At 70.1% G+C, this 55330-nt stretch carries 58 protein-coding genes and 1 pseudogene (2 of these 59 running past the window's edge); 33 read left to right on the forward strand and 26 right to left on the reverse strand.

What is annotated here, in order from left to right:
• The 5 genes from AC5YDV_RS05115 to AC5YDV_RS05135 form a co-directional block, all read left to right on the forward strand.
• Positions 1-83 carry the final stretch of a cytochrome ubiquinol oxidase subunit I gene (locus AC5YDV_RS05115; protein WP_496182252.1) on the forward strand. The gene continues 1438 nt to the left of window position 1, outside the view, so the window shows 83 of its 1521 coding nt (coding positions 1439-1521); the start codon falls outside the window, past its left edge; the stop codon is at positions 81-83.
• Positions 84-103: 20 nt separating this feature from the next.
• Entirely contained in the window at positions 104-1162 is a 1059-nt protein-coding gene (gene cydB / locus AC5YDV_RS05120; RefSeq protein WP_496182328.1) for a cytochrome d ubiquinol oxidase subunit II, read from the forward strand.
• 177 nt (positions 1163-1339) lie between these two features.
• The gene (cydD, locus tag AC5YDV_RS05125; RefSeq protein WP_496182329.1) at positions 1340-2935 is read left to right on the forward strand and encodes a thiol reductant ABC exporter subunit CydD; all 1596 of its coding nucleotides are present in this window, start codon (positions 1340-1342) and stop codon (positions 2933-2935) included.
• Positions 2932-4506 (forward strand): thiol reductant ABC exporter subunit CydC, encoded by a 1575-nt coding sequence (gene cydC / locus AC5YDV_RS05130; RefSeq protein ID WP_496182253.1) that lies wholly within the window; start codon positions 2932-2934, stop codon positions 4504-4506. The genes cydD and cydC overlap by 4 nt, the downstream gene beginning before the upstream one ends.
• 219 nt (positions 4507-4725) lie before the next feature.
• Positions 4726-5235: a DUF4112 domain-containing protein gene (locus AC5YDV_RS05135; RefSeq protein ID WP_496182254.1), complete on the forward strand. Its 510-nt coding sequence runs from the start codon at positions 4726-4728 to the stop codon at positions 5233-5235.
• Between the two features lie 78 nt (positions 5236-5313).
• Here AC5YDV_RS05135 and AC5YDV_RS05140 read toward each other — a convergent pair whose 3' ends face one another.
• A complete protein-coding gene (locus tag AC5YDV_RS05140) occupies positions 5314-6783 on the reverse strand; it encodes an MFS transporter (protein WP_496182255.1) in 1470 nt (489 codons plus the stop codon).
• A 255-nt stretch (positions 6784-7038) separates the two neighbouring features.
• Between AC5YDV_RS05140 and AC5YDV_RS05145 the strand changes: the two genes are divergently transcribed.
• From AC5YDV_RS05145 to AC5YDV_RS05175, 7 genes are all read left to right on the forward strand, one after another.
• Complete coding sequence (locus tag AC5YDV_RS05145; RefSeq protein WP_496182256.1) at positions 7039-7332, forward strand: thiamine-binding protein; 294 nt, start codon at positions 7039-7041, stop codon at positions 7330-7332.
• Positions 7329-7904 (forward strand): GNAT family N-acetyltransferase, encoded by a 576-nt coding sequence (locus tag AC5YDV_RS05150; protein ID WP_496182257.1) that lies wholly within the window; start codon positions 7329-7331, stop codon positions 7902-7904. Before AC5YDV_RS05145 ends, AC5YDV_RS05150 begins: the two co-directional genes overlap by 4 nt.
• A gap of 100 nt (positions 7905-8004) precedes the next feature.
• Complete coding sequence (locus AC5YDV_RS05155; protein ID WP_496182258.1) at positions 8005-9639, forward strand: NAD(P)-binding protein; 1635 nt, start codon at positions 8005-8007, stop codon at positions 9637-9639.
• Positions 9640-9669: 30 nt separating this feature from the next.
• Positions 9670-13236 (forward strand): pyruvate:ferredoxin (flavodoxin) oxidoreductase, encoded by a 3567-nt coding sequence (nifJ, locus tag AC5YDV_RS05160; RefSeq protein ID WP_496182259.1) that lies wholly within the window; start codon positions 9670-9672, stop codon positions 13234-13236.
• Between the two features lie 5 nt (positions 13237-13241).
• Positions 13242-14252 (forward strand): dihydroorotate dehydrogenase-like protein, encoded by a 1011-nt coding sequence (locus AC5YDV_RS05165; RefSeq protein ID WP_496182260.1) that lies wholly within the window; start codon positions 13242-13244, stop codon positions 14250-14252.
• 97 nt (positions 14253-14349) lie between these two features.
• The gene (locus tag AC5YDV_RS05170; RefSeq protein WP_496182261.1) at positions 14350-15708 is read left to right on the forward strand and encodes a glycosyltransferase; all 1359 of its coding nucleotides are present in this window, start codon (positions 14350-14352) and stop codon (positions 15706-15708) included.
• Positions 15701-16093 carry a YchJ family protein gene (locus tag AC5YDV_RS05175; protein ID WP_496182262.1) on the forward strand — a complete coding sequence of 131 codons (393 nt, stop codon included), beginning with the start codon at positions 15701-15703 and terminating at the stop codon, positions 16091-16093. The genes AC5YDV_RS05170 and AC5YDV_RS05175 overlap by 8 nt, the downstream gene beginning before the upstream one ends.
• Before the next feature lie 40 nt (positions 16094-16133).
• Here AC5YDV_RS05175 and AC5YDV_RS05180 read toward each other — a convergent pair whose 3' ends face one another.
• On the reverse strand, positions 16134-16439 hold the full coding sequence (locus tag AC5YDV_RS05180) for an IclR family transcriptional regulator domain-containing protein (protein WP_496182263.1): 306 nt from the start codon (positions 16437-16439) through the stop codon (positions 16134-16136).
• 13 nt (positions 16440-16452) lie between these two features.
• Between AC5YDV_RS05180 and AC5YDV_RS05185 the strand changes: the two genes are divergently transcribed.
• Both AC5YDV_RS05185 and AC5YDV_RS05190 read left to right on the forward strand, forming a co-directional pair.
• Entirely contained in the window at positions 16453-16764 is a 312-nt protein-coding gene (locus AC5YDV_RS05185; protein WP_496182264.1) for a hypothetical protein, read from the forward strand.
• A 153-nt stretch (positions 16765-16917) separates the two neighbouring features.
• Positions 16918-17946, forward strand: a complete 1029-nt coding sequence (locus AC5YDV_RS05190; protein WP_496182265.1) for a hypothetical protein — start codon at positions 16918-16920, stop codon at positions 17944-17946.
• 123 nt (positions 17947-18069) lie between these two features.
• On the opposite strand, the gene AC5YDV_RS05195 is transcribed toward AC5YDV_RS05190, so the two are convergent.
• The 3 genes from AC5YDV_RS05195 to AC5YDV_RS05205 form a co-directional block, all read right to left on the reverse strand.
• Positions 18070-20277 carry a heavy metal translocating P-type ATPase gene (locus tag AC5YDV_RS05195; protein ID WP_496182266.1) on the reverse strand — a complete coding sequence of 736 codons (2208 nt, stop codon included), beginning with the start codon at positions 20275-20277 and terminating at the stop codon, positions 18070-18072.
• A gap of 106 nt (positions 20278-20383) precedes the next feature.
• A complete protein-coding gene (locus AC5YDV_RS05200) occupies positions 20384-20701 on the reverse strand; it encodes a heavy-metal-associated domain-containing protein (RefSeq protein WP_496182267.1) in 318 nt (105 codons plus the stop codon).
• A gap of 28 nt (positions 20702-20729) precedes the next feature.
• Positions 20730-20999 carry a metal-sensitive transcriptional regulator gene (locus AC5YDV_RS05205; RefSeq protein WP_496182330.1) on the reverse strand — a complete coding sequence of 90 codons (270 nt, stop codon included), beginning with the start codon at positions 20997-20999 and terminating at the stop codon, positions 20730-20732.
• 653 nt (positions 21000-21652) lie between these two features.
• Between AC5YDV_RS05205 and dnaB the strand changes: the two genes are divergently transcribed.
• Entirely contained in the window at positions 21653-22939 is a 1287-nt protein-coding gene (gene dnaB / locus AC5YDV_RS05210) for a replicative DNA helicase (RefSeq protein WP_496182331.1), read from the forward strand.
• A gap of 24 nt (positions 22940-22963) precedes the next feature.
• On the opposite strand, the gene AC5YDV_RS05215 is transcribed toward dnaB, so the two are convergent.
• Positions 22964-23341 carry a hypothetical protein gene (locus tag AC5YDV_RS05215; RefSeq protein WP_496182268.1) on the reverse strand — a complete coding sequence of 126 codons (378 nt, stop codon included), beginning with the start codon at positions 23339-23341 and terminating at the stop codon, positions 22964-22966.
• Between AC5YDV_RS05215 and AC5YDV_RS05220 the strand changes: the two genes are divergently transcribed.
• Positions 23340-23828, forward strand: a complete 489-nt coding sequence (locus AC5YDV_RS05220; protein WP_496182269.1) for a WS/DGAT domain-containing protein — start codon at positions 23340-23342, stop codon at positions 23826-23828. The genes AC5YDV_RS05215 and AC5YDV_RS05220 overlap by 2 nt on opposite strands.
• Positions 23829-23832: 4 nt before the next feature.
• Here the strand turns inward: AC5YDV_RS05220 and AC5YDV_RS05225 are convergent, their stop codons facing one another.
• Positions 23833-24555, reverse strand: a complete 723-nt coding sequence (locus tag AC5YDV_RS05225; protein WP_496182270.1) for a DUF4389 domain-containing protein — start codon at positions 24553-24555, stop codon at positions 23833-23835.
• 81 nt (positions 24556-24636) lie between these two features.
• Here AC5YDV_RS05225 and AC5YDV_RS05230 point away from each other — a divergent pair, with 81 nt between their 5' ends.
• On the forward strand, positions 24637-25482 hold the full coding sequence (locus tag AC5YDV_RS05230) for a thermonuclease family protein (RefSeq protein WP_496182271.1): 846 nt from the start codon (positions 24637-24639) through the stop codon (positions 25480-25482).
• A gap of 125 nt (positions 25483-25607) precedes the next feature.
• Complete coding sequence (locus AC5YDV_RS05235) at positions 25608-26012, forward strand: DoxX family protein (protein WP_496182272.1); 405 nt, start codon at positions 25608-25610, stop codon at positions 26010-26012.
• Here AC5YDV_RS05235 and AC5YDV_RS05240 read toward each other — a convergent pair.
• Positions 25976-26389, reverse strand: coding sequence for an SRPBCC family protein (locus AC5YDV_RS05240; RefSeq protein ID WP_496182273.1), 414 nt, complete (start codon positions 26387-26389; stop codon positions 25976-25978). The two genes, AC5YDV_RS05235 and AC5YDV_RS05240, sit on opposite strands and share 37 nt — an antisense overlap.
• A 131-nt stretch (positions 26390-26520) precedes the next feature.
• On the opposite strand from AC5YDV_RS05240, the gene AC5YDV_RS05245 reads away from it, so the two are divergent.
• From AC5YDV_RS05245 to AC5YDV_RS05255, 3 genes are all read left to right on the forward strand, one after another.
• Entirely contained in the window at positions 26521-26886 is a 366-nt protein-coding gene (locus AC5YDV_RS05245) for a DUF5997 family protein (protein WP_496182274.1), read from the forward strand.
• 212 nt (positions 26887-27098) lie between these two features.
• Positions 27099-28373 (forward strand): MFS transporter, encoded by a 1275-nt coding sequence (locus tag AC5YDV_RS05250; protein ID WP_496182275.1) that lies wholly within the window; start codon positions 27099-27101, stop codon positions 28371-28373.
• Positions 28366-29052 (forward strand): ArsR/SmtB family transcription factor, encoded by a 687-nt coding sequence (locus AC5YDV_RS05255; RefSeq protein ID WP_496182276.1) that lies wholly within the window; start codon positions 28366-28368, stop codon positions 29050-29052. The genes AC5YDV_RS05250 and AC5YDV_RS05255 overlap by 8 nt, the downstream gene beginning before the upstream one ends.
• A 46-nt stretch (positions 29053-29098) precedes the next feature.
• Here the strand turns inward: AC5YDV_RS05255 and AC5YDV_RS05260 are convergent, their stop codons facing one another.
• Both AC5YDV_RS05260 and ftsH read right to left on the reverse strand, forming a co-directional pair.
• Complete coding sequence (locus tag AC5YDV_RS05260; protein WP_496182277.1) at positions 29099-31930, reverse strand: cation-translocating P-type ATPase; 2832 nt, start codon at positions 31928-31930, stop codon at positions 29099-29101.
• A 17-nt stretch (positions 31931-31947) separates the two neighbouring features.
• Positions 31948-33894 carry an ATP-dependent zinc metalloprotease FtsH gene (ftsH, locus tag AC5YDV_RS05265; RefSeq protein WP_496182278.1) on the reverse strand — a complete coding sequence of 649 codons (1947 nt, stop codon included), beginning with the start codon at positions 33892-33894 and terminating at the stop codon, positions 31948-31950.
• Positions 33895-34001: 107 nt separating this feature from the next.
• Between ftsH and AC5YDV_RS05270 the strand changes: the two genes are divergently transcribed.
• Positions 34002-34463 carry a MarR family winged helix-turn-helix transcriptional regulator gene (locus AC5YDV_RS05270; RefSeq protein ID WP_496182279.1) on the forward strand — a complete coding sequence of 154 codons (462 nt, stop codon included), beginning with the start codon at positions 34002-34004 and terminating at the stop codon, positions 34461-34463.
• Between the two features lies 1 nt (position 34464).
• Here the strand turns inward: AC5YDV_RS05270 and AC5YDV_RS05275 are convergent, their stop codons facing one another.
• The 3 genes from AC5YDV_RS05275 to AC5YDV_RS05285 form a co-directional block, all read right to left on the reverse strand.
• Positions 34465-34974 (reverse strand): metallophosphoesterase family protein, encoded by a 510-nt coding sequence (locus AC5YDV_RS05275; RefSeq protein WP_496182280.1) that lies wholly within the window; start codon positions 34972-34974, stop codon positions 34465-34467.
• Between the two features lie 101 nt (positions 34975-35075).
• Positions 35076-35318: a thioredoxin family protein gene (locus AC5YDV_RS05280; RefSeq protein ID WP_496182281.1), complete on the reverse strand. Its 243-nt coding sequence runs from the start codon at positions 35316-35318 to the stop codon at positions 35076-35078.
• A gap of 11 nt (positions 35319-35329) precedes the next feature.
• Entirely contained in the window at positions 35330-36379 is a 1050-nt protein-coding gene (locus AC5YDV_RS05285) for a permease (protein ID WP_496182282.1), read from the reverse strand.
• Positions 36380-36463: 84 nt separating this feature from the next.
• Here AC5YDV_RS05285 and AC5YDV_RS05290 point away from each other — a divergent pair, with 84 nt between their 5' ends.
• The 6 genes and pseudogenes from AC5YDV_RS05290 to AC5YDV_RS05315 all read left to right on the forward strand — a co-directional run bounded on the left by AC5YDV_RS05290 (position 36464) and on the right by AC5YDV_RS05315 (position 40505).
• A complete protein-coding gene (locus AC5YDV_RS05290) occupies positions 36464-36832 on the forward strand; it encodes an ArsR/SmtB family transcription factor (RefSeq protein WP_496182283.1) in 369 nt (122 codons plus the stop codon).
• Positions 36833-36929: 97 nt separating this feature from the next.
• On the forward strand, positions 36930-38015 hold the full coding sequence (arsB, locus tag AC5YDV_RS05295) for an ACR3 family arsenite efflux transporter (protein ID WP_496182284.1): 1086 nt from the start codon (positions 36930-36932) through the stop codon (positions 38013-38015).
• Between the two features lie 91 nt (positions 38016-38106).
• Positions 38107-38370 (forward strand): annotated as a pseudogene (locus tag AC5YDV_RS05300) (arsenate-mycothiol transferase ArsC); the annotation flags it as partial.
• Positions 38371-38544: 174 nt separating this feature from the next.
• Positions 38545-38952: an arsenate reductase ArsC gene (locus tag AC5YDV_RS05305; RefSeq protein WP_496182332.1), complete on the forward strand. Its 408-nt coding sequence runs from the start codon at positions 38545-38547 to the stop codon at positions 38950-38952.
• A 22-nt stretch (positions 38953-38974) separates the two neighbouring features.
• Entirely contained in the window at positions 38975-39586 is a 612-nt protein-coding gene (locus AC5YDV_RS05310) for an arsenate reductase ArsC (RefSeq protein ID WP_496182285.1), read from the forward strand.
• A gap of 154 nt (positions 39587-39740) precedes the next feature.
• Complete coding sequence (locus AC5YDV_RS05315) at positions 39741-40505, forward strand: SDR family NAD(P)-dependent oxidoreductase (protein WP_496182286.1); 765 nt, start codon at positions 39741-39743, stop codon at positions 40503-40505.
• Between the two features lie 58 nt (positions 40506-40563).
• On the opposite strand, the gene AC5YDV_RS05320 is transcribed toward AC5YDV_RS05315, so the two are convergent.
• From AC5YDV_RS05320 to AC5YDV_RS05355, 8 genes are all read right to left on the reverse strand, one after another.
• Positions 40564-41328, reverse strand: a complete 765-nt coding sequence (locus AC5YDV_RS05320; protein WP_496182287.1) for an ABC transporter permease — start codon at positions 41326-41328, stop codon at positions 40564-40566.
• On the reverse strand, positions 41325-42092 hold the full coding sequence (locus AC5YDV_RS05325) for an ABC transporter ATP-binding protein (protein ID WP_496182288.1): 768 nt from the start codon (positions 42090-42092) through the stop codon (positions 41325-41327). Before AC5YDV_RS05325 ends, AC5YDV_RS05320 begins: the two co-directional genes overlap by 4 nt.
• Entirely contained in the window at positions 42089-42460 is a 372-nt protein-coding gene (locus AC5YDV_RS05330) for a DUF1048 domain-containing protein (RefSeq protein ID WP_496182289.1), read from the reverse strand. The genes AC5YDV_RS05325 and AC5YDV_RS05330 overlap by 4 nt, the downstream gene beginning before the upstream one ends.
• Complete coding sequence (locus tag AC5YDV_RS05335; RefSeq protein ID WP_496182290.1) at positions 42457-42792, reverse strand: PadR family transcriptional regulator; 336 nt, start codon at positions 42790-42792, stop codon at positions 42457-42459. The genes AC5YDV_RS05330 and AC5YDV_RS05335 overlap by 4 nt, the downstream gene beginning before the upstream one ends.
• Positions 42793-42914: 122 nt before the next feature.
• On the reverse strand, positions 42915-43337 hold the full coding sequence (locus AC5YDV_RS05340) for a thioredoxin family protein (protein ID WP_496182291.1): 423 nt from the start codon (positions 43335-43337) through the stop codon (positions 42915-42917).
• Entirely contained in the window at positions 43337-43816 is a 480-nt protein-coding gene (locus AC5YDV_RS05345) for a DUF4395 domain-containing protein (protein ID WP_496182292.1), read from the reverse strand. Before AC5YDV_RS05345 ends, AC5YDV_RS05340 begins: the two co-directional genes overlap by 1 nt.
• Positions 43817-44069: 253 nt before the next feature.
• Positions 44070-44960, reverse strand: a complete 891-nt coding sequence (locus tag AC5YDV_RS05350) for an NAD(P)H-hydrate dehydratase (RefSeq protein ID WP_496182293.1) — start codon at positions 44958-44960, stop codon at positions 44070-44072.
• Entirely contained in the window at positions 44960-45724 is a 765-nt protein-coding gene (locus AC5YDV_RS05355; protein ID WP_496182294.1) for a histidine phosphatase family protein, read from the reverse strand. Before AC5YDV_RS05355 ends, AC5YDV_RS05350 begins: the two co-directional genes overlap by 1 nt.
• A 67-nt stretch (positions 45725-45791) precedes the next feature.
• Here AC5YDV_RS05355 and AC5YDV_RS05360 point away from each other — a divergent pair, with 67 nt between their 5' ends.
• A complete protein-coding gene (locus AC5YDV_RS05360; RefSeq protein WP_496182295.1) occupies positions 45792-46406 on the forward strand; it encodes a 2'-5' RNA ligase family protein in 615 nt (204 codons plus the stop codon).
• Between the two features lie 390 nt (positions 46407-46796).
• On the opposite strand, the gene AC5YDV_RS05365 is transcribed toward AC5YDV_RS05360, so the two are convergent.
• Positions 46797-47261: a hypothetical protein gene (locus tag AC5YDV_RS05365; RefSeq protein ID WP_496182296.1), complete on the reverse strand. Its 465-nt coding sequence runs from the start codon at positions 47259-47261 to the stop codon at positions 46797-46799.
• Positions 47262-47363: 102 nt separating this feature from the next.
• On the opposite strand from AC5YDV_RS05365, the gene AC5YDV_RS05370 reads away from it, so the two are divergent.
• Together AC5YDV_RS05370 and AC5YDV_RS05375 are read left to right on the forward strand one after the other, a co-directional pair.
• The gene (locus tag AC5YDV_RS05370; protein WP_496182297.1) at positions 47364-48752 is read left to right on the forward strand and encodes a cytochrome P450; all 1389 of its coding nucleotides are present in this window, start codon (positions 47364-47366) and stop codon (positions 48750-48752) included.
• Entirely contained in the window at positions 48749-49765 is a 1017-nt protein-coding gene (locus tag AC5YDV_RS05375) for an LLM class flavin-dependent oxidoreductase (protein ID WP_496182298.1), read from the forward strand. Before AC5YDV_RS05370 ends, AC5YDV_RS05375 begins: the two co-directional genes overlap by 4 nt.
• Positions 49766-49785: 20 nt before the next feature.
• On the opposite strand, the gene AC5YDV_RS05380 is transcribed toward AC5YDV_RS05375, so the two are convergent.
• Together AC5YDV_RS05380 and AC5YDV_RS05385 are read right to left on the reverse strand one after the other, a co-directional pair.
• Complete coding sequence (locus AC5YDV_RS05380) at positions 49786-50274, reverse strand: bifunctional nuclease family protein (protein ID WP_496182299.1); 489 nt, start codon at positions 50272-50274, stop codon at positions 49786-49788.
• An 80-nt stretch (positions 50275-50354) separates the two neighbouring features.
• Positions 50355-51629 carry an ammonium transporter gene (locus AC5YDV_RS05385; RefSeq protein WP_496182300.1) on the reverse strand — a complete coding sequence of 425 codons (1275 nt, stop codon included), beginning with the start codon at positions 51627-51629 and terminating at the stop codon, positions 50355-50357.
• A 226-nt stretch (positions 51630-51855) separates the two neighbouring features.
• On the opposite strand from AC5YDV_RS05385, the gene AC5YDV_RS05390 reads away from it, so the two are divergent.
• On the forward strand, positions 51856-52638 hold the full coding sequence (locus tag AC5YDV_RS05390; RefSeq protein WP_496182301.1) for a tyrosine-protein phosphatase: 783 nt from the start codon (positions 51856-51858) through the stop codon (positions 52636-52638).
• 21 nt (positions 52639-52659) lie between these two features.
• On the opposite strand, the gene AC5YDV_RS05395 is transcribed toward AC5YDV_RS05390, so the two are convergent.
• Both AC5YDV_RS05395 and AC5YDV_RS05400 read right to left on the reverse strand, forming a co-directional pair.
• Positions 52660-53322: a hypothetical protein gene (locus AC5YDV_RS05395; protein ID WP_496182302.1), complete on the reverse strand. Its 663-nt coding sequence runs from the start codon at positions 53320-53322 to the stop codon at positions 52660-52662.
• 38 nt (positions 53323-53360) lie between these two features.
• Complete coding sequence (locus AC5YDV_RS05400) at positions 53361-53927, reverse strand: NADPH-dependent FMN reductase (RefSeq protein WP_496182303.1); 567 nt, start codon at positions 53925-53927, stop codon at positions 53361-53363.
• 125 nt (positions 53928-54052) lie between these two features.
• Here AC5YDV_RS05400 and AC5YDV_RS05405 point away from each other — a divergent pair, with 125 nt between their 5' ends.
• A protein-coding gene (locus tag AC5YDV_RS05405) for a RecQ family ATP-dependent DNA helicase (protein WP_496182304.1) crosses the window boundary here: on the forward strand, positions 54053-55330 show its 5' portion. Its footprint extends 915 nt past the window's final position; only the first 1278 of its 2193 coding nucleotides appear in the window; the start codon lies at positions 54053-54055; its stop codon lies beyond the right edge, outside the window.

Consider the following 55330-nt stretch of genomic DNA (forward strand, 5'->3'; position numbering starts at 1 on the left):
AGTACGTCAAGCTCGGCCTGCCGGCCGAGGTGCCCCCCGTCGAGATCAAGGGTGAGGACGACGTCCTCTCCTTCGCCTACTGAGAAGGAGTTGAACTGACATGTTGCTCCCCCTCGCCGCTGAAGCCAGCAACCTCCAGGTCGTCTGGTACGTGTTGATCGCCGTCCTGTGGATCGGCTACCTGATCCTCGAGGGATTCGACTACGGCGTCGGCATGCTCATCCCCTTCCTCGGCAAGACCGAGAAGGAACGTCGCGTCATCGTGAACACCGTCGGCCCGCTCTGGGACGGCAACGAGGTCTGGCTGCTCACCGCCGGTGGCGCCACCTTCGCGGCCTTCCCGGGCTGGTACGCGACGCTGTTCTCGGGCCTCTACATCCCGTTCTTCCTCATCCTCGTCGGCCTCATCATCCGGGGCGTGTCCTTCGAGTACCGGGCCAAGCACCCGGACGCCCGCTGGCGCAACACCTTCGACTGGATGGCCGCCACCGGCTCGTTCGTCGTGTCGCTGGTGTTCGGCGTCGGCTTCGCCAACTTCATCATCGGCATGCCGGTCGCCCTCGCCGAGGGCTCCAACCACCTGCACGTCCTGACCGGCGGGTTCTGGAGCCTGTTCAGCCCCTTCGCCCTCCTGGGCGGCGTGGTGCTCGTGGTGCTGTTCCTGTTCCATGGGGCCAACTTCCTGGCGCTGAAGACCAAGGGCATCGTCCACGACAGGGCCAAGGCGTTCGCCACCAAGGCCGGCCTCGTGGCGATCATCGGCGGCGCCATCTACCTCGCGTGGGCCAACCTCGCGTACGGCATCGGCGTTCTGGGCTGGGGCCTCGCCCTGGCCGCCGCGGCCGGCCTGATCGGTTCGTGGCTGGCCGTCCGCTCCGGGCGTGACGGGTGGGCGTTCGTCGCCACCACCGTGACGATCCTGTTCGTCGCCGTCTGGATCTTCGTCCGCATGTGGCCGAACCTGGGCTTCGACAACTCCGGCTCCACCCTCCCGCTGGACCGGGTCACCGCGGCGTCCACCGATCTCACCCTGACGATCATGTCCGGTGCCGCGGTGGTGTTCGTCCCGATCGTGCTGGCCTACCAGGCCTGGACGGCGTGGATCTTCCGCAAGCGGATCAGCACCAAGAACATTCCGGACGACGTGGCAGCCGCCGTCTAGTCTGTGCCCGTGCCGAATCCCCACCACGACAGGGACGGCGTCCCCCCGGACGCCGTCCCTGTTGTTGCGTCCGGGGCGTCCGAGCCGGCCGGGGCGTCCGGGTCGGCCGGGCGGACGCGGACGCGCGGCCCCATCGACCCCCGGCTCCTCCGGCGCGGGAAGGCCACCGTCGGCTACATCGCCGGGGGCGTGGTCATCGGCTGCCTCACCGCCGGACTCACGGTCGCGCAGGCCTGGGTGCTCTCCCGCGGGATCACCGCCGTCTTCGACGCCGCGCCCGGCCTCGACTACACGACCCCGACGCCGGGCACCGGCGTCTGGCCCGCGCTCGCCCCGACCCTCGGCACCCTCGCCGCGATCTTCGGCGGCAAGGCCCTGTTGGCGTGGCTGAACACCCTGCTGGCCCACCGCGCGGCCGCAGCGGTCAAGTCGCGCCTGCGCCGGGACGTCATGGCCGCCCGGCTCGCCTCGCCCCTGGATGACCGCACGTCCGCGGCCGGCCTGGTCAACCTCGTCACCCAGGGCCTCGACGCCCTCGACGGCTTCTACTCCAAGTACCTGCCCCAACTCCTGCTCGCCGTCACCGTGCCGGTCATCGTCGGCGTCGCGATCCTGACGGCCGACGTCACCTCGGCGATCATCGTCGCGCTCACCCTGCCCCTGATCCCCCTCTTCATGACCCTCGTCGGCTGGACCACCGAGGCCCGCACCGCCCGCCGCTGGCGCACCCAGCAACGCCTCGCCCGCCACTTCGCCGACCTCGTCGCGGGGTTGCCCACGCTCCAGGTCTTCGGACGGGCGAAGGCACAGGCGAAGGGACTGGAGAAGTCCGAGGAGGCCAACCGCTCCGAAACCATGGGGACCCTCCGGATCTCCTTCCTGTCCGCGTTCGTCCTGGAGTTGCTGGCCACCCTCTCCGTCGCCGTCATCGCCGTCACCGTCGGGTTCCGCGTCGTCGCCCATGATCTCGACCTCGCCACCGCCCTGTTCGTGCTGATCCTCGCCCCCGAGGCGTTCCTGCCCGTCCGGCAGGTGGGCGTCCACTACCACGACGCCGCGGACGGGATGGCGGCGGCGCAACAAGCTTTCGAGGTGATCGAGTCTGCTCCCCCGAGCTGGGTGGGGCCGGACGGTGGTGCCGCCGGCGCTGTCGCTTCTCGGACGCATGGGGTCCCCCTCGTTCGGGTGGTGGGGGTCGGGCACACCTATCCGGCGGCTGTCTCGGCTGCCGTGTCCGACGTGTCGTTCGAGGTGTTTCCCGGCGAGGTCGTCGTGCTCACCGGGCCGTCCGGGGGCGGCAAGACGACCGTGTTGAACGCCCTCATCGGGTTCCTCTCCCCCACCGTCGGCAGCATCCAGACCCCCGGACGCCGCCGCATCGCCCACGTCGGACAGAACCCCGGCATGCTCGCCGGCACCGTCGCGGACAACGTCCGCCTCGGCGACCCGGACGCCGGGGACGCGGCCATCGCGCACGCACTCGCCCGCGCCGGCGCCCCGGACATGGACCCGCACCGTCCGGTCGGTGACGACGGCGAAGGGCTCTCCGCCGGCGAACGGCGCCGCGTCGCCACCGCCCGCGCGCTCGTGCGCATCGACGCCGGGGCCGAGCTCATGCTGCTGGACGAACCCACCGCCGGGCTCGACGCGGCCGCCGAGGAGGCCCTCCTGCACAGCATCCGGGCCACGGGGGTCGCCGCGATCGTCGTCTCCCACCGCCCGGCCGTCCTCGCCGAGGCCGACCGCGTCGTCGTGATCGGGGGTGCCGCGTGACCGGCTTCCTCGTCCGGCTGCTCCGGTCCACGCCCGCCGGCGCGGCACGGGTCTCGCTGGCCGTCCTGCTCGCGGCCCTGGCGTCCCTCTCGTCGGTCGCCCTGATGGGCGTCTCCGGCTGGCTGTTGTCCCGCGCCGCCGAGCACCCACCCGTCATGTACCTGACCGCGGCCGCGGTCCTGGTCCGCGCGTTCGGCATCTCGCGGGGTGTGTTCCGCTACCTGGAACGCCTCGTCGGTCACGACGTGGGCCTGCGCCTGCAGTCGGCTTTGCGCCTCGACACGTACCGGACCCTCTCTCGCACCACCCTGCTCGGACGCCGTCGCGGCGACCTGCTGACCCGCATCGTCGCCGACGTGGACGCGGTCCTGGACCTGGTCGTCCGGGTGTTCCTGCCGTTCGCCTCGGGGGTCTTCGTCATCCTCGCCACCACGGTCGTCGTCGGCGTCTTCTCGTGGCCCGCCGCGATCGCCCTGCTCCTGACCGCCCTGCTCGCCGGGGCCGTGGCCCCGTGGCTGGCCGCCCGCCTGTCGGCGCGCGCCGACGCCGCGGCCGTCCCCGCGCGGGGCGAACTCGCCGGCATCGTCCACGAGATCGCCCGGACCGCCCCCGACCTCGTCGCCCACGACGCGGACGCCGCGGCCCTCGAGCGCCTCGCCGAGGCCGACGCCACGTTGGCGTCCCTCGACGCCCGGGCCGCATGGACGCGAGGCCTGGCCACGGCTGTCCAGACGCTCGCCGCCGGCGCGGCCGTCCTGGCCAGCCTCTGGTTCGGGGCGGACGCCGTGCGCGCCGGCACGCTCGACCACACGATGCTGGCCGTGCTGACGCTGGTGCCGCTCGCCCTGCACGAGGTGTTCAACGACTTCACCAAGGCGGCCCAGACCTGGACCCGGGCCCGCGTGGCCCTCGCCCGGGTCCGCGAGGTGATGGCCCAGCCGCCCGTGGGAGTCGGCGACCTGCCCGCATCCGAGCCCGTGGAGGTGCCGCGCCTCGCGGTCAAGAATCTGGCCATCGGCTGGCCGGGCGGGGCCACGCTGGCGTCCGGAATGCACCTGAGTGTCGGACCCGGCGAACGGGTGGCGCTGGTCGGGCCGTCCGGCGCGGGCAAGACCACGCTGGCCGCGACCGTGCTGGGGCTGATCCCCCCGGTGGCGGGACGCGTGGAGGTGGACGGCAGGCTCGGCTACCTCTCCCAGGACACCCACGTCTTCTCCACCACGGTCGCGGAGAACGTCCGCATCGGCAGGCGCGACGCGACCGACGCCGACATCACGGCCGCGCTCGCACGCGCCCGCCTGGACATCGATCCCCAACGCCACGTCGGGGAACTGGGAACGGCGCTCTCGGGTGGCGAACAGCGCCGCCTGGCACTCTCGCGTCTGCTGGTGGGCGATGCGCAGGTCCTCATCCTCGACGAGCCCACCGAGCACCTCGACCCCGAGACGGCCACCGCGCTGCTGGACGACGTGTGGGCCCAAGCGGCCGACAAGCCCTTGCTGGTGATCACCCACGACCCCGACGTCATGGCTCGCTGCGACCGCGTGGTGCGGCTGGGGGCCCCGAGCTGAGTCCGCCCGTTCGTTGCGCCATCTGGACCACATGACCCCAACGGTCGCTTTTCCTCAATGGCTGCGACAAGGGTGATGAATTCTGCCTGACCGGCGGGGTGAACCACATGTGGTCCAGATGGCGCTACGTCGTCGGTGAGTCTCGACCTGGCCGAGTTCAGGGCCGGGCAAGGGGTGGGCCCGAGGTGTCGAGAGCGCCCGCCCACCTACGCTGAACGGATGAAGAAGCCCTTGTCCCAGCAGGATCGTCCCGGCGCGGCGGCCCGACCCGACATCAGCCTGAGTCGCTCGCTGGCCAGGTTCAGCGACGACCTGGTGAAGATCCCGGGGACGGACATCGGCATCGGCGCGGACGCCCTGGTGGGGCTGCTCCCCGGCGTGGGCGACCTGATCGGCACGGGCCTGTCCAGCGCGATCATGGTGGACGCGGTGCGCCAACGGGTCCCGATCCCCACCCTGGTGCACATGGGCGTCAACCTGCTGGCCGACACGGGGCTCGGGTTCGTCCCCGTGGTCGGCGATGCGGCGGACGTCCTGCACCGTGCCAACCGCAAGAACTACCGGCTGCTCGAGAAGGCCGTCGCCGAGGGGCGCCACGTCGACGTCGACGTGCGGGGCTATCTCGGGTTGGCCGTCGCGACGGTGGTCGGTTTCGTCGTGGTGTCGCTGGTCCTGGTCGGCCTGCTGATCTGGGGACTCGTCGCCGGCGTGGGGACGCTCATCGGCTGACTCTCCCAACCGAACGCCAACAGGGGCGGACGCCGTCGGCGTCCGCCCCTGTCGGGTGGGTCAGAACCTGCCCTGCCCTCAGAACCTGCCCTGCTCGATGAGCGCGGTGCGCTCGGCCTGGAGTTCGACGTCCTTCGGGTAGGTCTTGTAGAAGACGAACCAGTAGACCGCGTTGACGAGGTACGGGATCGCCACCAGCAGCAGGATGGTGTACGGCAGGCTGCCGATCGCCTTGGCCACGTTGCCCAGCACCAGGCTGTAGACCACGTTGATGCCGCCCTGGATGAGCGAGAAAAGCAGCGCGAACGAGGTGGCGGCCAGCTGGCGCGGCACCACGGACGAGACCATCGGGAGCACGCAGCCGGAGAAGCCGATCGAGAAGACCAGGCCCATGAGGAACACGAGCGCGTAGTAGACGAGGCTCGGGTCCTGCTTGACCTCTTGGCCGTTGCCGGCCTCGATGCCCGGCGTCCACACCTTGTAGAAGTACATCGTGATCGCGATGATCGCGGCGAACAGCACGCAGTACAGCTGGAACAGCATGATGCGACCCTTGTGGCCGAACTTCCGCACGAAGGCGTCAGCGAGGAAGCCACCCAGCAGGGCGGAGATCGTGGCCCCGACGGAGAAGGCGGTGTAGAGGTAGGAGCCGTTCTTGACGCCGAAGCCCATGTCGCGGGCCCACACCTGGCCCATGAAGCCGAAGAGCACCAGCGAGGTGACCAGCAGCAGCATGGGAGCGATCAGGGCGACGGTCGGGATCTTGAAGAGCTTCGCCGCGTCCGACATCTTGAACATGCCGGCCTCGGACTTGAGCTCGGCGGCGTCCTCCGCGGCGACCTTCTTCGGCTCGTGGACGAAGATCAGGATCAGGACGCCGGAGACGACCGACAGGATGCCCAGCGCGATGAACGCGTAACGCCAACCGTTGGGGTCACCACCGAACTGGCCGAGCGCCGGGGTCATGATGAAGCCCAGCGCGGACGAGGTCGCGCGGACCGTGCCGAAGGCCCTGCCCCGCTCGGAGCGCTTGTACAGGGAGCCGAGCAGGCCGTTGAGGATCGGCTCGGACGCCACGGTGCCGACCAGCGAGACCGCGTACAGGACCAGCAGCATCGTCCAGGACTGGGCGAACGAGGCGCCGATCGTCCACAGGCCCCAGAGGCCGGTCACGACGAAGAGGATGAGCTTGCGGCCGAAGCGGTCGGCCGCCATGGCCCACACGGGGCCGAAGATCATGCGGGCGGCGTTGCCCAGGGCGTTCAGCAGGCCAAGTTCGGCGTCGGACAGGCCGAACGCGTTCATGATCTGCGGGAAGAACGTCTTGGAGACGCCACCTTCGGAGTTGTCGATGGACTGGGAGACACCCAGCGCGATGGTGCCACCGAGGCGTCCCTTCGGCGGCACGAAGTCGCGCTCGTCGTCGTTCTCGTTGCCGTCGACGACGCTGACGCCCACCGGGGTCACGGCAGCCATGTCATCGGACCCGGGCACTTGGGTCGAACCGCCCATCGGATCCCCTTGGGGACGGTAGTTGCTGTCAGACATTGGGCCTGAACCTTTCTTCCACGAAACTTGGCCTTCACCGAGCCGTCCGCTGCTGCTGCTGTGCAAGCGTCTCGCGTAAGGGACAACTACGCTCGGTAGCTGAAGTATCACCCCCAGTGAATCCGCACGTCGCGCACGGCGGACAAGTTGCCGTCGGTTGGCAAACCCTCCCGCACCCCCAGGCCCGTGCGTGAGGCATGAGCGAGGCGCCATTCGTGCAACATGTGGCCACCGATTCCCACCTACGATGGGCCCATGCTCGTTGCCTTCTCCGTGTCCCCGATGGGCGGCCCGACCGGCGAGTCCGTCGCCGAGGCCGTGGCCGCGGCCGTCCGCATCGTCCGCGCATCCGGTCTGCCGAACCGCACGGACGCCATGTTCACCACGATCGAGGGCACGTGGGAGGAGTGCTTCGACGTCATCCGCCGTGCCTCCGAAGCCGTGGGCGCGTTCGGGCCCCGCGTCAGCCTCGTCCTCAAGGCCGACATCCGGCCCGGCCACACCGGCGAACTCGACGGCAAGGTCGCGCGCCTGGAGAGCCACCTGTGACGCAGTCCCACGCGGACGTCCGCGCGGTCGGGCACGACGACGTCGAGGACGTCGTCCGCGCCCACATCGCGCTCCAACTCGTCACCTACGCCCACGTGGCGGACGGCGGGCATGCCGCCGTCCTGTGGAGTTCCTTCGAGAGGCGGTGCGCATCCCTGCACGACGAGGTGGACGCCGCGGCCGCCGCCCGGGCGTCCGGCCGGGAACCGGAGGGGGCCCACTGGGTGGCGCGGACCGAGCGCGGCGCTGTGGCCGGGCTGTCGGCCGGTTTCCGGGGTGTCGCCGAGTGGGAGCTCGACCTGTTCGGCGATGACTGGCGCCCGTCCGGCGTGGAGTGGTGCCTGGACACGTTGTACGTGATGCCCCACCTGCGCGGGGCCCGCCTCGGCCAGCGCCTGATGGAGGCCGCGGTACCCCCGGGACGTCCGGCGTACCTGTGGGTGATCGCCGACAACATCTCGGCCATCCGCTTCTACGGGCGCCACGGCTTCGCCGCCGACGGCCTGAGCGGACGATCCGGGCCCGGGTGGGGCGACCTGGCCATGCTCCGCATGGTGCGACGGGCCTCCTGAGGGGGCCCTCGGCGCGGGAGTCGCAAACCATGTCCTGTCGGCAGTGGTCTACTACAGGGAGTAGTGTTGAGCTGACGCTCGCGACTCGAAGGATCAGACAATGGAGCAGCCCGTACCCCGCAGCAACCTGACGCACCTGCCCGACCTCGGTGCCTCCACTGGGCGGGTGGGGCCGACTCGGGTCCGGATGCCGATCTACGTGGACCTCCTGCCGCCGTGCAACAACGCCTGCCCGGCGGGGGAGAACATCCAGGAGTGGCTGCGGCTGGTCAAGGCCAAGGACGACCAGGGCGCCTGGCGCGAGCTCACCCGGAACAACCCGTTCCCCGCGATCCACGGGCGCGTCTGCTACCACCCGTGCGAGACCGCCTGCAATCGCATCGAGCTGGACGGCGCCGTCAGCATCCACTCCGTCGAGCGATACCTGGGCGACCTCGCCATCGAGAACAAGTGGCAGTTCGCCGGTCCCGCCCAGCGCTCCGGACGCCGCGTCCTCGTCATCGGCTCGGGCCCCTCCGGCCTCAGCGCGGCGTACCACCTCGCGATGCTCGGCCACGAGATCGAGGTGCACGACTCCTCCGACCTGCCCGGCGGCATGATGCGCTACGGCATCCCGGAGTACCGGCTCCCCCGCGACGTCCTGGACGCCGAGGTCGACCGGATCCGCGCGCTCGGCGTGCGCTTCGTCCAGAACCACACCGTCACCGACCTGCTGGCCGAGCAGGTCCAGGGCAACTTCGACGCCGTGTTCGTCGCCATCGGCGCCCACATCTCCAAGCGGGTCGACATCCCGACCATGGACGCCGGGCGCATCGTGGACGCCGTCAGCTTCCTGCGCGACGTCGCGTCCGGCGAGCGTCCCGTCATCGGTCGCCGCGTGGCCGTCTACGGCGGCGGCAACACCGCGATGGACGCCGCCCGCACCGCCCAGCGCCTGGGCGCGGAGGAGTCGATCATCGTCTACCGGCGCACGCAGGCGCAGATGCCCGCGCACGCCGAGGAGCAGGCCGAGGCCTCCCGCGAGGGCGTGAAGATGAACTGGCTGCGCACCATCAACCAGGTCGGCGAGGGCGACGTGCGCGTCGAGATCATGGAACTCGACGAGAACGGCAAGGCGCGTGGCACCGGACGGTACGAGACCCTCGAGGCCGACACCGTGATCCTGGCCCTCGGCCAGGAGGCGGACTCCGCGTTCCTCAAGCAGATCCCCGGGCTGCGTTTCGACGACGACGTCGTCCGGGTCGACCCCCAGACGCTCATGACCGACGTCCCCGGCATCTTCGCCGGCGGCGATGCCGTCCCCTCCGAGCGCACCGTGACGGTCGGCGTCGGCCACGGCAAGAGGGCCGCCCGGGTCATCGACCGCTGGCTGGCGAGCCGTCCGCCCGTGGACAACCCCAAGCACGCGCTGGCCACCTTCGACAAGCTCAACCCGTGGTACTGGGGCGACGACCGCGCCATGACCCAGCCCGAACTCGACGTCGCGCAGCGCCTGAACTTCGACGAGATCGTCGGCGGGCTGACCGCCGAGCAGGCACGCACGGAGGCGTGGCGCTGCCTGTCCTGCGGCAACTGCATCGAGTGCGACGGCTGCGTCGGGGCCTGCCCCGAGGACGCGGTCATCAAGCTCGGCAAGGGCCTGCGGTACCGCTACGACTACACCAAGTGCACGGGCTGCGGCAGCTGCTACGAGCAGTGCCCGGTCCACGCCATCGAGATGATCCCCGAGCGCTGAGCTCCCGTCGACACGAGGAAACGAGACACCATGACGAAAACCATCATCGACGGCAACGAAGCCGCGGCATCGGTCGCGTACCGACTCAACGAACTGTGCTCCATCTACCCGATCACCCCGTCCTCGACCATGGCCGAGCTGGCGGACGAGTGGTCCGCCAAGGGGATGAAGAACGCGTTCGGCGTCCGGCCGACCGTGATCGAGATGCAGTCCGAGGGCGGCGCCGCGGGCGCACTGCACGGCGCCCTCCAGGGGGGTGCGATGAGCACGACGTTCACGGCCAGCCAGGGCCTGCTGCTCATGATCCCGAACATGTACAAGATCGCCGGCGAGCTGACCTCGACGGTGTTCCACGTGGCGGCCCGCTCGCTCGCGGCCCAGGGGCTCAGCATCTTCGGCGACCACCAGGACGTCATGGCCGTCCGCCAGACCGGCTTCGCGCTGCTGGGGTCGGCGTCCGTGCAGGAGGCCCACGACATGGCCGCCGTCGCGCAACTCTCCACGCTGCGCAGCCGGGTGCCGTTCATCCACTTCTTCGACGGCTTCCGCACCAGCCACGAGCTCAACACCCTCGACATGCTGAGCGACGACGACCTGCGCGCCTACGTCCCCGAGGAGCTCATCCTCGAGCACCGGGGCCGGGCCCTCAGCCCCGAGCACCCCTACATCCGTGGCACCGCCCAGAACCCGGACACCTACTTCCAGTCCCGCGAGACGGTCAACCCGTTCTATGAGAGGGTGCCGGGCATCGTCCAGCTGGCCATGGACGAGTTCGCCGGACTGACCGGCCGCGCCTACCACCTGGTCGAGTACCACGGCGCCCCGGACGCCGAGCGGATCCTCGTCATCATGGGGTCGGCCGCCCAGACGGCCATCCAGGCCGTCGACCACCTGACCGGGCGCGGCCAGAAGGTCGGTGTCGTGCAGGTGCGCCTCTACCGGCCGTTCCCGATGGAGCAGGTCCTCGCGGCCATCCCCGCCTCCGTCACCCGGATCGCCGTCATGGACCGCACCAAGGAGCCCGGCGCCGGCGGCGAGCCCCTGTTCCTCGACGTGACCAGCGCGTTGGCCGAGGCCGTGGCGTCCGGACGCCGTGCGTCGCTGCCGCGCGTCATCGGCGGCCGGTACGGACTGTCCAGCAAGGAGTTCACGCCCGGCATGGTCGTGGGCGTGTTCGACGAGCTGTCGAAGCCGAGCCCCCGCCCGCGCTTCACGGTCGGCATCAACGACGACGTGTCGCTGACGAGCATCGACTACCCCGTCGACCTCGACGTGGAATCCCCCGAGACATTGCGCGCCGTGTTCTACGGCATCGGGTCCGACGGCACCGTCGGCGCGAACAAGAACACCATCAAGATCCTCGGCGGCAACGAAGGCACGTACGCGCAGGGCTACTTCGTCTACGACTCGAAGAAGTCGGGCTCGCGCACCGTCTCGCACCTGCGCTTCGGCCCCCGGCCGATCACGGCGCCGTACCTGGTGAACGCCTCGGGCTTCATCGGCATCCACCACTGGTCGATCCTCGTGCGCGTGGACGTCCTGCGGTACGCCCGCCGGGGCACCGTCGTGCTGGTGAACGCGCCGTACCCGCCGGACGAACTCTTCGGGCGCCTCCCCCGCCCCATGCAGGAGCGGCTCATCGAGCTCGGGTGCCAGCTGTGGACGATCGACGCCAACGCCGTCGCCCGCGCGGCCGGCATGGGCAACCGCACCAACACGGTCCTCCAGACGTGCTTCTTCGCCATCTCCAACGTGCTGCCGCGCGAGCAGGCGATCGAGGAGGTCAAGAAGTCGATCCGCAAGACGTACGGACGCCGGGGCGCCGACGTCGTGGCCAAGAACGAGGCGGCGGTGGACGCCGCGGTCGCGCACCTGCACCGCGTCGACGTACCGGACGCCCCGACGTCGGACGTGGCGCGCCTCAAGCCGGTGCCCGACCACGCCCCGAGCTTCGTCCGCGACGTCACCGCCCGCATGCTGCTGGACGAGGGCGACGCCCTGCCCGTCTCGGCGCTCCCGGTCGACGGCACCTACCCCTCGGGCACCACCAAGTTCGAGAAGCGGAACATCTCCGACATCATCGCCGTCTGGGACGAGGCGGCCTGCATCCAGTGCGGCAACTGCGCCTTCGTGTGCCCGCACGCCGTGCTGCGCGCCAAGTACTACCCGGACACCGCCCTCGCGGGTGCGCCCGACTCCTTCCAGTCGGCCGACCTGAACGCGGCCGGCCTGCCCGGCGCGAAGTACACCCTGCAGGTGTACGCCGAGGACTGCACCGGCTGCGGCCTGTGCGTCCAGGCCTGCCCGGTCAAGGTGACGGACGGCGGCGGACGCAAGGCGATCAACCTGGCGCCGGTGCTGGAGCGCACCAAGGAGAAGGAGAACGTCAGGTTCTTCGAGACCATCGCCGTCAACCTCCGCAGCCGCGTCGACTTCGGCACAGTTCGGGGCGTCCAGTTCCTCGAGCCGCTGTTCGAGTTCTCGGGGGCCTGCACGGGGTGCGGCGAGACGCCGTACCTCAAGCTGCTCAGCCAGTTGTTCGGCGGTCGCGCCTCGATCGCCAACGCCACCGGCTGCTCGTCCATCTACGGCGGCAACCTGCCCACGACGCCCTGGTCGCGGAACAAGTATGGGCGTGGTCCCGCGTGGTCGAACTCGCTCTTCGAGGACAACGCCGAATTCGGCCTCGGCCTGCGCCTGGCCGCCGACCTGCAGACGCAACTGGCGCGCCGGCGACTGGAGGAGATGCGCTCGGTCATCGACGACGACGGTCTCGTCGACGGGATCCTCGACAACGACCAGCTGTACGAGTCCGACCTGTCGGCCCAGTTCCGGGCAGTCGAGGAGCTCAAGCACGCGCTGGAGGGCATGGAGGGCCCCCAGGCGGCCGATCTGCGCTCCGTCGCCGACCACCTGATGCGCCGCTCGGTCTGGATCGTCGGCGGCGACGGCTGGGCGTACGACATCGGCTCGGGCGGTCTCGACCACGTGCTCGCGTCCGGCCGCAACGTCAACGTGCTGGTGCTCGACACCGAGGTGTACTCCAACACCGGCGGCCAGGCGTCCAAGGCGACGCCGATGGGCGCGGTGGCGAAGTTCGCCTCCGGCGGCAAGGAGACCATCAGCAAAGACCTCGCCATGCAGGCCATCGCCTACGGCAACGTGTACGTCGCCCGCGTCGCGATGGGCGCCGACCCGCAGCAGACGCTGAAGGCGTTCCGCGAGGCGGAGGCGTACGACGGCCCGTCGCTGATCCTCGCCTACAGCCACTGCATCGCCCACGGCATCGACATGCAGAAGGGCCTGGACCAGCAGTACCTGGCGGTCAACTCCGGCCACTGGCCGCTCATGCGGTTCAACCCGGTGCTGCGCCTGCAGGGCAAGAACCCGTTCCTGTTGGACTCCCCACGCCCGCGGTTCCCGCTGCGCAAATACCACGAGAACGAGTTGCGGTTCCGCATGCTGGCCTCGTCCGATCCCGAGACCGCCGAGCACATGCTGGAGACCGGCCAGCAGCAGGTCGACCGCCGCTGGCGGGACTACGAGCAGATGTCGACCAGGACCGCGGCGGAGTTCGCGGCCGACGCCAAGGAGTGAACGTCATGGACCTCACCACCCAGTACCTGGGCCTGGAGCTCGCCCACCCGGTCGTCGCCTCGGCCGGGCCACTGTCCCAGACGGTCTCCGGCGTCGAGGGCCTGGCCGAGGGCGGGGCGGCGGCGATCGTGCTGCACTCCCTGTTCGAGGAGCAGCTCCGCGCGGAGACGGCCCGGGACGAGCAGCTGATCGAGTCGCAGTCCAACGCGTTCGCCGAGGCGCTGGACTACTTCCCGACCACGCCGGTCACCGCGCGGTCGGCGGCCTACTCCTACCTGTCGCTGCTCGAGCGGTCGGTCAAGGCGGTGGACGTCCCGGTCATCGCCTCGCTGAACGGTGCCGACCTCGGCGGCTGGGTCGGGTTCGCCCGTGAGCTGGAGGACGCCGGCGCGGCCGCCATCGAGCTCAACATCTACCTGGTGCCCGGCGACGTGAAGACGTCGGGGGAGGTCGTGGTCCAGCGACACCGCGAGATCGTGACCGCCGTGACCGAGGCCGTGTCGATCCCGGTGGCGGTGAAGCTGTCGCCCTACTTCAGCTCGGTGGGCCACGTGGCGCTCCAGTTGGTGGACGCCGGGGCGTCCGGCCTCGTGCTGTTCAACCGCTTCCTGAACCCGGACGTCGACGTCGAGACGATCAACACCGACGCCGACCTCGAGCTGTCGACCCCGCAGGAGGGACGCGTCCCGCGGACGTGGATCGCGTCCCTGCGCAACCACACCCGGGCCTCCCTGGCCGGGACGTCCGGCGTCGATTCCCCGGACGACGTGGTGAAGTACTTGCTGGCCGGGGCCGACGTCGTGATGACCACGGCGGCGCTGATCCGACGCGGGCGCGGTTACAGCCGCGAACTCGTGGGTGGCCTGCAGTCGTGGATGGTCCGCAAGGGGTTCGACTCCCTCGACCAGGTGCGGGGCCGGCTGGCCGTCCCCACCGTGTGGGACGGTGAGGCCGTGCGCCGCGGCGGGTACGTGGCGGCCATCCAGAACGCGAAGGCGCGCTACGGGTCCCTGTGAGCCCACGGACCCGGCCAGATGGCGCCGGGTCCGCCCGTTCACCTTTGGGTGCGCCCCGATGGCTCGGGACCGCCGGGTGTCCTAGAGTGACCCTGACATGGACGAGACGCCGATCGCCGACCAGGACGCACCGCTTGCCGTGGAGCGACCCACCACCGAAGGTGCGCGTCCGTTGCGCGTCGCCCTCTTCACCGACATGTACGGCCCCGGGCACTCGGGGCTGCTCTACGCCGTGCAGTTCCTCGAGGGCGAGCTGCTGAAGGCGGGCTGCGAGGTGCAGGTCGTGGCGCCCGCGTGCGACGGACCCAACCCGCACCGCGACACACCGGGACGCACGGAGATGCGGCTGAAGTCGATCCGGATCCCCGGTATGCCGATGGCCGTGGCGGACGGCCGCGGTTTCGAAGCGGCGTTGGAGGCCTTCGCCGCCGACCCGCCCGACGTCCTGCACGTGCACGGGCTCGGCGCGGTCGGCATGCTCGGTGTCTGGGCGGCCGACCGGATCGAGCGTCCGCTCCTGGTCACGTGGCACACCGACTTCGAGGCGTACGCCGACCACTATGCGGTGCTCACCCCGTTCCTCGACGCGTACTACCGCCTGGTCAAGGTGTCGGCCCAGGGCATGAAGCGCCCCACCCTGCGAGACATGCGCCGCTGGATGAGCGTGAAGTTCTGGAAGCGCGGGATGTCCCGCCGCAACCTGTTGAACGCCGCGCGCGACATGCTGCAGGCGGCGGACCTCGTCACCACGCCGTCCGACAAGACCGCCACCCGTGTCCGCGAGCTGGCGCCCGCATCCCGCATCCGCGTCGTCCCCAACGGGGCGGACGCGCTGCCCGAGGGCGAGCCGCTGCCCCCGGCGTCCGGACCGCGCATCCTGTACGTCGGCCGCATCGCCGCGGAGAAGAACATCACCCTCCTCCTCGAGGCGTTCGAGTGGGTGCGCGAGGAGATCCCCGAGGCCGAGCTGATGATCGTCGGCGACTGGCACGCCGCGCCGGTGCTCGAGCCTCGGCTGCGGCGGGCCCGCGCCCGTGGCGGCGTGACCCTCGTCGGCCAGGTCCCGCGCGAGCAGCTGGGGCCCTACTACGCCTCGGCCGACGTGTTCGCGTTCCCGTCCCTGACCGACACCCAGGCGCTCGTCCTGCACGAGGCCGCCCACGCCGGGCTCCCCATCGTATCGGTCGACCACGAGCTCCGGTTGGTGCTGGACGAGGACGTCAATGGTGCGATCGCCAGACCCACCCCCGAGTCGCTGGCACGCCAGATCGTGATGATGCTGCACCGGCTGGCCGACCCCGAGTTCAGGGCCAAGGCCCAGGCCCGCTCCCGCGAGATGGCGAGTTGGTGGACGATCGCGAACCAGTCGACGGCGATCCTCGACCTGTACCGCGCCTTGGCCGCGGGTGAGACCGTCCCCGAGTCGATGAAGGCCATCCCGCCCTCCCATGACTGAGGACGCCTGCCCCTGCGGCACCGGCAAGCCCTATCCCGCCTGCTGCGGGGCGATCCACGACGGACGCCGCGTGGCGGCCACCGCCGTCCAGCTGATGCGGTCGCGGTACTCGGCCTTCGCCCTCGGGCTCGAGGACTACCTGCTCGCGTCGTGGCACCCGTCGACCCGACCCGCCACGATCGACCCCGATCCGTCGATCACCTGGACGGGTCTGACCATCGAGGCCACCGACAAGGGCTCGGCGTGGGAGGACGACGGCACGGTCCGCTTCGCCGCCTCATGGGAGTCGGGGCGCCGCCGCGGCGTCCTGCGCGAGACATCCCGCTTCGCCCTGCTGGACGGGCAATGGGTGTACGTCAACGGCACGCTCCACCACGCCGGCTGACCGCACGCTGGGAGCTCAAACGAGAGCTCGGGCTGAGAGTTCAGGCCGGGGTGGCGGCGTCCGCCGGGCCGCCCGGACCGCCGAGTCGCACCGACATGGTCGCGGCGGCGTCCAGGACAATGCGGGCCCAGTGGTCGACGGGGTGTTGGTCCCTCCGCGCGAGGGGGACGGAGACCGACACCGCCGCGACCGAACGGCCGGCCCCGTCGAGGACCGGGGCGGCGGCGCAGGCGACACCTGGCCCGGATTCCTCACGCTCCAGCGCGTAGCCGCGCTCGCGCGTGGCGGCCAACTCGGCGCGCAGCGCGTCCTTGTCGGTGATGGTGTGCTCGGTCAGGGCCGGCAACCTGGTCAGCCTGATGAACCCGACCATCTTCGCGCTCGCGACCATCCTCGGCTTCGGCGCCATCTGGTCGGTGTACGGCGCGCTCATGGGCACGTTCCTCGCCGAGTCGTTCACGGCGGACGTCCGCTACACGGGCATCTCGCTGGGCTACCAGGTGGGTGCCGCGATCGCCGGCGGCCCGGCACCGCTTCTCGCCACGGCGCTCGTGGGCAAGACGAACAACTACCCCGCGATCGGCATCTTCGTCGGCATCTGCGCGGTCATCTCGTTCGTGTCGGTGTGGTTCACCCGCGACCGCTCGGGCCAGGTCCTGGATCGCGTCTGAGCACCCTCGGTCTCCGACCGCAGCTCCCCTGCCCTCCTCGAGGGCGGGGGAGCTTGTCGTTGGGGGTTTGTTGGCGCCTTCGTCCCCGGCACGACACCTACCCGTCACCCGCAGGCTGGACGCTGGCCACGTCCTTCCAGAAAGGGGAACTCCATGCGGATCGCCCGCCTTGCCGCCACCACCGTCGCCGCGGCCACCCTGATCGCCACCCCCCTGACCGCGCTGGCCGTCCCGGCGTCCGCGCCCGGTCAGGCCAAGCCCGGCCACTACTCGTTCGCCGTGATCGGCGACGTGCCGTACGGCGCAGCGCAGATCGAGAAGTTCCCGGCCTGGGTGCAGGAGATCAACGAGGCGGACGTCGAACTGACCGTCCACGTGGGCGACATCAAGAACGGCTCGAGCCGCTGCGACACCTCCTACTTCGCGAACATCCGCGCCACCGTGGACACCTTCGAGCAGCCGTTCATCTACACCCCCGGCGACAACGAGTGGACCGACTGCCACCGCACCAACAACGGGTCCTACAACCCCTTGGAGCGCCTCGAAACCCTCCGCGAGGTGTTCTACCCGACCCCGGGGATGACGCTGGGCGAGAAGCCCATGAAGGTGGAGTCGCAGGCCGCGATCGGGCTGCCGGAGAACGTCACGTGGCGCAAGCAGAACGTCACCTTCACCGCCGTCCACGTCGTCGGCAGCAACAACTCGCTGGCGCCCTGGACTGGTCTCGGCAACACGGCCGCGACCGAGGAGCAGGTCACCGAGGAGGCCCACCGCATGGACGCCTCGATCGCCCAGGTGAGGCAGGCCTTCGCGGACGCCGCGCAGCGCAACGACCGCGCTGTCGCGATCTTCCTGCAGGCCGACATGTTCGACCCCACCTGGAACCCCACCCCGGCCGGCTCCTCGGCGTTCGCCGAGCTCGTCCAGGTGCTCGTCGAGGAGTCGAACGCGTTCGACGGTGAGACCTACCTCTTCGACGGCGACAGCCACGTCTACAACGTCGACCAGCCGCTCGCGGCCGGCTCGAAGTGGCTGGCCCACTATGGGGTCACCGGCACGTCCGACCTCACCCGCATCACCGTGGACGGCTCGAGCAACAACGTCGACTGGCTCAAGGTCACGATCAACCGGCCGGGTGCCGCGGATGTCCTGTCCTGGGAGCAGGTCGAGTACCAGGCCTGAGGCTCGTCGCGCGTTGCTCCGCGGGGCGCGCGCGGACACGGCAGAGCCGGCACCTGATGGAGTGAACTTGCGACCCGACTGCGGGTCACAGGTCCACCCTCTCGGGTGCCGGCTCGGTGTGTGTCAGGCCGACTCGGTCTTGAACCGCCGCAGGAGCAGCGAGTTCGCCACCACGAAGACCGAGCTGAACGCCATGGCGGCGCCGGCGATCATCGGGGTCAGCATGCCCATCGCGGCCAGCGGGATCGCGGCCACGTTGTAGGCGAAGGCCCAGAACAGGTTGGTGCGAATCGTGCGCAGGGTGGCGCGCGACAACCGGATCGCGTCGACGGCCAGCATCAGGTCGCTGCGCATCAGGGTGATGCCGGCGGCCTCCTTGGCGGCGTCCGTGCCGGACCCCATCGCGATGCCCAGGTCGGACGCCGCGAGCGCGGCCGCGTCGTTGACACCGTCCCCCACCATGGCCGTCTGGCCGTGGGTCTGCAGCCCGCGGATCACCTCGACCTTGCCATCCGGACGGACGTTGGCGCGCACCTCGTCGATGCCCACCTGGGCGGCCACCGCACGGGCGGCGCGTTCGTTGTCGCCGGTGAGCAGTACCGGGGTGAGGCCCAGCTCCTTGAACCGGGCGACCGCCCGGGTCGACGTGTCCTTGATCGTGTCGGCCAGCGCGATGACGCCGATCGGCGTGCCCTCGCGGAGGACGACCACCGGGGTCTCGCCGCGGCCCTGGGCCTCGTCGACGACCGTGGTGAGGCCAGCGGGCAGGTCGAACACGGCGTCCGGCCGGCTGACGGCCACGGCGACGCCGTCGACCACGGCACGGACGCCCTCGCCCGGGACGTTCTCGAAGTGGTCGAGTCCGCCCAGCCTGTCGGCCGCGGCGACGATCGCCTTGGCCAGCGGGTGTTCGGACCCGGACTCCGCGGTGCCCGCGAGGCGGAGCAGGTCGGCCTCGTGCACCTCGGAGGCGGCATGGACGCCCACGACGCGGAGGTGGCCCCGCGTGATGGTGCCGGTCTTGTCCAGGGCGATGGAGGTGACCTTGCGGGCGCGCTCCAGCACGTCCGGTCCGGCGATGATGGCGCCCATCCTGGCGCCACGCCCGGTGCCGACGAGCAGGGCCGTCGGGGTGGCCAGCCCCAGCGCGCAGGGGCAGGCGATGATCAGGACCGCCACGGCCGCGGTGGCCGCGAACAGGACCGGCTCGCCCGCCAGCAGCCAGCCGACGAAGGTCAGCACGGCCACGCCGAGGACGAATGGGACGAAGACGCCCGAGATCTTGTCGGCCAGCGCCTGGACGGGAGCCTTGCGGGTCTGGGCCTCCTCGACCATGCGGGCCATGCGGGCCAGTTCGGTGTCCCCGCCGAGCGCGGTGGCGCGGACGACGAGGCGTCCGTTCGCGTTCACGGTCGCGCCGAGCACCTTGTCGCCGGGGACCTTGTCGACCGGGACGGACTCCCCCGTGACCATGGACTCGTCGACGGCGGAGGTGCCGGACACGACCACGCCGTCGGTGGCGATCTTCTCGCCCGGGCGGACGACGAACTCATCGTCCAGCTTCAGGAAGTCGATCGGGACACGCTCCTCCTGTCCGTTCCGGAGTCGGGTCGCCTCGGACGCCCCCATGGTGAGCAGGGCGCGCAGTGCCTCGGAGCTCTGGGACTTGGCTGTGGCCTCGAAGTAGCGTCCGGCGAGGAGGAGCGTGATGATGACGGCGGCGGCCTCGAAGTAGACGGCCGCGCCGTCGCTGCGGCCGATCGTGAACTCGAAGGCGTGCGTGTAGTCCAGGTTGCCCGCGTGAGTGTTGAACAGTGCCCACACCGAGTACCAGAAGGCGGCGGAGGTCCCCATGGAGATGAGCGTGTCCATGGTGGTGGCGCCGTGCCTCAGGTTGACCCACGCGGAGTGGTGGAAGCGGCGTCCGGCCCAGAAGTAGATGGGGATCGTCAGCACGAGCGAAGCCCACGTCCAGCCCGGGAATTGCAGGGCGGGGACCATCGCCATGGCGATGACGGGGACGGTCAGGACCGCGGCGATGATGAGGTCGCGGCGCAGGCCCGTCGCCCGGTCGGGCTCGGGGGCGGTCGGGTCGGGCTCCTTGGCTCCGTACCCGGTGTTCTCCACGACCTTGATCAGGTCGGAGACGGTGACACCGGTGGGGACCAGGACCTTCGCCTTCTCGGTGGCGTAGTTGACGGACGCGATCACGCCGTCGACCTTGTTGAGCTTCTTCTCGATCCTGGCCGCGCAGCTCGCGCAGGTCATGCCGTCGATGTCCAGCTCAAGGGACTCGCGACGGTCGTCGAACACGGGTGTGGACGTGGCCACAGGTTCTTCTCCTCGGTGCGGAGGACCGGCGTGTGGTCGGGGAGACCCCGAGGACGAGCCGGTCCTGGCGGAAGGTGTGCTGTTCAGTTGTGGGTCGTGGGCGTGGTCAGGCGACCGTGTAGTCCCCAGCCTCGGCGACGGCCTCGACGATGCGGTCGAAGTCGACCGGCGCGTCGGAGGCGACCTTCAGGGATCCGGACTCCAGGTCGACCTTGACATCGGTGACACCGGGGATCGCGGAGACCTCCTCGGTGACGGCGGCGACGCAGTGGCCGCAGGTCATGCCGGAGACCGTGTACTCCGCGACGGTCGCGCCGGCGACGGCATCGGCCGGGGCCTCGGCGCCGCCACCGCAGCCACAGCCACCGCAACCACCGCCGGTCGAGGCGACGACGTTGGCGTCCTTGATCGAGAGGTCAACCATGTGTGTTTCTCCTTGTACGTGATGTGTTTCAGCTGCGGACGAGACGCGCGATGGCCTCGGACGCCTCCTGGATCTTCTCTTCGGCGGCGGCGCCACCCTCACGGGCAGCGGCGACCACACAGTGGGCCATGTGGTCCTCGAGGAGTTCGAGAGCGACCGACTGCAGCGCCTTCGTCATCGCGGAGATCTGCGTCAGGATGTCGATGCAGTACTTCTCCTCCTCGACCATGCGCTGCAGACCACGGGCCTGGCCTTCGATGCGGCGCAGACGGCGCTGGTAGTTGTCCTTCGCCGTGATGTAGCCGTGCTGGTGCTCCGCGTCGGTCTCGTCGCCATGGCAACCGCAACCCGGATCCGGCGCCGCTGAGGCGACGGCCTTCAGGTCGATGTCCATCACAGGGGTGATGTGCTCGCTCATTGTTCCTCCTCCCGGTCCAATCATACCCCCCGGGGGTACTGAGCCCAACCCGGAAAGAGGGACCGTCATCACGCCATCGTAACCTGTGGACAACCGGTGCATGGCCGAGTCCATCCACCTCCACCAGAGGAGTTCCGTCCAACGGACTCGCGGCGTCCCACTCGTCAGAATTGGTTTTCCATCCCCAGCCCTGGACCTTCAAACTCCCTAGTCAACCTCAGTTAGCTGCGAGAAGTTCTTCGTTGTCCCCATCCGCGACGGCGTGTCCTGCACAGGCCGGACGCCGTGGTTCCACAGTCGTCCACATCTTGTCCACAGGGCCGTGGTTGGACGCGTTTGTGGGAAGTCGCGAGGAGGTCTAGCGTCCCTAGAACCCCGCCGGCGATGGAATGTCCGCCCCTGCTGCTTGAGTGGGGTGAGTCACGAAAAGGGAGTGGTGCGTCGTGTCGGAGCAACGGGGTGGCCAGTGGTCTGACAACGTCGTCCCCTTCGAGCGCTCGAACACCTACGCCGACCGGACGCCGCCGCAGGACCTGGCCGCGGAGCAGAGCGTGCTCGGCGCGATGCTGCTCAGCAAGGACGCGATCGGTGAGGTCACCGAGGTGCTCAAGGGTCGCGACTTCTACCGTCCGGCGCACGAGTACATCTACGACGCGATCATGGATCTGTACGGCGCCGGCGAGCCCGTCGACGCGATCACCGTCGCCGACAACCTGAGCAAGAAGGGCCAGATCGCCCAGGTCGGCGGGCACATCTACCTCCACGAGCTGCTGAGCTCCGTGTCGGTGACCGCGAACGCCACCTACTACGCCGAGATCGTGCGCGACAAGGCTGTCCTGCGACGGCTCGTGGATGCGTCGATGAAGATCTCGCAGATGGGCTACCAGGCCGAGGGCGACGTCACGAGCATCGTCGACCGCGCGCAGCAGACCATCTACGAGGTGGCCGAGAACCGGACGAAGGAGGACTACCAGCCGCTGTCGGAGCTGGTGGAGCTCACCCTCGACGAGATCGAGGCGCTCACCCAGCACGGGCAGATGGCCGGCGTCCCCACCGGCTTCATCGACCTGGATCACCTCACCAACGGCCTGCACCCGGGCCAGATGATCATCATCGCCGCCCGTCCGGGTATGGGTAAGTCGACCCTGGGGCTGGATTTCGCGCGCGCGGCGTCCATTCGCCACGGCCTGTGCTCGGTCTTCTTCAGCCTGGAGATGACGAAGTCCGAGATCGTGATGCGCCTCATGTCGGCCGAGTCCGGCGTGCCGCTCAGCGCGATCCGCAAGGGCGACATGACCGAGGAGTACTGGCAGCGGATCTCGAACAAGACCGCGCAGGTCTCGCGGGCCCCGCTGTTCATCGACGACTCGCCCAACCTGACGATGATGGAGATCCGGGCGAAGGCACGGCGCCTGAAGCAACGCCACGACCTGAAGCTGATCATCATCGACTACATGCAGCTGATGACATCCGGCAAGAAGGTGGAGTCGCGCCAGTTGGAGGTGTCGGAGTTCTCCCGCCAGATCAAGTTGCTGGCCAAGGAGCTCGAGGTTCCCGTGGTCGCGCTGTCGCAGCTCAACCGTGGTCCGGAGACGCGTCAGGACAAGAAGCCGATGCTGTCCGACCTGCGTGAGTCGGGCTCGCTGGAGCAGGACGCCGACATGGTCATCCTGCTGCACCGGGAGGACGCGTACGACAAGCAGTCCACGCGTGCCGGCGAGGCCGACTTCATCGTCGCCAAGCACCGCAACGGCGCCACCGACACCCTGCCGGTGGCGTTCCAGGGCGCGTTGAGCCGTTTTGTGGACATGCAGCGCTAGTCGAGACGGGTGGCCTGTGCTCACCTACTCGAAGGCGGAGCGGATCTCCTCGATCGCGTCGGTGAGCGAGCCGGCCTCGAGCACCTCCGGCATCGTGAGCAACAGCACATCCTCAAGGCCACGGGCCTGCAGGACGGACTTGAACTCCTCGACGTAGACCCCTTCGGTGGCGGCGAACCGCTGCAGCGGGCAAGCGTTCCAGACCATGCCACCCCACTGTTGGTCCTCGTCGGCCTCGACCGCCGCGCTCCTCAACCCGCACGTCGGACTGCCATCCCGGAACACCACCCCCAGCACGCGGTGGTCGTTGTCGCGGTAGGTCTGGATCTGATCACAGACCTGTTCGGCGATCTGGCGGCAGTGCCGACGGAACATCGGGGTGCCGTACATCTTCTTGACCATGCCCCAGCGCGTCCCCGTCGCGCTCCCCGACCGCGGGACGTCGGGCAACGCCGTGGGCGTGATGGTGGTCCCGTTGCCAGTCGGCGAGCCGGACGCCGGCGTCCGGCTCGCCCGCATCGCGGGCGTCACCCGGGCAGCGAAGGCCGAGGCCCGCGTCCAGGGGACGTACGAACTCACCCGGACGCGCTGGGGGTCGCGCTTGTTCGCGTGGCTGGCTCGCCGCCAGCGCTTCATCGCCGTGTTCGTCACGAACGTCCGCGGCCCGGACCGGCCGCTGTCGGTCGTCGGCGCCCCGTTGGAACACGTGTGGCCCGTGGCGCCGATCCAGGGAAACGTCCGTCTCGGCGTCGCCGCGATGTCCTGTGCGGGACGCTTCGGGGTCGCCGTCCACACTGACAACGTGGCCGTCTCGGCGAGCACGGTGGCGCGCGGAATCAAGGACGAACTCCGGCGCCTGACCACGCCGACCTCGCCCACGCAGGCGTAGCCCGTCAGGTCGGGGGCGCCGCTGCAGGGTAGGACCGGCTCGACCACGAGAGCTCTCGCGGGCCCTGGTCGAGGCGGAACGGCGGGTAGGCGTCCGTCATGAGCAGCGCGTAGGCGACCACCCGGTACTGCCACCGGTTGCACCCCATCACCAGGTTGTAGAGCGGCTGGGGGTAACGGCCGGTGAACAGCAGCACGATCAGGGCGATGAGCACCAGGAGGGGGACGAGCCCGGGCCAACTGAAGTCCCGGACCAACTGGCCGTCGAGGTACTCGCGCCGGTTCGTGAAACCGAAGAGCACCGCGAGGATGAGGTAGTGGGGGATCGCCAGCAGCCACCACTTCACCAGCACGAAGCCCCGCGACAGCACGGCGGGGTAGGCGACGTCGAGGCGGGCGGGGTAGCTCGGCACGTCGTCGAGGGTGAAGGGCGGGTAATCATCCGTCGCCCCCGCGTGGTACAGGTAGTACATGACGCGCCAGCTCCACCGCATGACGCCGAGCAGGTAGTCGAAGGCCGCGCGTGGGTAGCGGCCCGTCGCGAGGATCGCGACGAGGACCCACAGCCAGACGACGACACCACCCAGTCCGAGGGCCAGCAGCACCACGTAGTGCGGCACCGCGAGCAACCACTTCACCAACCAGAGGCCACGGGACGCCGTCGGCGTCTCGGCCCCCTCGAGCACCACCGGGCTCTGCGCACCAGCCCCGGTGAACGGATCGGCCATGACTCCATCATGCGCTTGATCAGGGCACGGCGTGGCTCGCAGCCCTAGGATTGCGAGATCGGATCAACAGGGGGTGAATGCATGCGGGCGCTGCGCTCCCTCGCCCTGACTTCGATGGTCCTCGCCCTGACCGCCTGCGGCCCCGCCGCGGCGGAGGTCGCCCCGGACGTCCGACCGGAACCCGTGGCAAGCGCGTCCCCGACCACGGCAACACCCGCAGACGTTTCGCCGCTCCCGGTGACAACACCCTCGCCGCTCCCGCCACCGCCACCACCTCCTCCGCCACCGCCCTCCGCCGCGCCGCCGGAGCCGACGCGCATCACGTTCGCCACCGTCATCGACGGGGACACCATCGAGACCAGCGAGGGAACGGTCCGCATCATCGGCATCGACACCCCCGAGCGGGGTGAGTGCGGCCACGACGAGGCCTCGATGGCGATCGGACGCCTCCTGTCCCCCGGTGATCCCGTGACGCTGGAGCTGCCGCCGGGTCAGAACGACATCGATCGGTACGGCCGGCTCGTCCGCTACGTCACGACCGCCGGGGGTGAGGACCTGGGCATGGTGCAGCTCAAGGCCGGCAACGCCGTCGCGCGGTTCGACTCGACGGACGGCTACCCCCACCATCCACGACAGGACGCCTACCACGCGGCCCAAAAGGCCCGCCTCGGCGCGGACGGGTCCGTCGTCACCACCGCCTGCTTGGACGCCAACCCGCCCGCCATCGCTCCTGTCGCGAACACCGCGGAGAAGGACCCGTGGTGGGAGAAGTACTCCTCCTGCACCAAGCTGAAGAAGAACACGGTCGGCGACCCGAAGGGGCCCTTCCGCAAGGGTGACCCCCAGGAAGGCGTCATCTACGACTGGTTCGAGTCGGGAACAGGAAACAACGGCGACGGGGACGACGACGGTCTGGCCTGCGAGTGAAGGCTGAGACCATGGCGAGGCGCGCCCGCCTCTTGATCCAGGTCAAGGAACCCTGCGCACTCGACGACGACACTGATCCCACTGCCATCCGGCACGCATCTGACAGCTCATGACAGGAGCGAACAATGAATCGGATCGTGTGGTTCCTGCAGATCGTCCTCGGCCTCTTCTTCGTCGTCATGGGGGTCCTCCACTTCGTGCTTCCGACCTGGATGCCCGAACCGCTGAACTGGCTGTTCGACCTTCCCCCGTGGCTCCACATCGTCAGTGGCATCGCTGAGGTCCTCGGCGGGCTCGGCCTGGTCCTGCCTTGGCTGACCCGGATCAGGCGCGAGCTCACGCCTCTGGCGGCCAGCGGACTCATCCTCGTGATGTTGGGAGCGGTGGTGTGGCATGCCGGACGCGGTGAGGTCCGCAACGTCCTGACCAACCTGCTCGTCGCCGCCCTGCTGGCACTGGTCGCCGCCGTCCGTTGGCGCGAACTGAGGGCGTCTCAGGCCTCCAAGGCCGCGAGCAAGGCCTTCACCTGAGGCTGATAGACGGCAGTGATTTCCCGGCCCAGGTCGGCGGTGGCGAGGTCGGCGTAGGGGCCCGTGATACCGATGGTGCGCACCAGCCGGGAGCCGCCCTCGAGCGCCTCGACCGTATAGCCCAGCTGCACGGTGTAGCGACGAAGCGTGAACTCGTGCGCGTACCGCACGCCGGGCTCGAACTCGACCACGGTCATCTCAGGCCCGACGAACGAATCCTGGACGGCACGAACCACCGTGCCCACTCCCAGCGGACCCTCCGCCTGGTAGGCCTCATGACCCTCGACCGTGCGCTCCCCCGCGTGCACGGCGGCGACCAGGTCCCAGACCTCGACCGGCGTCGCGGAGGTGTCCTCGTGGTGTCGGCTTCTCCACATGGCGGTTCCTCTCGTCCTGTCCGGCCGAGCCTAGCGACGACAACGGCCCCCGTCAGGCAGAGCGGACGAGGGGCATTCTGTTGGCTCGGGTCCCGGCGCACGTCCCGGGCCCGCGGGCTACGCTGCCGAGCGTGAGCCAAACCATGAAGCCTTCAACGGCAGCGAGCAAGCTCGGCATCCTGCTGGAAGCCGCACCTGAGGAGTTCCAGCGGACACCGATCACGCGCGCCGAGCTGGATGCCCTCCGCGACGACCCGCCCGCCTGGCTGGTCGAACTGCGCCGCAATGGGCCGTTCCCGCGCGACGTGGTGGCCGCGAAGCTGGGGGTCTCGAAGGCGGGCCTCGCCCGGGGCGGACTCACCGACCCCCTGACCGCCGACGAGGTCGGCGAACTCCTCGCCGACCCGCCGGCGTGGCTCGTGCGCGAGCGAGAGGTCCACCGCGAGGTCGTCGCCGAGAACGAACGGCTCCGATCGAGCGGGCCCACAAGCTCGTGAGCATCTCCCAGACCAACACCTCGGACGCCTCGCCGGCCGTGAGGCGCCGCCGGCAGCGCGACGGACGCCCCCGGCGCGAGCCGGGCGACCCACAGGCTTCTGAACCGGGCTAGCCGTCGATCGCCCAGGCGGTGGGCAACGTTTCATGATTTCCCGAAATGATGTATCGTTCACCCATGCGTCGGTCCGATCCTGCAGTACGTCAAGGTCCGGTGAGTCTCGGCCTCCGGGAGAACGCAGCCCAGTTCGCGCTCCTCGTGGGGGTGAACGCGCTGGTCGGAGGGATGGTCGGCCAGCAGCAGACTGTCCTGCCGCTGCTCGCGGCGCAGGAGTTCGGGCTCACCGGTTACACCTTCATCTTCGCCTACGTGGCCGCGTTCGGAATCACCAAGGCGGTCGCCAATTACTTCGCCGGCACTTGGTCCGACCGCTACGGCCGCAAGCCCGTTCTGATCGCGGGCTGGCTGTTCGCCATCCCCGTCCCGCTGTTGCTGATGTGGGCCCCGAGTTGGGGCTGGGTGGTCGCGGCCAACGTTCTGCTCGGCATCAACCAAGGGCTGACCTGGTCGACGACCGTCATCATGAAGATCGACCTGGTCGGTCCTCGTCAGCGCGGTCTGGCGATGGGCCTGAACGAGGCCGCCGGGTACGGCGCGGTCTCGCTGACCTCGATGGCAGCGGGCTTCCTGGCCGCCCAGTACGGACTGCGCCCGGCGCCGTTCCTGCTCGGGTTGGTCTACACCGCCCTCGCGCTGGGCCTGTCCACACTGGCGGTGAAGGAGACCCGCCACCACGCGAAGGTGGAGTCCGCCACCCACACCCCGCGCGCCGACGGGCGGCACGACCACCTGCACGGGGGCCTGACCAGCGGCGAGATCTTCCGGCAGACCAGCTACCGCGAGCCGGCCCTGGCCTCGGCCAGCCAGGCGGGGCTGGTCAACAACCTCAACTTCGGCCTGTCGTGGGGGCTGTTCCCGCTCCTGTTCGCCAGTTCGGGGCTACGGGTGGACCAGGTCGCAGTGCTGTTCGCGCTCTACCCGGGCGTGTGGGGCATCGGGCAGTTGTTCACCGGTGCCCTGTCGGACCGGTGGGGCCGCAAGCACCTCATCACCGTCGGCATGCTGACCCAGGCGGCGGCGTTGGTCGCCATCGCCCTCGGCAACACCTTTCAGGTCTGGGCGTTCGGCACCGTCCTGCTCGGCGCGGGCACGGCCATGGTCTACCCCACCCTGCTGGCCGTGATCGGAGATGTCGCCCATCCCGACTGGCGAGGCCGGGCCGTCGGCGTCTACCGGGTCTGGCGTGACCTCGGGTACGCCGTGGGCGCCGTCATGGGCGGGGTGGTCGCCGACATGTGGGACCTGCGCACCGCCGTGTGGATCGCCGCCGCCGTCTCGCTGCTCTCGGCCGCGACCGTCGGCGTCCGCATGTACGAAACCCATCACCGGAGCGTCCCGTCCACGACGGAGGACGACCCTCGTGGGTGACCGCGCCGCCAAGGAATCCCTGTTCACCCAGTTCGCCGCCGTCGCCAAGGCTCTGGGCCACCCCGCGCGTCTGGAACTGATCGACCTGCTCAGCCAGGGATCGCGGAGCGTGGAGCACCTCGCGGCGGAAGCCGGTCTGGCCCTCAGCACCTGTTCGACCCACCTGCAGACGCTGCGCGAGGCGGGCCTGGTCGATTCCCGGCGCGAGGGCAAGCGGGTCCACTACTTCCTCACCGGCGACGATGTCGCCTCCCTCTGGGACCAGATCCGCACCGTCAGCCAGGCGCACCGGGCGCAGACGGAACCCTCACGCCGGGCCTACCTCGGCCCCGACGACACCCGCGCCGTGAGCACCGCAGAGTTGCGCGACAGGATCGAGCGTGGGGACGCCGTCATCCTCGACGTGCGCCCCGAGGTGGAGTATGACTCGGCCCACCTGCCCGGCTCGGTCCACATCCCGTTGAACGAACTCGCCGAGCGGCTGGCCGAGCTACCCCCGGACCAGGAGGTCATCGCGTATTGCCGTGGCCGCTACTGCGTGTTGGCCCACGACGCCGTCCGCCTCCTCAGCCGTCACGGACGCCGCGCGCGACGTGCCGCCGACGGTCTCCTGGAGTGGCGACTCGCTGGGCTCCCGGTCGAGAAGGGTGCAGCCAGCGTGCGGGGGGCGTTTGGCTAGCGCAAGTGAAAGTCAACGCGCCGCCGCGCCTCCCAGTGTCCCCCGCTCAGGCCCGGGAGCGCGCCCGCTTGACCGCCTTCACGACCTCCGCGAACACCAGGACGGACGCGCCAGCGCCGATGGCCAGCAGCCAGTGGTCGAGGTCCAGCGCGACGGTGCCGAAGGCGCTCTGCAACAACGGCACCTCGACGACCAGCACCTGGGCCAGCACACCGAACCCCAAGGACAGCCACAACCACTTGTTGGTGAACAGGTGACCGAAGGCGCTCGACGTGTTCGATCGGGCGTTCAGGGCGTTGAACAACTGCATGAACACCAGCGAGGTGAAGACCGTCGTGCGGGCCACGTCGAGCTGCAGGTGCGGTTCGGCGAGGCCTTCGAGGCCACCCACGAGGCCGCCCGGCAGGGACAGGTCGTAGACGAGCATGTTGACCAGGCCCATGAACACGCCGGTGGAGATGATCTCGCCCCACATGGCCCTGTCGATGATCCGGTCGGTCCTCCGGCGGGGCTTGCGGGCCATGACGTCGTCGATCTCGGGATCCACACCCATGGCGAGCGCCGGACCGGAGTCGGTGACGAGGTTGATCCACAGGATCTGCGTGGCGAGCAGGGGCACCACCGTCGCGGCCGGGTTGTCGGGGTCGGCGAGGCCCACGAACGCGCCGAAGATGACGCCGAGGAAGATCGTCGACACCTCGCCCATGTTCGAGCTGAGCAGGTAGCGCATGAACTTCTTGATGTTGTCGAAGATCACGCGCCCCTGGCGGACGGCCGCCACGATCGTGGCGTAGTTGTCGTCGCCGAGGATCATCTCGCCGGCTTCCTTGGTCACCTCGGTGCCCGTGATGCCCATGGCGATGCCGATGTCGGCCGTCTTCAACGCGGGGGCGTCGTTCACGCCGTCACCGGTCATGGCGACGATGTGTCCGTCCCGCTGGAGCGCGTCGACGATCTGCAGCTTGTTCTGGGGAGCAACGCGGGCGTACACACGCGTGTCCCGGGTGGCCTCGACCAGGCCGTCGGCGTCGAGGGCGTCCAGGTCGCGTCCCGTGAGGGCCTGGGTGGAGGAACCCACGTCCTCGGTGATGCCCAGGTCGCTGGCGATGCGCGCCGCGGTGACCGGGTGGTCGCCGGTGATCATCACCGTGCGGATGCCGGCCCGGTGGGCCTCCTTGATGGCGTCGGCCGCCTCCGGACGCGGTGGGTCGATGATGGCGGCGGTTCCGACGAAGACGAGGTCACGCTCGGCGTCCTCGTCGAAGACGTCGAGGTCGGCGTCCTCGGCCTCGCGCCAAGCGACGCCAAGCGTGCGGTAGCCCTCGCGACTGAGGTCCTCGATGGTGCCCACCCACTCGGCGCGCCGCTCGTCGGTCAGGGGCCGGACGTCCTCCCCGACCTGCTCGCGGGTGCAGCGCTCCAACAGGATGTCGGGGGCACCCTTGGCGAACACCCGGTCGATGCCCTCGTCGTCCCGGTGGCCGAGCACGGACATCATCTTGCGTTCGGAGCTGAACGGCACCTCGCCCGTCCGCCGCCACGACCCCACGCGGCCCGCCACCCCGTCGATCTTGTGCTGGGCGACGAGGAAGGCCGCCTCGGTGGGGTCGCCGGTCGCCTGCCAGGTGCCGGACGTGTGGGACACCTGCGCGTTGCTCGCGACCGCTCCCGCCGTCAGGACGCGCCTCGCCTCGAAGGCGGTCCTGTCCTCGTCACCGGTGAAGGTGGCCTCACCGGCGGGCTCATAGCCCGTCCCCGTCAGGGTGACGCGCCCGGACGCCGTGACGACCTCGCGGAGCGTCATCTCGTTCTTCGTCAGCGTGCCGGTCTTGTCGGAGCAGATGGTCGACACCGAACCGAGGGTCTCCACCGAGTGGAGGTTCTTCATCACGGCGTTGCGCCCGGCCATCGACTGGACGCCGATCGCCAGCACCAGCGACAGGATCGCCGGGAGGCCCTCGGGCACGGCCGCCACCGCGAGCGAGACGCCCATCAGCAGGATGTCCACGGCCTCCGACAGCGACGACACACCGTTGAGTATCCCCAGCGCCGCCATGACGACGACGGCGATGCCGATGACCAGGCCGCCGAGCATCTTCGAGATCTGGGCGATCTCGACCTGCAACGGGGACGGGGTGTCCTCGGTCTCGTCCAGCAGGGTCGCGATGCGGCCCATCTCGGTGGACATGCCGGTGGAGGTGATGACGGCGCGCCCGACCCCGCGGGCGACCGCGGTGCCCTTGAACACCATGTTGTGGCGGTCGCCGATGCCGGCGGCCTCCGACAGCGTCCCGGCGTGCTTCTCGCTGGCCTCGGACTCTCCGGTCAGCGACGCCTCCTGCACCTGCAACGAGGTGGCGGTGAGCAGGCGGCCGTCCGCACCCACGGCGTCCCCCTCGCTCAGGACGAGGATGTCGCCGGGCACAAGCTCGGCGGACGCCACGTCCACCAGTTCGCCGTCCCGCAGGACGGTGGAGTGGGCGGCCGTCATGTCGGCCAGCGCCGCGACGGCGCTCTCGGCCTTGTTCTCCTGGACGAACCCGATGATCGCGTTCGCCACCACGATGATCGTGATGACCAGGGCGTCCACGGGGACGCCGGCGGCACCCTCGGCGTACCACGCCACCAGGGAGATGGCGATCGCCGCCAGCAGCAGGTAGATCAACGGATCCGCGAACTGCGCGAGGAACCGGCGCCAGGCGGGCACAGGCGGCTTGCCGCGCAGTTCGTTGGGTCCGTGCTCCTCCCGGCGCCGGGTCACCTCTGCGGCGTCGAGGCCCGTGGCCGGGTCGACGCCCAGGCGCGCGGTCACCTCCTCGGCGGCCTCGAGGCTGGCGTCCACGGACGGGACGTCTTCGGTCGCGTTCACGACGGTCATCAGTTCCCCTTCCCGACTCAGCGTCGGCGTTCGATGCCCGCGGCCGCGTACGCCTGGGCCTCGTCGAGCGTCTCGTGTTCCAACAGAGCCGCCACGATCGAGTCGAGCTTGTCACGGTTCTGATCCAGCGTGGAGAGTGCCTCCTGCTGGCACTCCCGGATGATCCGGCGCGACTCCTCGTCGACCGCCTCCAAGGTGGCCTCGGAGATACCGAGCATGCGCGGGTCGGTGTCGCGCGACAGCGCCGAGATGGCACCGACCTTCTCCGACATGCCCCACCGTCCGACCATGTTGCGGGCGATGGTGGTCACCTGTTCGAGGTCGTTGTCGACGCCGGTGGTCGTGCTGCCGTAGACGAGCTTCTCGGCGGCCCAGCCGCCCAGCGCGCCGACGATCCGGCCTCTCAGGTACTCCTCGTGGTAGCCGTAGCGGTCGGAGTCCGGCGTCGAGAGCGTGACGCCGAGCGCCTGCCCGCGCGGGATGATCGATATCTTGCGCACCGGGTCGCCGTCGGGGCGCAGCATGCCGAGCAGCGCGTGTCCGGCCTCGTGGTACGCCGTCTTGCGCAGCTCCTCGGGCTCGATGACGACGTCACGGGCGACCCCGAGCTGGACCTTCTCCACCGCCTCCATGAGGTCGGCCTGCGTGACGGCGTCCGCGTCGCGCTTGGCGGCGAGGATGGCCGCCTCGTTGACGAGGTTCGCCAGGGCGGCGCCCGTCATGCCGGGGGTGGCCTGGGCGACGGCCCGGAGGTCGACGTCGTCCGCGGTGGGGACGCCGCGGGTGTGGACGCCGAGGATCTGCTCGCGGCCCACGACGTCCGGCGCGTGGACGGTGATCGTCCGGTCGAAACGGCCCGGACGGGTCAGCGCCGGGTCCAGCACGTCCGCGCGGTTCGTCGCCGCCATGACGACGACGCCCTCGGTGCCGTCGAACCCATCCATCTCGGTCAGGATCTGGTTGAGCGTCTGTTCGCGCTCGTCGTGGCCGCCCATGGAGCGGGAGCCGCCGCGAGCGCGTCCGATGGTGTCGATCTCGTCGATGAAGATGATCGACGGGGCGACCTTGCGGGCCTCCTCGAACAGCTGGCGGACGCGCTGCGCGCCGACACCCACGATCATCTCGATGAACTCGGACGCGCTGGCCGAGAAGAACGGGACGCCCGCCTCGCCGGCGGTCGCCCGGGCCAGCAGCGTCTTGCCGGTGCCCGGCTCGCCGCTCAGCAGGACGCCCTTGGGCGCCTTCGCGCCAAGCCGCTTGTACTTGTCCGGGTTCTTCAGGAAGTCGACGATCTCGGTCACCTCGTTCTCGACCTCGTCGATGCCGGCGACGTCGTCGAACGTGACGCGCACCTTGGCCGGGTCGACGGCCTCGACCTTCTTGCCGCCCCCCAGACCCAAGCCGCCGAGGCCGCCCAGGCCACCGCCCTCCCGGGCGCGCTTCATCATCCGACGGTAGAACCAGACATAGAGGCCGATCAGCAGGAGCATCGGGCCGAACGAGAGCAGGAAGTTGGCCAGCGGTCCGCGTTGGGCGATCACCGGCGTGGCCCGGACGACGGCGTCACCGGCCACGAGTTGGGTGAGCAGGTCGTCCTGGGCGAAGGTCGGGCGCTCGGTGGTGAAGTTCGTGTAGGTGCGACCCTCGATCCCGGGGATGGGCGCCGGCTCCTTCAGCGCGCCCTGGATGGTGTCGCCCTTGGAGTAGACCTCCTTGACGTTCTGGGCCTGCACCTGCGCGGTGAAGTCGCTGTACGGGACGGTCACCGGAGCATTCGCCAGGTCCTGCCACGAGAAGAGCAGGAAGAACCCCAGCCAGAAGACCAGCGCCCAGAGGGCGACCCGCCACCACTGGGGACCCTGCGGGCCGGCGGAGCCGCCGTCCTCGTGAAGGCCCTCCGTCCGCCACGGGGTCGGTGCGGGCTCATCTCTCGGCGTCGTCAACCTGCTCTCTTCGGAAGACATGGACACTCCTATTCATTTGACTCGATCTAACAATCATCTTAGCGCGTATGGTTTTGGTGTTGCCAAAGATTTGACTCGATGCGTTACAGTTGCCGGAAGGAGGAGCGATGGGGGCGTGCGAGGACTTGGTCGGTCAGGTGCTGGACCAGCAGAGGTTCCTGCGTCGGCTGATGGTGCGCGGCACGGGGGAGGTGCTGGGCGGCATCGACATGACCGTGCCCCAGTTGCGCCTGCTCAACGAGGTCGATGCGGCGGGGAGGCTGACCCTGCTCCACCTCTCCGAGCGCCTGGGGGTCACCCCCTCCACGGTCACCATCTCGGTGGACCGCCTCGTCAGGCGCGGGTACCTGTCCCGCATCGAGGACCCGGTCGACCGCCGCCGCAAGCGCATCACCCTCACCGACGAGGGGGAGACCCTGCTGCGATCCGTGGACGAGGGCGGGATGGACTACCTCCGCCGCACGTTGCCCCACCTGACGCGTGAAGAGCTCAGCGACGTCGTCCGCCTGTTCACCCGCCTCCAGGAGATCGACGCCGAGCTCAGCGGGAGCGACACCGCCTCGGCCTGAGTCAGGTCGCCCTGTCGAACCGAACGATGCGCGAGCGCCACTCCCCCGCCCGGACGGTCAGGACCGCGAAGCTCGGCTGCGGCTCACGTCGGGGGTCTGCCACCGACCCCGGGTTGAGCAGGTGGACGCCGCCCTGCACCTCGTCCAACGGCTGGTGCGAGTGCCCGAAGATCACGACGTCGGCGTCCGTGTACCGGCGGCGCATGCGGCGTCCGCGGCCGTCCTTGGGCCCGGCGATGTGCAGCATCGCGATCCGGACGCCCTCGAGCTCGAGTGCCAGGTCGTCCGTGGCACCCCAGGCCCGGACGTCCGGGCCGTCGTTGTTGCCCATCACGACCCGGACCGGGGCGTATGCCGCCAGCTCGTCGAGGACGTCCGGCACACAGACGTCACCGGCGTGCAGGATGAGGTCTGCGTCCGCCAGTTCGTCGGCCAGGGCGTCCGGGACGCCTTTCCACCGCCGGGGAGCGTGCGAGTCGGCGACGACGACGATCCTCAGCGCGTTCCCCACGGGCCCAGCATGGCATCGCGGGTGGCCGCCGCCCCCCTTGTGATGCATTTCCGGGTGGAGAAACCCCTAGGAAAATGAGGGTTCCTCCACCCGGAAATGCATCACGACCCAGATCCACCCAGCAGCTGCGCGATCTGGGACGCCGTGGGCACCCGCCCGGAGACGACCACCTGCTCGTCGACCACGAGACCCGGGGTCTTCATGATCCCGTAGCCGGCGATGTCGGCGTAGTCGGTGACCTTCTCGATGGTGGCGTCGATGCCCAACTGGGCGACGGCCTCCTTGGTGCGTGCCTCCAGCGTCGCGCAGTTGCGGCAACCGGGGCCGAGGATCTTGAGGTGCATTGTTTCTCCCATCAGGCGAAGAGGATGTTGAACAGGTAGCCGACGAGGATGATGCCGACGGTCACCGAGGCGAAGAAGATGGTCAGGAGCGGGGGCTTCAGGACGCGGCGCAGCAGGATCCCCTCGGGGATCGACAGGGCGATCGCCGACATCATGAAGGCCATCACGGTGCCCAGGGGAAGCCCCTTCGACCAGAGGGCCTCCCCGATCGGGACGACCCCGCCGCCGTTCACGTAGAGGGGCACGGCCGCGATCGTGACCAGCGGCACCGCGAACGGGTTGTCCGGGCCGGCGAACGAGGCGAAGAAGTCGGCCGGCACCCAGCCGTGGATGAGGGCGCCGATCGCCACACCGACGATGACCCACATCCACACCTTGGAGAAGATGTCGCGCACTTCCTCGCGGGCGGCGTCCACCCGCTCCGACCAGGTGGGGACGCGCCCCCCGGCGCGGAGTTGGGTCATGCGGGTGGCGTACACCATCGGCTCGACCCACCGCTCGAGGTGGAAGCGGGAGAGCACGAAGCCGATCCCCATCGCCACGATGGAGCCGGCGACGACGTACGCGGCGGCCACCTCGACCCCGAAGTGGGAGGCGATCATGATCGCGGCGATTTCGCTGACCAGCGGCGACGCGATCAGGAACGTCAGGGTGATGGACAGCGGGATGCCCGCGGCCACGAAGCCCATGAACAGCGGCACCGACGAGCATGAACAGAACGGCGTGACGACGCCCAGCACGACGGCCAGGAACAGCCCCAGCGCCAGGCCGCGACCCTGGAGGAAGTCGCGCGCCCGCTCGACGTCGAGGCTCGCGCGCATCAGGCCGATGAGGAACATCAGCCCCGAGAGCAGCAGGAGGATCTTGAAGGTGTCGTACACGAAGAAGTGCAGCGCCCCCCACAGGTGGTTGGACAGGTCGCGGCCGAACACGTCCCGCAGCAGCCAGGTCCAGAGCCACTCGTTGAGCAGGTAGGCGCCCACCCACACCGCGGCCAGACCCGCCAGCTTGGCCACCAGGACCGGCTCGGGCCTGACCCTCACCCTCGTGACGCCATCCATGTTTCACCCATCCCCGTATCGATCGCCTTCGATCTTAGTCCCCCACCTCCATCGATGTGCGTCAATGCGAGGTAGAGTGGACGCATGACGTCCGAGAAGCTCATCCCACTCGATGTCACCGAGTGCGTCACGGGCGAGTCGGTGACGTTGATCCCCGAGGCCCGGGCCCGTGCGGACGCGTCCGTCCTGAAGGCACTGGCCGACCCCGTCCGGTTGCGCCTCATGCACTACATCGCGGCCGCCCCCGGCGGCACGGCTTGCGCGTGCTCACTTCCGGACGCGCTGGGCATCGGCCAGCCGACCATGAGCCACCACCTCGCCAAGCTGATGGACGCCGGCCTCCTCACCCGCGAGCGCCGCGGACGCTGGGCCCACTACACGATCGCCCGCGAGAGCATCCGGGGCCAGATCGGGCAGCTCATGGATCTCCTGGACGCCCCGCGCTCCGCCTGAGCGCAGCCGCCCGCGTCGGGTGCCGGTTGCACGAGATTGACGCCCATCGATCCCTCTGGAAAGCTTCACATCGACAATCGTCGATTCGAGAGGTGCCATGACGACCACACACGCCCGCCACGAGACCGTGGCCGGACAGATGTCCTTCCTCGACCGGTTCCTTCCGGTGTGGATCATCGCCGCCATGGCGCTCGGCCTGCTGCTGGGTCGCTTCGTCCCGGGGCTCAACGAGGCGCTGGACGCGGTGAAGATCGGCTCGGTCTCCCTGCCCATCGCCGTCGGCCTGCTGGTGATGATGTACCCGGTGCTGGCAAAGGTGCGCTACGACGAGACCCACAAGGTCACCGCCAACAAGAGGTTGATGGGCCTGTCGCTGGTGCTGAACTGGGTCGTCGGCCCGGCGCTCATGTTTGCGCTCGCCTGGCTGCTGCTCCCCGACCTCCCCGAGTACCGCACCGGGCTGATCATCGTGGGGCTGGCCCGCTGCATCGCGATGGTGCTCATCTGGAACGACCTCGCCTGCGGCGACCGCGAGGCCGCCGCCGTGCTGGTCGCCATCAACTCGGTGTTCCAGGTCATCGCCTTCTCGGCGCTGGGCTGGTTCTACCTGCAGGTGCTCCCCGGCTGGTTGGGCCTGCCCACAACGTCGTCCGACTTCTCGATCTGGGCGATCTTCTGGTCGGTGGTCGTCTTCCTCGGCATCCCGTTGCTGGCCGGGTTCCTGACCCGCGTCCTCGGCGAACGCGCCAAGGGCCGGACGTGGTACGAGCAGAAGTTCCTGCCGAAGCTCGGCCCGTGGGCCCTCTATGGGTTGCTGTTCACCATCGTGCTGCTGTTCGCGTTGCAGGGCGACGCGATCACGTCCAACCCGCTCGACGTCGCCCGCATCGCCCTGCCGTTGCTGGCCTACTTCACGATCATGTGGCTCGGCTCGCTGCTCGCCTCCCGCGCCGTTGGGCTCGACTACGCGCACTCCACGACCGTCGCCTTCACCGCGGCGGGCAACAACTTCGAACTGGCCATCGCCGTCGCGATCGGCACCTTCGGCGTGACGTCCGGCCAAGCGCTCGCCGGCGTGGTCGGCCCCCTCATCGAGGTCCCGATCCTCGTGGCCCTCGTCTACGTCAGCCTGTGGCTCGCGCCGCGGCTGTTCCCGAACGACCCGACTGTCCCGAGCCGCTGACCTGGCTGCATTTCCGGGTGGCAGAACCCCGACGACAGTGGGGGACCTGCCACCCGGAAATGCATCACACATACCCGAGGAGCACACACCCATGAGCAAGCCGTCCGTCCTGTTCGTCTGCGTCTCGAACGCGGGCAAGTCCCAGATGGCCGAGGCGCTGCTGCGCCGCCACGTCGGGGACGCCGTCGACATCCACTCAGCCGGCACCAAGCCGAAGCCCGCCTCGGTGGGGGTCAACGCCGAGTCCGCGGCGTCCGTCGCCGAACTGGGCGCCAGCATGGCCGACGCGACCCCCAAGGGGATCGACCCCGAGGTGCTCCGCACCGCCGACCGTGTCGTCATCCTCGGCGCGGACGCCCAGATCGAGCCCGTCGAGGGCATGAAGGCCACCATCGAGCGCTGGGAGACCGACGAGCCCAGCCTCCGCGGCATCGAGGGCACGGAGCGGATGAACCTGATCCGCGACGACATCGACGCCCGGGTCGCGGCGCTGGCGTCCGAGTTGGGCGTGGAGAAGCGCCCGTCGGTGATGTTCGTGTGCGTGCACAACGCCGGGCGCTCGCAGATGGGCGCCGCGTACACCCACCACCTGTCGGGTGGGCGCGTCGAGGTACGGTCCGCCGGTTCGGCGCCGGCCGACTCCATCAACCCGGCCGTCCGCGACGCACTGCTCGAGGAGGGCATCGACATCTCCGCAGAGAGGCCGAAGGTCCTCACCCCGGAGGCGGTGCAGGCATCCGACGTGGTCATCACCATGGGCTGCGGCGATGCCTGCCCGTTCTACCCCGGCAAGACCTACCTGGACTGGGAACTCGCCGACCCCGCGGGGCAGGGCGTGGACGCCGTTCGCCCCATCCGCGACGACATCAAGCGCCGCGTGACCGACCTGCTCACCGAACTCGGCGTCCCGGTGCAGCCGGTGCCGGCCGAGCGCTGACCCACCACACCCAGGAGCCCTCATGGACACCGCGACCACGACCCGACTCGTCGACGACCTCACCTACGCCTACCAGGGCGTCTTCACCTCGGAGGAGGTCGCGGGGGCCGTCCAGTCCGCCCGGGACCTGCTCGAACCCCGCGCCACCGTGCAGACCTTCCTCCCCGTGCTCGTCGCCCGCCACGCCCGCGAGCAGCTCATGGCGCAGGCCCAGGCGGAGGGACGCGTGGCCAAGAAGGTCCCCGAGATCCTGTTCGTGTGCGTCCACAACGCCGGACGCTCCCAGATGGCCGCCGCGCTGGCCGAGCACCTGAGCGCGCGTCGCGTCCACGTCCGGTCCGCCGGTTCGCGACCCGTGGACGAGATCAACCCGCTCGCGGTCCAGGTGCTCGCCGAGCGCGGCATCGCCCTCACCGCCGCCTACCCCAAGCCACTCACCGACACCGTGGTCAAGGCCGCCGACGTCGTCATCACCATGGGCTGCGGCGACACCTGCCCCTACTTCCCCGGCAAGATCTACGAGGACTGGGACGTGCCCGACCCCGCCGGGCAGCCCATCGAGGTCGTCCGCGACATCCGCGACCAACTCCAGGAGCGCATCACGCGACTGCTCCGGCAGGTGCTCGACCAGTAGCACCCGCCCGCCGGCTCAGACCGGCTTCGTCGCCCGAACGATGGCGCGGAACATCTGGTCGGCCACCCGACACGGAGCCCTTTACGACACCGTGTAGGAGCGAGAAGATGGTGTGCCGGAACATTGCAGTTCCGGCGCGAGAAGGGAACCCACGATGAGGTTGCAGGACAAGGTCGTCATCGTCACGGGAGCCGGCTCCGGAATGGGCTTGGCCATGGCGAAGAGGTTCACCGCCGAGGGCGCGACGGTGGTCGCCGCCGACTGGAACGCGACCCGGCTGGACGCAGCCGTGGCCGACATCACCGAGGGGGGTGGTCGGATCGTGGGCGTCCAGGGCGACATCTCCGACCAGGGGTCGGCCGAGGGGCTCGTCGAGAAGGCACTCGCGGACCACGGGCACCTCGACGTCCTGGTGAACAACGCCGGGATCATGGACTTCATGGCCGGCGTCGGCGAGCTGACCGACGAGGTCTGGCAGAAGGTGCTCGCGGTCAACCTCAACGGGCCCATGTACACGATGCGCAAGGCCGTCCCCGCGATGGTCGCCGCCGGCCGGGGCTCCATCGTGAACGTCGCCTCGACCGCCGCCCTCAGCGGCGGCGCGGCGGGTGCCGCCTACACGGCGTCCAAGCACGCCCTGCTGGGCCTGACGAAGAGCACCGCGTGGATGTACGCCAAGAAGGGCGTCCGCTGCAACGCCATCGCCCCGGGTGGCACGATCACCAACATCGGCGAGACGATGCCGCAGGAGAAGCTCGACCCCACGGGCGCGGCCCGCGCGGGCGAGTTCGCCGGCCTGATCCCTGCCTACCTGTCGGCGGACGACATCGCCAGCGTGGCCCTGTTCCTGGCGTCCGACGAAGCCGTCCACATCAACGGGGCGGTGATCACGGCCGACGCCGGCTGGATGGCGCTCTAGACTCCGCTTCCGCGCGTCCGGCACCGCCGAGTTCTCGATCCGCGTCGTGCGCTGAGGATCACCCGGTTGCGTGCCGCCGGTGGGCGGCCATCGCGAGGCCGTAGCCGACCAGCAGGATGCCGACGCACCAGGCCAGCGCCACCCAGATGTCGGCGCCGACCGGCTGCTGGGCGAGCAGATGGCGCAGCGTGTCGACGATCGCGGTCACCGGCTGGTTCTCGGCGAAGGCCCGCACGGGGCCCGGCATGGTGTCGGTGGGCACGAACGCCGAGCTGATGAACGGCAGGAAGATCAGCGGGTAGGCGAAACCGGACGCCCCGTCGACCGTCTTCGCGGTGAGCCCCGGGATGACCGCCAGCCACGTCAACGCGAGGGTGAAGAGCGCGAGGATGCCGGCGACTGCCAACCAGGCCAGAATGCCCGCACCCGAACGGAAGCCCATCACCCGGGCGACGCCGACCACGACCGCGAGGCTGACGAGGTTGGCGACCAACGAGGTCAGCACGTGCGCCCACAGCAGGGACGACCGGGCGATCGGCATCGACTGGAACCGCTCGAAGAGGCCGCCCTGCTTGTCCTGGAACAGCCGGTACGCGGTGTAGGAGATGCCCGAGGCGATGGTGATGAGCAGGATGCCTGGCAGCAGGTAGCCCACGTAGGAGTCAGTGCCGGTGTGGATCGCCCCGCCGAACACGTAGACGAACAACAGCATCATGGCGATGGGTGTGATGACGGTGGTGATGATGGTGTCGGGGCTGCGCCCGATGTGGCGCAGGGAGCGACCCAGCAGGACGACGGTGTCGCCGACGAAATGCCTGGTCATGCTGCCTCCTTCGGAGGTTGGGGTGTGCCCACGAGGGTGAGGAACACGTCCTCGAGGGTGGGCTGCTTCTCCACGTACTCCACGCGGGGCGCGGGGAGGAGTCGTTTCAGGTCGGCGAGGGTGCCCTCGACGATGATGCGGCCGTCGTGCAGGATCGCGATGCGGTCGGCGAGTTGTTCCGCCTCGTCGAGGTACTGCGTGGTGAGCAGGACGGTCGCCCCGTCGAGCGCGACCTCCCGGATGGCCGCCCAGACCTCCAGGCGCGCCTGCGGGTCGAGTCCGGTCGTGGGTTCGTCCAGGAAGATGACGGGCGGGTCGCCGATCAGCCCCATCGCGAGGTCCAGGCGGCGGCGCATGCCGCCGGAGTACGCCCCCGCCCGCCGGTCGGCGGCGTTCGCCAGCGCGAAGCGCCGCAGCAAGGCCTCGGCCACGGCCGCCGGTTGCGCGACGTGCCGCAGGCGTCCGACGAGTGTGAGGTTCTCGCGACCGGTCAGGACCTCGTCCACCGCAGCGAACTGACCCGTGAGGCTGATCGACTCCCTCACCTGCGTCGCCTCGGTGGCAACATCGTGGCCGTTGACGGCCGCGGCGCCGGCGTCCGCCTTCAGGAGGGTGGCCAAGATGCGGATGAGCGTGGTCTTGCCCGCACCGTTCGAGCCGAGCAGGGCGGTCACGCTGCCCCGCGCGACGTGGAGGTCGACCCCCCGCAGCACGTGGAGGTCCTTGAAGGACTTCTCCACACCCCGGACGGTGATCGCGGTCATGACGACTCCTCCCCCTCCGCCTGCTCGATGGCCTCGACCAGGCGCGTCCGCTCCTTGTTGATCCACTGGCCATCGGAGTAGTTGCTCAGGAAGTCCTCGGCGAAGGCGACGGGGTCATCGCCGACGATCGTGCGGATGGGCGTCCCGTCGGCGGCGCCCTGCTCGAAGAGGGCGGCCAGGTCCTCGAGCATGGTCACCAGGACGTCCCCCTTGACGATCGCGCCGGCGTACGTGAGGTAGCGCTCGAGCGCGGTGATGGAGGTCCGGTACGGGGTGGGCAGCTGTTCGACGCGTTGCTTGTAGGCGCGCCAACGCTTCTTGTCGCCGAGGTCTCCGACGACCTTCTCGACGAAGCTCGAGATGTTCATGCTTGTTCTCCTGACTGCTGGAGCTGGGTGATGCGGTCCGTGAGGAAGCCCCACGTCCTCCAGAACTCGTCCAGGGAGTCACGCCCCTGGACGTTGAGCGAGTACACCTTGCGGGGCGGGCCCTTCTCGGAGGGGACCTTCTCGACGTCGACCAGACCGCGTTGCTCGATCCTGATCAGCAGCGCGTAGACGGTGCCCTCGGCGATGTCGGTGAAGCCCTGGTCGCGCAACCAGGACGTGATCTCGTAGCCGTATGCCGGACGCACCGCCAGGATCGCCAGGACGATGCCCTCCAGCGTGCCCTTGAGCATCTCCGTCATCTGCTTGCCCATGGCGCCCTCACTACTCAGTGTGACTCACTACCAGTACAGAGTAACACTAAGTAGCGAAGGTGCAAGGGGTGGTGAGAGCCGGGAACCGAACCATCCCGTGCTCGAACGTCAGCCGACCGAAGTCAGGCGACGGGGGCCAACTGCTCCAACGCCTGGCGGACCTCGTCGCGCCGCGGCACCCCCACGAAGCGGTGACGGACGCCGCCGGCACCGTCCAGCAGCAGGACGGTGGGCGTGCGCGTGATGCCGAACTCCTCGACCAGGTCGAAGTGCTCCTCGGCGTCCACCTCGATGTGCGCGAGCGCATCGTCCTCGGCCACGACGCCCGTGAGGAGCCGGTGCGTCGTTCGGCACGGCGCGCAGACCGACGAGGAGAACTGGACGAACGTGGCGGCCTCCCCGGGCGTGAGGCCGAGACGATCGGCCAGGTTCGGCTGCGCCTCCGGCCGCACCGCGCGGGCGCGGCCGTCCGTCAGCTTGCGGTGGAGGCCGAACGCGAGGGCCACCACGGCGGCCGCGAGCGCGACCCAGACGCCGGCGTCCATCAGGCCCCCGCTCGGGCGGACTGGCGGACGAGGACGCGGCGACCGAGCAGGTAGAGCTCGCAACCGAGGCAGAAGTCGAAGACCGCGTTCAACAGGGCCGCCACGAGGGCGAATCCGACGGCCGCGTAGAACAGGACCGGGACGGCCAGGCCGACCCCGAGCAGGGCGAGCAGCGCGAAGACGAGGCCGAGGGTCTGGGCGAAGCGCGGCGGGCGGGCGTCCTCGAGTTCGGCCGGCGAAGCCAACCGCGGCCGGACGAATCTCTTGAACACCCAGCCCCACGGCTGGGCGTGGGGTCCCACGAGGGAGCCCGCGGCGAAGGCGAGCGCCTGGATGCCCAGCAGCACGACGGACGCCGTGGGCGCCGACCCGTGCAGCACCAGGACGAGGGCGAGGAGGACGGAGGTGATGAGGGCCCCGAAGCGCGGACCGCGGGGATCGATCCGCGGCGAGGGCAGCGGAGAGGACGTGGATGACATGGAGGGTCCTTCGAAAAATTGTGGGCGTGCCCGACGCGAGCCTGGACGGCGCGGCGCGATCGGGAGGGTTGTCGGGTCGGTGGTCGGAACGGACGTCAACGACAACAACGACAACAACACGCACGCAGGCGCAGCGACTCCCGGGCGGGAGCGAAGGCGCGAGCGGCGGTCATGGACTCAGGGTGACACGAGGCTGTCCCCGATGTCCACGCCGTCCCACCAGTCGACGGCAACCGCGAGCGGACGTCCGGGCTCAGCGCCCCACCTCGAGCAGCGCCTGCGGGATCTCCCCGGGCAGCTCGCGCGACAGGAAGCCGTAGCTGCCGTAGCGGGACGCCAGCCGCCCGCCGATGGCACCGTGCAGGTAGGAGCCCCACACCGCCGCCTGGGCCGGATCGGCGCCGCGGGCGCACAGCCCGAGGATGATGCCGGCCTTGACGTCACCCGAGCCGCTCACGCCCAGTCCCGGCCCGCCGCCCTCGCCGCGCCAGAGGTCACCCTCCGGAGTCGCGATCCAGGTGGTGGTGCCGCCGGAGGTGACGACGACGCCCGTCGCCCGCGCGAGCCGCAGGACGGCGTCCCCGTGGTCGGCCGCGACGGCGTCCGGGTCCTCGCCGAGGATCATCGCCAGCTCGCGGGCGTTCGGGGAGATCACACAGCGGCCCGCGAACGCCTGCAGGCGCGCCGGGTCGGGCGTCACCCAGGCCAGGCCCAGCGCGTCCAGCACCAGCACGGACCCGACGTGCGGCACACACGCCGCCACCAGGTCCGCGGCGCCGGCTGCGTCGAGCAGGCCCGGGCCGACCAGGGCGGCGTCAGCCTCCGGCGCGAGCTGCGCGACGTGCTCGGACGCCGCGGCCGCCAGGTCCCCGGTCGCCGTGACCGACCCGCCCTGGACCATCGCCTCCGGCATCGCCACCGCCACCGGGACGGCCACCGGATCGGGAGCGACGAGCTGCAGCTTGCCCGCCCCGGCGCGCAGGGCGGCCTCCCCGGCGAGCATGATCGCACCGGGGTTCTGGACGCTCCCGCCCACGACGAGCGCCCGTCCACGGGAATCCTTGGTGCCCTCCACATCGGGCAGCGGCCAGTCGCGCAGCACGGACGGGGTGAGCACGGTGCCGCCGGGCTCGGTGCGCGTCATCAGGCGACCTCGCCCTTCGGCTCCTCGCGGGTGAGGGGGGCCTCGGCGTCCTTCTCGATCGCCTCGGTGTCGTCGCTGCGGACCAACTGCAGGCTCCCGTCGACCTGGCGGTAGCGGGTCATGGAGCAGTTGGCCAGGGGCTCCTCCTTCTGGAGGGCGACCACGCGCCGCTCGTCCAGGCCCTCGATGACGTACCGGAACGCGAGGATCACCGCCTCGTGGCTGAACAGCCACACGCGTTCGCCGTGGAACCTCTGCTGCAGCTCGACCAGGATGCTGCGCACGCGCAGGACGACGTCCGCCCAGCTCTCGCCGCCCGGGGGCCGGTAGTAGAACTTGCCGACCCGTGCCCGGCGCGCGGACTCCTCCGGACGCTCCGCCTCGATGCCGTACCAGGTGACGCCGTCGAAGATGCCCAGTTCCCGCTCGCGGATCCGCTCGTCGACGATGACCTCGAGGTCGCCCAGGCGGGCGAGGGCCCGCTCGGCGGTGCTCCGGGCCCGCTGGTAGGGCGAGCTGACGACGATGGTGGGGCGCTCCCCCTCCGGGAGGGACGCGAGGTGGTCACCCAGCGCGTCCGACTGCTTCTCGCCGTCGGGCGAGAGGACGACGTCGGCGTCGCGCGCCTCCAGCTCGAGCCGGTGCGCCTTGGCGGCGATGGCCTCGCGGTCGGCGATGTTGCCGACGCTCTCGCCGTGCCGGACGAGCACGAGCTCGACGATGCCGCGGCTCTCGCCCTCGGTGGCCAGGGGCTGGTGGGCCATGGATCCCTCCTTCGGGTGTTTCCTTCGACCATAAGGGGCGACGCCACCCGTGCGACAGACTGGGGCCATGCTCCTGATCACCGGTGACGGCGTCATCCACACCCGCGACCACTGGGCCGACCGCGCCGCATGGGCCGGCGGACGGCGCCAGTTCTCCTTCCACCTGGTCTTCGACGGCACCCACCTGGCCGAGGCGACGAACGACCTGCGCGGCGCGGTGGCCTCGTTGCCCGCATTGGACGTCGTGCCGCCCGCGTGGCTGCACCTCACCATGACCACGGTCGGCTTCGCCGACGAACTCGACCCGGACGCCGTGCGTGCGGTCGGGGCGGACGTCCTCAGCGCACTGGACCCGAGAGCCGAGATCACGTTCGACACCCTCCTGGTCGGGGCGGAGGGACCCTTGGTGTGCCCCCGGCCCTCGCCCTGGCTCGATGGCGTCGTCCGGCTGCAACGCGCGGCCGTCGATCGCCATCTCGGGTTGCGCGAGTGGGGCGACTTCTGGCCGCACGTGTCGCTGGCCTACGCGAACGCGGTCGTCCCGCTGGCGGACGTGACCGACGCCGTCCGGCCGGCTGCGGAGGCCACACCGGCCATCACCGTCCGGCCGACCGTCGCGCTGGTGGAGCAGGCCATCATCGACCGCACGTACCAGTGGCGGGTGGTCCGGACGGCGGAGTGACCCCCGCCGGAGAGCGGTCAACTGGTGCGGACCAGAACTGTCAGACGCGGCTGGTGGACTGATTCCATGGCAGCCCACCCCCTTGCCACCGCTGATGTGTTGGCCGACGTCGATCGCGGTCTGGACGCGATCGACCATGCCGCGCGCTCTGGTCTCGGCGATGAGGAACGGTTGGCGCTGGTCGAGGTGGCCCGCCGCATCGGACGCCGCGTCGAGGCCTTGGTGGCGATCCTGGTCGGGGAGGCGGAGTCAACAGACTCGGCGATCGGAATGCATCCCGCCCCTGGAGTAACGGGCGCGACCACGCGAAGTCCCCAGACGGGTGATCTGCGTCCCGGTGACGGGCGTGATCACGCTTCCCAACGGGTTGGAGGGGGCCACCGGATGGTGTCAGATGCGCCGCCAGCGCGCGACCATGACGTCGTACGGACCGGCCTCGACGTGCGGGGCGTCCTTCGGGAGCATCGCCAGGGCGGACTCTGGCACCACGTTGCGCATCGTCATCGTGGGTTGGTCGCCCTCGAGGCCCTCGAGGGTGACCTCCCAGCCCCAGTCGCCGGAGTAGTGCGCCGACAGCAGGATCGTGTCGCCCACGCGCTCCCCCGCCAGCGTCATCAGGCCCGGCTTCTGGTGCCACGAGTCGGCATAGGCCGCGGTCACCTCCGTGGCGCCCTCCTCGGGGCCACCGACCAACAGGACGCCGTGCTGCGGCCCGTCCTCGGGGTGGGTCCACGTGTAGCGCAGCAGCGCCTGACTGGAGCCCACGTCCTCGAGGGTGAGGGTCGAGGGTTCCTCGACCAGGTCGTCGTACGGCATGAGGCGGAAGGCGCACGTCCCAGCGAAGGAATGGCTCATGGCTCAACTGTGCTCCCGCGCGCGCGTCCCTGTCACGCTCGGCGCCCCGTGCCCCGACCGGCGACCCTTGCCGCGGCCGGCGTCCCCCACCAGACTCGGGTCATGGCGAACCCCATCCCTGTCGTGGCAGCTCCCCCGGTGGTCGGGAACCTGCGCGACCTGGACACCCGACGCATGCGGACCTTCTTCACCCGGGCCCACCAGCAGCACGGGCCGGTGTTCGAGATCCGCGTGCTGGGCATGCGGATCGTCGTCCTCGCCGGGCTGGAGGCGAACCGGTACGCGGCCGGGCCGGGGCGGAAGAACTTCGGCTCCCACCGCGCGTGGGGTCCACTGGATCGGCACCTGGGGGTGACCAAGTCGCTGATCAGCCTCGACGGGCCCGAGCACACGGCCTTCCGGCGCGTGGAGGGGCGGGCCTACACACGCGCGCACTTCAACGCGACGCTGGAGCGCTCGGTGCAGGTCGCCGAGGAGGACCTCGCGAACGTGGAACCCGGTTGGCTCGCCGTGGCGCCCTGGTGCAAGCGCCTGGTCACTGAGCAGGTGGCCCGCGTGGCGGTGGGTGGGTCGGCGCGTCCGTACCTGGACGACCTCGTGCCCTACATCCAGAACGCCCTGATGGCGAAGGTCACCCGCCAGCGTCCGCCGGCCCTCCTGCTCCTCCCCCGGCTGCGCCGCGCCCGGGAGCGGACCTTCGCCATGGTGGACGCCCTCATCGAGGAGCGGCGACGCACGGGGCCCGGGGAGGTTCTCGACCTGGTGGACGACGTGCTCGCGGCGCTGCGCGACGACCCGGACCGCTGGTCGATGGCCGACGTGCGCCAGGCGGCCCTCGGCGCGTTCATCGCCGGCATGGACACCGCCGCCAACACCCTCGCCTTCGCGATCCATCGCCTGGTGGAGCACCCCCGACTCGTCCCCGCCCTGGTCGACGAGGTCGACGCCGCCTTCGCCGCCGGGATCACCGCGGAATCCTTCGACCGGATGCCGCAGCTGTTCGCGTTCCTGTTCGAGGTGCTGCGGCTGCACCCCATCGCGCCGGCGCTGGAACGGCACCTGCTCACCGACATCGAGTTCGCGGGCCATGCCCTGCCCCGGGACACCCACGTCATCCTGGCCACGACCGTGACCCACGGCCTGCCCGAACTGTTCGCCGACCCGGACGCCTTCGACCCGACCCGCTTCTCCGAGGAGCGCGGCGAGCACAAGGTGCCGGGCGCGTACGTCCCGTTCGGCGTCGGCACGCACACCTGCGCGGGCCGCGGCATGGCCGAGGGACTCATCGCCCTGAACACCGCGCTCCTGCTCCACCGCCTGCGCTTCATGGGGGACGCCACCTCCCCGCTCCGGGAGGTGGCACGCCCCACGCCCAGCCCCGATGACCGGTTCCAGATCCGCATCCTCGGACGCCGACATGCCACGCCGACGTCCCACGCGAGCGGCCGCCCGGGAATGGCCCCGGGTGATCCGGTGCTGAGGCGTCCGTGAAGAAGATCGGTTTCCTGTCGTTCGGCCACTGGGCCGACGCGCCGCAGTCGGGCACGCGCACGGCATCCGACGCCCTGTTGCAGTCGATCGAACTGGCCGAGGCGGCCGAGGAGTTGGGCGCCGACGGTGCCTACTTCCGCGTCCACCACTTCGCCCGGCAGCTCGCCTCCCCGTTCCCGCTCCTGGCCGCGATCGGCGCGCGGACCACGCGCATCGAGATCGGCACCGGCGTCATCGACATGCGGTACGAGAACCCCCTGTACTTCGCCGAGGACGCCGGCGCCGCCGACCTCATCTCGGGCGGACGCCTCGAACTCGGCGTGAGCCGTGGGTCGCCCGAGCAGGTCGTGGACGGCTTCCGGTACTTCGGGTACGAGCCGAAGGACGGGGACGCCGCGGCCATGGCCCGCGCCCGCACCGAACGCCTCCTGGAGGTGCTGGAGGGCAAGGGCTTCGCCGAGCCGAACCCGCGCCCGATGTTCGCCAACCCGCCCGGCCTGCTGCGCATCGAACCGCACTCCCCCGGCCTGCGCCGCCGCATCTGGTGGGGCGCCGGCACCCGGGCGACGGCCGAGTGGACCGCCGAGAAGGGCATGAACCTCATGAGTTCCACGCTCCTGAGCGAGGACACCGGCGTGCCGTTCCACCAGCTGCAGGCCGAGCAGATCGAACGCTTCCGTGCGGCCTGGGCGTCCGCCGGCCACGACTGGACGCCACGGGTGTCCGTCAGCCGCAGCATATTCCCAATCGTCTCGGACCTCGACCGCGCCTACTTCGGGCTCGAGTCCCGTAGCCGCGACCAAGTGGGCAACCTCGAGGGCGTCCGGGCGCGCTTCGGCAAGACGTACGCCGACGAGCCGGACCGCCTCGTGGAGGCCCTCGCCGAGGACGAGGCGATCGCAGCCGCCGACACCCTCCTACTGACCGTGCCCAACCAACTCGGGGTCGAGTACAACGCCCACGTCCTCGAGGCGGTGCTCACGCACGTGGCCCCGGAGCTCGGCTGGCGCTGAGCATCCGGGACCACGGGTCGTCAGTTCCGGAAGTCCTCCGGGTCGACGTGCTGGATGAACTCGTTGAACTGGGCCAGGGTCTGCCCGGTGTCCTCGGTCACATCGGGAATCGCGGCCGCGGCCATCACCTCGTCCGCCACGAACATCGGCGCTTCGACCTGCAGGGCGAGGGCGATGGAGTCCGAGGGGCGGGCGTCCACGAGGTGGACGCCCGCCGGCGTCCGCAGGGTGATGGTCGCGTGGAACGTGCCCTCGACCAGACCGCTGACCTCGATGCGCTCCACCGTGGCCTCACAGGCCGACAGCAGGCTGACCATCAGGTCGTAGGTGAGGGGACGCTTGGGGACCTCGGCGTTTCCCGTGGCGATGATGATCGCGGCCGTCTCCATCGGCCCGATCCAGATCGGGAGCATGATGCCCGGATGGGCCTCGGAGTCGATCGGCTTGAGCAGCAGCACGGGGCCGCCCTCGGAGTCGACAGCCATCATGGCGACGTTCACCTGGATCATGGGGGGGAACCTCCCCTTGCGAATCGACGATCGGTCCCATCCATGCTAGAGGAGACCACAAGGGCGGCGGGAGCGTTGACCTACCGCTTGCCGGCCTCCTCCCCGTCGCCGCTGTAGGCCGGGGCGAGCAGGTCGTAGGCGGCTTCCCGGTGCTCGGCCTGGTCGATGCCGCCGAGTTCCTCCTCCGTGCTGATGCGGAAGCCCATCACGCGGTGGATCCCCCACGCGATGAGCGCGGTGACGGCGGCCGCGTAGACGGTCGTGACCACGACGGCCACCGCCTGGGAACCCAGGAGGGAGACCCCGCCGCCGAACAGCAGCCCAGCGCGTCCGTCGGGCTGCGGCACGGCCACGAGCCCGATCGCGACCGTGCCCCACAGGCCGGCCACGAAGTGGAGGCCGACGACGTCGAGGGAGTCGTCGATTCCCAGGTGGAACTTCACGTCCACGGCGAAGCAGCACAGCACTCCGGCCACGGCGCCGATCACCAGGGCGCCGAGCGGCGTCACGTACGCGCAGGCGGGGGTGATCGCCACCAGTCCGGCGACGATGCCCGAGGCCGCCCCGACCGAGGTCATCCGCCGGTCGCGGAGCTGTTCGGTGACGAGCCAGGCCATCAGTGCCGCGCCGGGCGCGACGAGGGTGTTGATCCAGATCAGCCCGCCCTCGGCGACCGAGGCCGCGGCACCCGCGTTGAACCCGAACCAGCCGAACCACAGCAGGGCGGCACCCAGCATCACGAAGGGGATGTTGTGCGGGCGGTGCAGGGACGGCGCGAAGCCCGCGCGGCGTCCGATGGTCATCGCCAACACGAGCGCGCCGACGCCGGCCGCCACGTGGACGACGAGTCCGCCGGCGAAGTCGAGCGCGTGGCCGACGACGGAGCCGACGGCGCCTTCGGGGCCGAGCAGGCCGCCACCCCAGACCATGAACGCGAGCGGGGCGTAGACCAACGTGACCCACAGGGGCGCGAAGACCAGCCACGCCTTGAACCTGGCCCGGTCGGCGACGGCTCCCGAGATGAGCGCGACGGCGATGATGGCGAAGGTCGCGGCGTAGCCCACCCGGATGAGCTGCTCCTCGGGGACGCCGATCAGGCCGAACGCCGTCATCGGGTCGGCGACGATGCCGGCGAGGCTGGTGCCGCCGCCGCTCATCGAGTAACCCCAGAGCACCCAGATGACCGCCACGAGGCCCATCGCGCCGAAGCTCATCATCATCATGTTGATGGCGGACCGTGCCCGCGACAGCCCACCGTAGAAGAACGCCAGCCCCGGCGTCATCACGAGGACCAGGGCCGCCGAGACCATGATCCAGACCTGGGACGCCACGCCCCACATCGCTTCGGTTTCCATCTCCCTGTTCCTTCCGCTCGTGCCGCCCCCCTCTGGGGCGACGGGACCATCACAGGGGATGGATGTTTCAACCGGCGACGTGTACGGCGTCGGTCGTGTTACGCCATGCAACGATCAGGAAACGGGGCCCCTCTGCCCGACGCGCTCCGGCGAACCCGAACACCGTTAACCCAAACGCCATGTCAAGGGCGCTGTTCCGCAACCCCACGGGGTTATGTTGGCCCGCGTGACTGGCACTGAACCCCTCAGGCGACTGCACGTGCCGGGGCTCCTCAACCTCCGAGACCTCGGGGGGATGGTGACGGTGGACGGTCGGCAACTCGAGTTCGGTCGCCTCTGGCGCAGCGAGAACCACACGGGCCTGCCGGCGTCCGCGTTGCAGCGGTTGGTGGAGGCGGGCCTGACCGACGTCGTCGACCTGCGCACCGACTTCGAGCTCGCGGGTTCCCCGTCCCCCTTGAAGTGCCTGCCCCGGGTCCGGTACCACCACCACAGCTTCTTCCGCGAGGCCGAGGACGACTTCGCGACCATCCTCGATCGCGCGTTGCCCTGGGTGGGGCACGGCCTCGAGGACCTGACGGGGGACGAGACCGCGGACAGCTACCTGGGCTTCCTGTCCGATCGACCCGACTCGGTCGTGAATGCGCTGCGCGCCGTGGCCAACGCCCGGGGCGCCGCGCTCGTGCACTGCGCGGTGGGCAAGGACCGGACCGGACTGCTGGTCGCCCTCGCCCTGACCCTGGTGGGTGTCTCGGCGGACGACGTGGCCGCCGACTACGCCCTGTCGACGTCGGCGATGGTCGGGGTCGTCGAGCGCCTGTGGACCGATCCCACCTACTCCACCGAGGCCAGTGACATCGACGAGGCCAAGCTCGCCGCCCGTCCCGAGACGATGCTCCTGGTGCTCAGCCACCTCGCGGAGTTGGGAGGCGTCCGGACGCTGCTGCGCGACTTCGGGTGGACCGAGGAGGACGACCAGCACCTGTCCCACCACCTCCTGGGCCGCTGAGACCGACAGGAGAGGCCACCGTCAGGGGCGACGGGGAGAGCGGGCCAACAGGCCGAGGCCGACGCCGGTGACCAGGGCGAACGTACCGGCCAGCAGGCCCAGCGCCACGAGGGTGGCCACCAGGGCCTCGCGCCCCCCTGCGAGTTCCGGCCGGGAGACGTTGAGGGCGAGCCACCCCACGCCCACGGCGAGCAGCGCGGCGATGAGTGTGACGGGGATCCACAGCCAGGCGCGGCGGACGACCCGCCGCAGCAGGAGCCACTGGAACACGGGCACGGCGAGCACCACCACGACGACCCCCGCGGCGAGGGCGGCCTGCATCCGTGGAGTGGAGAGGTCGAGTGGTTCCCCCACCACTCGCAGTGTCCCGGGCAGCATGCCCAGCACCCAGGCCACGAGCGCGCCCGCGGCGGTGACCAGCGCCCAGCCGGCGCGCGGAACCGCCACCACGGTCCCGTGGAGTGCACCGCCCTGGGCGATCCCGACCACCAGTCCCATGACCGCACCCGCGAGGGCGATGCCCGGGTAGGACGCCCACGTGGGCAGGTCGAGCCGGCGGACCACCTGGACACCGAAGGCCAGGGCGAAGAGGCCGAGCATGCCACCCAGGGTGACCATCACGATCCACCACACCGGCGCATACGGCCGCGGACCCGCCGCCGTGTGGCGCTGTTCGTCGGCCATGCTCCTCCTCGCTCCGGCCCCAGTCTTCCTCGTGGGACTCAGTGGCGGGGCAGGACCGTCAGGACGCGCTCGATGTGGTCGCGGAACTCGGACATGAACGCGGCGAGGAACTCGCGCGTCGCTTCGTTGGTCGGGTTGCCGTCCTCGTCGTAGTCCTCGGCATGGAACGAGATGTAAGCCTCGGGTGCCGTCAGGTGGCGCGTGTTGAGGAAGCTCAGGACGGCCCGCAGGCTGTGCTGGGCCAGCACGGTGCCGAGGGCCCCCGGCGATGCACCGATGACGGCGGTGGGCATGTGGTCGAGCGCGTTCTGGCCCCACGGCCGCGACGCCCAGTCGATCGCGTTCTTGAGCGCGCCCGGGATCGACCGGTTGTACTCGGGCGTGACGAACAGGATCGCGTGCGCACTGCCGATCGCCTCCTTGAGGGCGACGGCCTCCGGCGGATAGTTGGCGTCGAGGTCGCGGTTGTACAGCGGGAGGTCACCGATGGGGATCTCGAAGAACTCCAGGTCCTCGGGGGCGACGGCGATGACGGCCTTCGACAACACGCGGTTGATCGATTCGGTGGACAGGCTCCCCACGAAGTAACCGACACGGTAGGTCATGCTCACTCACTCTCCTTCGAGGTGCGAAAGGGGACTGCGGCTGTTTCACACTCAACGTAGGGCCGGACGCCCGTCCGCGGTAGGGAGCCGCGAAGAATGTCGGCTGGATGTGCGACGGTGGAACCATGACGCAGACCACACCCACGCTCTCTCTGCAGGACTCGGCACTGGCCATCCTGCGCGGGCTGACCGGACGAGGGGATGCCACCTTCCACCCCGGTCAGTTCGAGGCCATCGAGGCGCTGGTGGCCCGGCACGAGCGCGCGCTGGTCGTCCAGCGGACGGGGTGGGGCAAGTCCGCGGTCTACTTCATCGCCGCGCTGCTGCAGCGCCGGGCGGGCGCCGGTCCCGCGCTCATCGTGTCGCCGCTGCTGGCGCTGATGCGCGACCAGGTCGCGGCGGCTGAACGCGCCGGCGTCCGGGCCGCGGCCATCAACTCCGCGAACGTGACCGAGTGGCGGTCGATCGAGCAGCACCTGGCCGATGACGACGTCGACGTGCTGTTCGTGTCGCCGGAGCGCTTGGTGAATCCCCGGTTCCGGGCCGAGCAACTGCCGAGCCTGGTCGAGCGCTGTGGCCTGCTGGTGATCGACGAGGCCCACTGCATCAGCGACTGGGGCCACGACTTCCGGCCCGACTACCGGCGCATCCGTGACCTGATCGCCGCGTTGCCGGCGTCCGTGCCGGTGCTCGCGACCACGGCGACCGCCAACGAACGGGTCGTCGCCGACGTGGCCGAGCAGATGGCCGCCGGCGGTCACGAGGTGTTCACCCTGCGCGGCGCCCTCGCTCGCGACTCGTTGCGCCTCGGGGTTCTGGAGTTGGGCACGCCCGCGCGACGGCTCGCCTGGCTCGCCGAACACCTCGACTCCCTGCCGGGCAGCGGCATCGTGTACTGCCTGACGGTGTCCGCGGCCGAGGACGCCGCGGCGCTCCTCACGAAGGCGGGCCATCGCGTCCTGCCCTACACGGGCCGCACCGACGCCGCCGAGCGGGAGGCCGCGGAGGATGCCCTGAAGCGCAACGAGGTGAAGGCGTTGATCGCCACGTCGGCGTTGGGCATGGGCTTCGACAAGCCCGACCTGGGCTTCGTGGTCCACGTGGGGGCGCCCTCGTCGCCCGTGGCGTACTACCAGCAGGTCGGCCGCGCGGGACGCGCCACGGACCGGGCCGACGTCCTGCTCCTGCCGGGCACGGAGGATCGGGAGATCTGGCACTGGTTCGCCACCAACGCGATGCCGACCCAGGCGAAGGCGGACGCCGTGCTCGACGCGCTGGCCGCCGCGGACGGGCCGCTGTCGGTGGCCGCGCTGGAGGCACGGGTGGACATCCGGCGCAGTCCGCTGGAGTTGTTGCTCAAGGTGCTGGCCGTCGACGGTGCGGTGGAGTACGGGCAGGGTGGC

The organism is Propioniciclava sp. LT432, from assembly GCF_059515965.1.

Excerpts from the sequence above, each read along its gene's own strand:
- arsB (WP_496182284.1), top strand. The coding sequence starts at position 36,930 with ATGACGACCACACACGCCCGCCACGAGACCGTGGCCGGACAGATGTCC.
- AC5YDV_RS05305 (WP_496182332.1), top strand. The coding sequence starts at position 38,545 with ATGTTCGTGTGCGTGCACAACGCCGGGCGCTCGCAGATGGGCGCCGCG.
- AC5YDV_RS05155 (WP_496182258.1), top strand. The coding sequence starts at position 8,005 with ATGGAGCAGCCCGTACCCCGCAGCAACCTGACGCACCTGCCCGACCTC.
- AC5YDV_RS05230 (WP_496182271.1), top strand. The coding sequence starts at position 24,637 with ATGCGGGCGCTGCGCTCCCTCGCCCTGACTTCGATGGTCCTCGCCCTG.
- AC5YDV_RS05240 (WP_496182273.1), bottom strand. The coding sequence starts at position 26,389 with ATGTGGAGAAGCCGACACCACGAGGACACCTCCGCGACGCCGGTCGAG.
- AC5YDV_RS05335 (WP_496182290.1), bottom strand. The coding sequence starts at position 42,792 with ATGGGCAAGCAGATGACGGAGATGCTCAAGGGCACGCTGGAGGGCATC.
- AC5YDV_RS05225 (WP_496182270.1), bottom strand. The coding sequence starts at position 24,555 with ATGGCCGATCCGTTCACCGGGGCTGGTGCGCAGAGCCCGGTGGTGCTC.
- AC5YDV_RS05400 (WP_496182303.1), bottom strand. The coding sequence starts at position 53,927 with ATGACCTACCGTGTCGGTTACTTCGTGGGGAGCCTGTCCACCGAATCG.
- AC5YDV_RS05170 (WP_496182261.1), top strand. The coding sequence starts at position 14,350 with ATGGACGAGACGCCGATCGCCGACCAGGACGCACCGCTTGCCGTGGAG.
- AC5YDV_RS05285 (WP_496182282.1), bottom strand. The coding sequence starts at position 36,379 with ATGGATGGCGTCACGAGGGTGAGGGTCAGGCCCGAGCCGGTCCTGGTG.
- AC5YDV_RS05280 (WP_496182281.1), bottom strand. The coding sequence starts at position 35,318 with ATGCACCTCAAGATCCTCGGCCCCGGTTGCCGCAACTGCGCGACGCTG.
- AC5YDV_RS05370 (WP_496182297.1), top strand. The coding sequence starts at position 47,364 with ATGGCGAACCCCATCCCTGTCGTGGCAGCTCCCCCGGTGGTCGGGAAC.
- AC5YDV_RS05385 (WP_496182300.1), bottom strand. The coding sequence starts at position 51,629 with ATGGAAACCGAAGCGATGTGGGGCGTGGCGTCCCAGGTCTGGATCATG.
- AC5YDV_RS05340 (WP_496182291.1), bottom strand. The coding sequence starts at position 43,337 with ATGGACGCCGGCGTCTGGGTCGCGCTCGCGGCCGCCGTGGTGGCCCTC.
- AC5YDV_RS05140 (WP_496182255.1), bottom strand. The coding sequence starts at position 6,783 with ATGTCTGACAGCAACTACCGTCCCCAAGGGGATCCGATGGGCGGTTCG.
- AC5YDV_RS05345 (WP_496182292.1), bottom strand. The coding sequence starts at position 43,816 with ATGTCATCCACGTCCTCTCCGCTGCCCTCGCCGCGGATCGATCCCCGC.
- AC5YDV_RS05260 (WP_496182277.1), bottom strand. The coding sequence starts at position 31,930 with ATGACCGTCGTGAACGCGACCGAAGACGTCCCGTCCGTGGACGCCAGC.
- AC5YDV_RS05360 (WP_496182295.1), top strand. The coding sequence starts at position 45,792 with ATGCTCCTGATCACCGGTGACGGCGTCATCCACACCCGCGACCACTGG.
- AC5YDV_RS05220 (WP_496182269.1), top strand. The coding sequence starts at position 23,340 with ATGCCCCAGCGCGTCCCCGTCGCGCTCCCCGACCGCGGGACGTCGGGC.
- AC5YDV_RS05325 (WP_496182288.1), bottom strand. The coding sequence starts at position 42,092 with ATGACCGCGATCACCGTCCGGGGTGTGGAGAAGTCCTTCAAGGACCTC.
- AC5YDV_RS05355 (WP_496182294.1), bottom strand. The coding sequence starts at position 45,724 with ATGGCCCACCAGCCCCTGGCCACCGAGGGCGAGAGCCGCGGCATCGTC.
- AC5YDV_RS05270 (WP_496182279.1), top strand. The coding sequence starts at position 34,002 with ATGGGGGCGTGCGAGGACTTGGTCGGTCAGGTGCTGGACCAGCAGAGG.
- AC5YDV_RS05175 (WP_496182262.1), top strand. The coding sequence starts at position 15,701 with ATGACTGAGGACGCCTGCCCCTGCGGCACCGGCAAGCCCTATCCCGCC.
- AC5YDV_RS05365 (WP_496182296.1), bottom strand. The coding sequence starts at position 47,261 with ATGAGCCATTCCTTCGCTGGGACGTGCGCCTTCCGCCTCATGCCGTAC.
- AC5YDV_RS05315 (WP_496182286.1), top strand. The coding sequence starts at position 39,741 with ATGAGGTTGCAGGACAAGGTCGTCATCGTCACGGGAGCCGGCTCCGGA.
- AC5YDV_RS05330 (WP_496182289.1), bottom strand. The coding sequence starts at position 42,460 with ATGAACATCTCGAGCTTCGTCGAGAAGGTCGTCGGAGACCTCGGCGAC.
- AC5YDV_RS05190 (WP_496182265.1), top strand. The coding sequence starts at position 16,918 with ATGCGGATCGCCCGCCTTGCCGCCACCACCGTCGCCGCGGCCACCCTG.
- AC5YDV_RS05380 (WP_496182299.1), bottom strand. The coding sequence starts at position 50,274 with ATGATCCAGGTGAACGTCGCCATGATGGCTGTCGACTCCGAGGGCGGC.
- AC5YDV_RS05185 (WP_496182264.1), top strand. The coding sequence starts at position 16,453 with ATGAACCCGACCATCTTCGCGCTCGCGACCATCCTCGGCTTCGGCGCC.
- AC5YDV_RS05200 (WP_496182267.1), bottom strand. The coding sequence starts at position 20,701 with ATGGTTGACCTCTCGATCAAGGACGCCAACGTCGTCGCCTCGACCGGC.
- AC5YDV_RS05135 (WP_496182254.1), top strand. The coding sequence starts at position 4,726 with ATGAAGAAGCCCTTGTCCCAGCAGGATCGTCCCGGCGCGGCGGCCCGA.
- AC5YDV_RS05310 (WP_496182285.1), top strand. The coding sequence starts at position 38,975 with ATGGACACCGCGACCACGACCCGACTCGTCGACGACCTCACCTACGCC.
- AC5YDV_RS05350 (WP_496182293.1), bottom strand. The coding sequence starts at position 44,960 with ATGACGCGCACCGAGCCCGGCGGCACCGTGCTCACCCCGTCCGTGCTG.
- AC5YDV_RS05290 (WP_496182283.1), top strand. The coding sequence starts at position 36,464 with ATGACGTCCGAGAAGCTCATCCCACTCGATGTCACCGAGTGCGTCACG.
- AC5YDV_RS05395 (WP_496182302.1), bottom strand. The coding sequence starts at position 53,322 with ATGGCCGACGAACAGCGCCACACGGCGGCGGGTCCGCGGCCGTATGCG.
- AC5YDV_RS05235 (WP_496182272.1), top strand. The coding sequence starts at position 25,608 with ATGAATCGGATCGTGTGGTTCCTGCAGATCGTCCTCGGCCTCTTCTTC.
- AC5YDV_RS05320 (WP_496182287.1), bottom strand. The coding sequence starts at position 41,328 with ATGACCAGGCATTTCGTCGGCGACACCGTCGTCCTGCTGGGTCGCTCC.
- AC5YDV_RS05165 (WP_496182260.1), top strand. The coding sequence starts at position 13,242 with ATGGACCTCACCACCCAGTACCTGGGCCTGGAGCTCGCCCACCCGGTC.
- AC5YDV_RS05145 (WP_496182256.1), top strand. The coding sequence starts at position 7,039 with ATGCTCGTTGCCTTCTCCGTGTCCCCGATGGGCGGCCCGACCGGCGAG.
- AC5YDV_RS05215 (WP_496182268.1), bottom strand. The coding sequence starts at position 23,341 with ATGGTCAAGAAGATGTACGGCACCCCGATGTTCCGTCGGCACTGCCGC.
- ftsH (WP_496182278.1), bottom strand. The coding sequence starts at position 33,894 with ATGTCTTCCGAAGAGAGCAGGTTGACGACGCCGAGAGATGAGCCCGCA.
- nifJ (WP_496182259.1), top strand. The coding sequence starts at position 9,670 with ATGACGAAAACCATCATCGACGGCAACGAAGCCGCGGCATCGGTCGCG.